The 55,197-nt window shown below is 69.4% G+C and carries 54 protein-coding genes and 1 tRNA gene (1 of these 55 only partly in view); 27 read left to right on the top strand and 28 right to left on the bottom strand.

The window, feature by feature from the left end; translation table 11 throughout:
• Positions 1-99: 99 nt before the first annotated feature.
• A tRNA-Leu gene (locus tag J2851_RS25875) sits at positions 100-184 on the bottom strand.
• Between the two features lie 304 nt (positions 185-488).
• On the opposite strand from J2851_RS25875, the gene J2851_RS25870 reads away from it, so the two are divergent.
• Together J2851_RS25870 and J2851_RS25865 are read left to right on the top strand one after the other, a co-directional pair.
• On the top strand, positions 489-1,016 hold the full coding sequence (locus J2851_RS25870) for a disulfide bond formation protein B (RefSeq protein WP_209769897.1): 528 nt from the start codon (positions 489-491) through the stop codon (positions 1,014-1,016).
• Positions 1,013-1,618: a demethoxyubiquinone hydroxylase family protein gene (locus J2851_RS25865; RefSeq protein ID WP_209769896.1), complete on the top strand. Its 606-nt coding sequence runs from the start codon at positions 1,013-1,015 to the stop codon at positions 1,616-1,618. Before J2851_RS25870 ends, J2851_RS25865 begins: the two co-directional genes overlap by 4 nt.
• Before the next feature lie 15 nt (positions 1,619-1,633).
• Here the strand turns inward: J2851_RS25865 and J2851_RS25860 are convergent, their stop codons facing one another.
• Together J2851_RS25860 and J2851_RS25855 are read right to left on the bottom strand one after the other, a co-directional pair.
• Positions 1,634-1,771 carry a DUF1289 domain-containing protein gene (locus J2851_RS25860; protein WP_209769895.1) on the bottom strand — a complete coding sequence of 46 codons (138 nt, stop codon included), beginning with the start codon at positions 1,769-1,771 and terminating at the stop codon, positions 1,634-1,636.
• 12 nt (positions 1,772-1,783) lie between these two features.
• On the bottom strand, positions 1,784-2,389 hold the full coding sequence (locus J2851_RS25855) for an HNH endonuclease (protein WP_370881319.1): 606 nt from the start codon (positions 2,387-2,389) through the stop codon (positions 1,784-1,786).
• 360 nt (positions 2,390-2,749) lie between these two features.
• On the opposite strand from J2851_RS25855, the gene J2851_RS25850 reads away from it, so the two are divergent.
• The 3 genes from J2851_RS25850 to J2851_RS25840 all read left to right on the top strand — a co-directional run bounded on the left by J2851_RS25850 (position 2,750) and on the right by J2851_RS25840 (position 5,672).
• A complete protein-coding gene (locus J2851_RS25850) occupies positions 2,750-2,917 on the top strand; it encodes a hypothetical protein (RefSeq protein WP_209769893.1) in 168 nt (55 codons plus the stop codon).
• A gap of 170 nt (positions 2,918-3,087) precedes the next feature.
• Positions 3,088-3,939 carry a tRNA glutamyl-Q(34) synthetase GluQRS gene (gluQRS, locus tag J2851_RS25845; RefSeq protein ID WP_209769892.1) on the top strand — a complete coding sequence of 284 codons (852 nt, stop codon included), beginning with the start codon at positions 3,088-3,090 and terminating at the stop codon, positions 3,937-3,939.
• 215 nt (positions 3,940-4,154) lie between these two features.
• A complete protein-coding gene (locus tag J2851_RS25840) occupies positions 4,155-5,672 on the top strand; it encodes a hybrid sensor histidine kinase/response regulator (RefSeq protein WP_209769891.1) in 1,518 nt (505 codons plus the stop codon).
• Positions 5,673-5,781: 109 nt separating this feature from the next.
• Here the strand turns inward: J2851_RS25840 and J2851_RS25835 are convergent, their stop codons facing one another.
• Complete coding sequence (locus J2851_RS25835; protein WP_209769890.1) at positions 5,782-6,654, bottom strand: DUF4743 domain-containing protein; 873 nt, start codon at positions 6,652-6,654, stop codon at positions 5,782-5,784.
• Positions 6,655-6,809: 155 nt separating this feature from the next.
• On the opposite strand from J2851_RS25835, the gene J2851_RS25830 reads away from it, so the two are divergent.
• The 4 genes from J2851_RS25830 (at position 6,810) to J2851_RS25815 (ending at position 13,055) form a co-directional block, all read left to right on the top strand.
• On the top strand, positions 6,810-7,199 hold the full coding sequence (locus tag J2851_RS25830) for a response regulator (RefSeq protein WP_209769888.1): 390 nt from the start codon (positions 6,810-6,812) through the stop codon (positions 7,197-7,199).
• 848 nt (positions 7,200-8,047) lie between these two features.
• A complete protein-coding gene (locus J2851_RS25825; protein ID WP_209769886.1) occupies positions 8,048-9,994 on the top strand; it encodes a PrkA family serine protein kinase in 1,947 nt (648 codons plus the stop codon).
• Positions 9,995-10,046: 52 nt separating this feature from the next.
• Positions 10,047-11,339, top strand: coding sequence for a YeaH/YhbH family protein (locus J2851_RS25820; RefSeq protein WP_209769884.1), 1,293 nt, complete (start codon positions 10,047-10,049; stop codon positions 11,337-11,339).
• Positions 11,340-11,498: 159 nt separating this feature from the next.
• A complete protein-coding gene (locus J2851_RS25815; protein WP_209769883.1) occupies positions 11,499-13,055 on the top strand; it encodes a SpoVR family protein in 1,557 nt (518 codons plus the stop codon).
• 1 nt (position 13,056) lies between these two features.
• Here the strand turns inward: J2851_RS25815 and J2851_RS25810 are convergent, their stop codons facing one another.
• The 3 genes from J2851_RS25810 to amrB are packed head-to-tail and all read right to left on the bottom strand — an operon-like array spanning position 13,057 to position 14,967.
• Positions 13,057-13,368: a type II toxin-antitoxin system RelE/ParE family toxin gene (locus J2851_RS25810; protein WP_209769882.1), complete on the bottom strand. Its 312-nt coding sequence runs from the start codon at positions 13,366-13,368 to the stop codon at positions 13,057-13,059.
• On the bottom strand, positions 13,368-13,556 hold the full coding sequence (locus J2851_RS25805) for a hypothetical protein (RefSeq protein ID WP_209769881.1): 189 nt from the start codon (positions 13,554-13,556) through the stop codon (positions 13,368-13,370). The genes J2851_RS25810 and J2851_RS25805 overlap by 1 nt, the downstream gene beginning before the upstream one ends.
• Before the next feature lie 55 nt (positions 13,557-13,611).
• A complete protein-coding gene (gene amrB / locus J2851_RS25800; protein WP_209769880.1) occupies positions 13,612-14,967 on the bottom strand; it encodes an AmmeMemoRadiSam system protein B in 1,356 nt (451 codons plus the stop codon).
• A 179-nt stretch (positions 14,968-15,146) separates the two neighbouring features.
• On the opposite strand from amrB, the gene amrS reads away from it, so the two are divergent.
• The 3 genes from amrS to J2851_RS25785 are packed head-to-tail and all read left to right on the top strand — an operon-like array spanning position 15,147 to position 16,982.
• The gene (amrS, locus tag J2851_RS25795) at positions 15,147-16,232 is read left to right on the top strand and encodes an AmmeMemoRadiSam system radical SAM enzyme (RefSeq protein WP_209769879.1); all 1,086 of its coding nucleotides are present in this window, start codon (positions 15,147-15,149) and stop codon (positions 16,230-16,232) included.
• Positions 16,233-16,292: 60 nt separating this feature from the next.
• Positions 16,293-16,544, top strand: coding sequence for a type II toxin-antitoxin system Phd/YefM family antitoxin (locus tag J2851_RS25790; RefSeq protein WP_209769878.1), 252 nt, complete (start codon positions 16,293-16,295; stop codon positions 16,542-16,544).
• Positions 16,545-16,547: 3 nt separating this feature from the next.
• Entirely contained in the window at positions 16,548-16,982 is a 435-nt protein-coding gene (locus J2851_RS25785) for a hypothetical protein (protein ID WP_209769877.1), read from the top strand.
• Between the two features lie 12 nt (positions 16,983-16,994).
• On the opposite strand, the gene J2851_RS25780 is transcribed toward J2851_RS25785, so the two are convergent.
• The 4 genes from J2851_RS25780 to J2851_RS25765 all read right to left on the bottom strand — a co-directional run bounded on the left by J2851_RS25780 (position 16,995) and on the right by J2851_RS25765 (position 22,074).
• Entirely contained in the window at positions 16,995-18,224 is a 1,230-nt protein-coding gene (locus J2851_RS25780) for an adenylate/guanylate cyclase domain-containing protein (RefSeq protein ID WP_209769874.1), read from the bottom strand.
• 31 nt (positions 18,225-18,255) lie between these two features.
• On the bottom strand, positions 18,256-18,783 hold the full coding sequence (locus J2851_RS25775) for an SLOG cluster 4 domain-containing protein (RefSeq protein ID WP_209769872.1): 528 nt from the start codon (positions 18,781-18,783) through the stop codon (positions 18,256-18,258).
• 187 nt (positions 18,784-18,970) lie between these two features.
• The gene (gene hrpB / locus J2851_RS25770) at positions 18,971-21,535 is read right to left on the bottom strand and encodes an ATP-dependent helicase HrpB (RefSeq protein ID WP_209769870.1); all 2,565 of its coding nucleotides are present in this window, start codon (positions 21,533-21,535) and stop codon (positions 18,971-18,973) included.
• Complete coding sequence (locus J2851_RS25765) at positions 21,535-22,074, bottom strand: DUF1003 domain-containing protein (RefSeq protein ID WP_209769868.1); 540 nt, start codon at positions 22,072-22,074, stop codon at positions 21,535-21,537. Before J2851_RS25765 ends, hrpB begins: the two co-directional genes overlap by 1 nt.
• Positions 22,075-22,275: 201 nt before the next feature.
• Here J2851_RS25765 and J2851_RS25760 point away from each other — a divergent pair, with 201 nt between their 5' ends.
• Positions 22,276-22,746, top strand: coding sequence for a ferritin-like domain-containing protein (locus tag J2851_RS25760; protein WP_209769866.1), 471 nt, complete (start codon positions 22,276-22,278; stop codon positions 22,744-22,746).
• Positions 22,747-22,894: 148 nt separating this feature from the next.
• Here J2851_RS25760 and J2851_RS25755 read toward each other — a convergent pair whose 3' ends face one another.
• From J2851_RS25755 to J2851_RS25745, 3 genes are all read right to left on the bottom strand, one after another.
• Complete coding sequence (locus J2851_RS25755; RefSeq protein WP_209769865.1) at positions 22,895-23,107, bottom strand: hypothetical protein; 213 nt, start codon at positions 23,105-23,107, stop codon at positions 22,895-22,897.
• A gap of 107 nt (positions 23,108-23,214) precedes the next feature.
• Positions 23,215-24,222, bottom strand: a complete 1,008-nt coding sequence (locus J2851_RS25750) for a hypothetical protein (RefSeq protein ID WP_209769864.1) — start codon at positions 24,220-24,222, stop codon at positions 23,215-23,217.
• Position 24,223: 1 nt separating this feature from the next.
• The gene (locus J2851_RS25745) at positions 24,224-26,104 is read right to left on the bottom strand and encodes a class I adenylate-forming enzyme family protein (RefSeq protein ID WP_209769863.1); all 1,881 of its coding nucleotides are present in this window, start codon (positions 26,102-26,104) and stop codon (positions 24,224-24,226) included.
• Between the two features lie 220 nt (positions 26,105-26,324).
• Between J2851_RS25745 and J2851_RS25740 the strand changes: the two genes are divergently transcribed.
• Positions 26,325-26,741 (top strand): HRDC domain-containing protein, encoded by a 417-nt coding sequence (locus J2851_RS25740; RefSeq protein ID WP_209769862.1) that lies wholly within the window; start codon positions 26,325-26,327, stop codon positions 26,739-26,741.
• 374 nt (positions 26,742-27,115) lie between these two features.
• Here J2851_RS25740 and J2851_RS25735 read toward each other — a convergent pair whose 3' ends face one another.
• The 3 genes from J2851_RS25735 to J2851_RS25725 form a co-directional block, all read right to left on the bottom strand.
• A complete protein-coding gene (locus J2851_RS25735; protein WP_209769861.1) occupies positions 27,116-27,544 on the bottom strand; it encodes an NfeD family protein in 429 nt (142 codons plus the stop codon).
• Between the two features lie 153 nt (positions 27,545-27,697).
• Complete coding sequence (locus tag J2851_RS25730) at positions 27,698-28,693, bottom strand: SPFH domain-containing protein (protein ID WP_209769860.1); 996 nt, start codon at positions 28,691-28,693, stop codon at positions 27,698-27,700.
• Between the two features lie 94 nt (positions 28,694-28,787).
• Positions 28,788-29,900, bottom strand: coding sequence for an AI-2E family transporter (locus J2851_RS25725; RefSeq protein WP_209769859.1), 1,113 nt, complete (start codon positions 29,898-29,900; stop codon positions 28,788-28,790).
• A 130-nt stretch (positions 29,901-30,030) separates the two neighbouring features.
• Between J2851_RS25725 and J2851_RS25720 the strand changes: the two genes are divergently transcribed.
• A complete protein-coding gene (locus J2851_RS25720) occupies positions 30,031-30,564 on the top strand; it encodes a CreA family protein (protein ID WP_209769857.1) in 534 nt (177 codons plus the stop codon).
• Positions 30,565-30,646: 82 nt separating this feature from the next.
• Here the strand turns inward: J2851_RS25720 and J2851_RS25715 are convergent, their stop codons facing one another.
• The 3 genes from J2851_RS25715 to J2851_RS25705 are packed head-to-tail and all read right to left on the bottom strand — an operon-like array spanning position 30,647 to position 32,903.
• Entirely contained in the window at positions 30,647-30,829 is a 183-nt protein-coding gene (locus J2851_RS25715; protein WP_209769855.1) for a hypothetical protein, read from the bottom strand.
• 41 nt (positions 30,830-30,870) lie between these two features.
• The gene (locus J2851_RS25710) at positions 30,871-31,905 is read right to left on the bottom strand and encodes an AbrB family transcriptional regulator (protein ID WP_307420315.1); all 1,035 of its coding nucleotides are present in this window, start codon (positions 31,903-31,905) and stop codon (positions 30,871-30,873) included.
• A gap of 47 nt (positions 31,906-31,952) precedes the next feature.
• Positions 31,953-32,903: a M14 family metallopeptidase gene (locus J2851_RS25705; protein ID WP_209769853.1), complete on the bottom strand. Its 951-nt coding sequence runs from the start codon at positions 32,901-32,903 to the stop codon at positions 31,953-31,955.
• A 278-nt stretch (positions 32,904-33,181) separates the two neighbouring features.
• On the opposite strand from J2851_RS25705, the gene J2851_RS25700 reads away from it, so the two are divergent.
• Entirely contained in the window at positions 33,182-34,048 is an 867-nt protein-coding gene (locus J2851_RS25700) for an N-formylglutamate amidohydrolase (RefSeq protein ID WP_209769852.1), read from the top strand.
• Between the two features lie 82 nt (positions 34,049-34,130).
• On the opposite strand, the gene J2851_RS25695 is transcribed toward J2851_RS25700, so the two are convergent.
• Positions 34,131-34,982, bottom strand: coding sequence for an NAD kinase (locus J2851_RS25695; RefSeq protein WP_209769851.1), 852 nt, complete (start codon positions 34,980-34,982; stop codon positions 34,131-34,133).
• Between the two features lie 135 nt (positions 34,983-35,117).
• Here J2851_RS25695 and J2851_RS25690 point away from each other — a divergent pair, with 135 nt between their 5' ends.
• Complete coding sequence (locus J2851_RS25690; RefSeq protein ID WP_209769850.1) at positions 35,118-35,348, top strand: FitA-like ribbon-helix-helix domain-containing protein; 231 nt, start codon at positions 35,118-35,120, stop codon at positions 35,346-35,348.
• Positions 35,345-35,758, top strand: coding sequence for a type II toxin-antitoxin system VapC family toxin (locus tag J2851_RS25685; RefSeq protein WP_209769849.1), 414 nt, complete (start codon positions 35,345-35,347; stop codon positions 35,756-35,758). The genes J2851_RS25690 and J2851_RS25685 overlap by 4 nt, the downstream gene beginning before the upstream one ends.
• 24 nt (positions 35,759-35,782) lie before the next feature.
• On the opposite strand, the gene moaA is transcribed toward J2851_RS25685, so the two are convergent.
• A complete protein-coding gene (moaA, locus tag J2851_RS25680; RefSeq protein WP_209769848.1) occupies positions 35,783-36,808 on the bottom strand; it encodes a GTP 3',8-cyclase MoaA in 1,026 nt (341 codons plus the stop codon).
• A gap of 201 nt (positions 36,809-37,009) precedes the next feature.
• Positions 37,010-39,073 carry a 4Fe-4S binding protein gene (locus tag J2851_RS25675; protein ID WP_209769847.1) on the bottom strand — a complete coding sequence of 688 codons (2,064 nt, stop codon included), beginning with the start codon at positions 39,071-39,073 and terminating at the stop codon, positions 37,010-37,012.
• A 166-nt stretch (positions 39,074-39,239) separates the two neighbouring features.
• On the opposite strand from J2851_RS25675, the gene J2851_RS25670 reads away from it, so the two are divergent.
• Complete coding sequence (locus J2851_RS25670) at positions 39,240-39,803, top strand: GNAT family N-acetyltransferase (protein WP_209769846.1); 564 nt, start codon at positions 39,240-39,242, stop codon at positions 39,801-39,803.
• 201 nt (positions 39,804-40,004) lie between these two features.
• On the opposite strand, the gene J2851_RS36030 is transcribed toward J2851_RS25670, so the two are convergent.
• Together J2851_RS36030 and J2851_RS25660 are read right to left on the bottom strand one after the other, a co-directional pair.
• Positions 40,005-41,900, bottom strand: a complete 1,896-nt coding sequence (locus J2851_RS36030) for a response regulator (RefSeq protein ID WP_246500925.1) — start codon at positions 41,898-41,900, stop codon at positions 40,005-40,007.
• 102 nt (positions 41,901-42,002) lie between these two features.
• A complete protein-coding gene (locus J2851_RS25660) occupies positions 42,003-42,497 on the bottom strand; it encodes an MmcB family DNA repair protein (RefSeq protein ID WP_209769845.1) in 495 nt (164 codons plus the stop codon).
• A gap of 235 nt (positions 42,498-42,732) precedes the next feature.
• Between J2851_RS25660 and J2851_RS25655 the strand changes: the two genes are divergently transcribed.
• The 4 genes from J2851_RS25655 (at position 42,733) to J2851_RS25640 (ending at position 49,923) form a co-directional block, all read left to right on the top strand.
• Positions 42,733-44,253 carry an ATP-binding response regulator gene (locus J2851_RS25655; protein WP_307420309.1) on the top strand — a complete coding sequence of 507 codons (1,521 nt, stop codon included), beginning with the start codon at positions 42,733-42,735 and terminating at the stop codon, positions 44,251-44,253.
• Between the two features lie 238 nt (positions 44,254-44,491).
• Positions 44,492-46,759, top strand: coding sequence for a sensor histidine kinase (locus tag J2851_RS25650; RefSeq protein ID WP_209769843.1), 2,268 nt, complete (start codon positions 44,492-44,494; stop codon positions 46,757-46,759).
• 495 nt (positions 46,760-47,254) lie between these two features.
• The gene (locus tag J2851_RS25645; protein ID WP_246500924.1) at positions 47,255-48,697 is read left to right on the top strand and encodes a bifunctional enoyl-CoA hydratase/phosphate acetyltransferase; all 1,443 of its coding nucleotides are present in this window, start codon (positions 47,255-47,257) and stop codon (positions 48,695-48,697) included.
• Between the two features lie 26 nt (positions 48,698-48,723).
• The gene (locus J2851_RS25640; RefSeq protein WP_209769841.1) at positions 48,724-49,923 is read left to right on the top strand and encodes an acetate/propionate family kinase; all 1,200 of its coding nucleotides are present in this window, start codon (positions 48,724-48,726) and stop codon (positions 49,921-49,923) included.
• Between the two features lie 163 nt (positions 49,924-50,086).
• Here the strand turns inward: J2851_RS25640 and J2851_RS25635 are convergent, their stop codons facing one another.
• Positions 50,087-50,425 carry a hypothetical protein gene (locus tag J2851_RS25635; RefSeq protein ID WP_246500923.1) on the bottom strand — a complete coding sequence of 113 codons (339 nt, stop codon included), beginning with the start codon at positions 50,423-50,425 and terminating at the stop codon, positions 50,087-50,089.
• A 453-nt stretch (positions 50,426-50,878) separates the two neighbouring features.
• Here J2851_RS25635 and J2851_RS25630 point away from each other — a divergent pair, with 453 nt between their 5' ends.
• Together J2851_RS25630 and J2851_RS25625 are read left to right on the top strand one after the other, a co-directional pair.
• Positions 50,879-51,319 (top strand): CBS domain-containing protein, encoded by a 441-nt coding sequence (locus tag J2851_RS25630; protein WP_246500922.1) that lies wholly within the window; start codon positions 50,879-50,881, stop codon positions 51,317-51,319.
• A gap of 124 nt (positions 51,320-51,443) precedes the next feature.
• Positions 51,444-52,595 (top strand): DUF3095 family protein, encoded by a 1,152-nt coding sequence (locus J2851_RS25625; protein WP_209769838.1) that lies wholly within the window; start codon positions 51,444-51,446, stop codon positions 52,593-52,595.
• Between the two features lie 76 nt (positions 52,596-52,671).
• Here J2851_RS25625 and J2851_RS25620 read toward each other — a convergent pair whose 3' ends face one another.
• Positions 52,672-53,115 (bottom strand): YccF domain-containing protein, encoded by a 444-nt coding sequence (locus tag J2851_RS25620; protein ID WP_209769836.1) that lies wholly within the window; start codon positions 53,113-53,115, stop codon positions 52,672-52,674.
• Positions 53,116-53,373: 258 nt separating this feature from the next.
• On the opposite strand from J2851_RS25620, the gene J2851_RS25615 reads away from it, so the two are divergent.
• Entirely contained in the window at positions 53,374-53,937 is a 564-nt protein-coding gene (locus J2851_RS25615; protein ID WP_209769835.1) for a hypothetical protein, read from the top strand.
• A 231-nt stretch (positions 53,938-54,168) separates the two neighbouring features.
• On the top strand, positions 54,169-54,948 hold the full coding sequence (locus J2851_RS25610) for an alpha/beta fold hydrolase (protein WP_209769834.1): 780 nt from the start codon (positions 54,169-54,171) through the stop codon (positions 54,946-54,948).
• Positions 54,949-55,066: 118 nt separating this feature from the next.
• Here the strand turns inward: J2851_RS25610 and J2851_RS25605 are convergent, their stop codons facing one another.
• Positions 55,067-55,197, bottom strand: the 3' portion of a protein-coding gene (locus tag J2851_RS25605; RefSeq protein WP_209769833.1) for a LuxR C-terminal-related transcriptional regulator. Its footprint extends 538 nt past the window's final position; the window shows 131 of its 669 coding nt (coding positions 539-669); its start codon lies off the right edge, out of view; it ends in the stop codon at positions 55,067-55,069.

Below are 55,197 nucleotides of genomic sequence, written 5' to 3'. Positions count from 1 at the left end.
GAGCTATTCCGCTCGGTTCTTGTCAATGGATTTGGGGTGTCTGCCTCTGCCGCTTCGGCATGAAAGTAAGGTATTCCTCAATTTTAATTATCATGTTGATGGTGCGAGAGGGGGGACTCGAACCCCCATGCCTTGCGGCGGTCGATTTTGAGTCGACTACGTCTACCGATTCCGTCACTCTCGCGTCGTAAATACTTAATGGTACTCTCTTGGCTCCTATGCTGCTCCTAGCCTCTACGGCCGGTGCAGTTGCCACTCTCCTTGTGTGCAGCTAAGCCCTTATAACCTAACCTCTTTTTCGCTCCGTGCGGCAAATTGCCGCACCCTAGACAAACCTGTTTTTGAGTCCACTGCGTCTACCAGTTCCGCCACTCTCGCAAACCGGTGCCCGCTATATAGAGGGGATTTGGCGTTTCGACAAAGAGTTTTCGGCGACAGCACCTCGCGGCGTCTGGTCGAAGGGCGGTCCGCGCGCTAATCTTCCCATCATGATGAACCGTTTCGCTCTCGATGACCCGCGCTTCCCCGCAGCGTTCCTGGCGATCGCCAGCGCCGGGATCCTGGCGGCGGCGCTGTTCTTCCAGTTCGTGCTGGGCTACCAGCCCTGCGTGCTCTGCCTGTGGCAGCGGGTGCCCTACGGGGCGGTGATCGCCTTTTCCATCGCGACGCTGCTGTTCCGGCAGTGGAAGGGGCTCGGCGACGCCCTGCTGGTGGCGAGCGGGTTCGCGCTGCTGGCCGGGGCCGGCATCGCCGCCTACCATGTGGGGGTGGAGCAGCACTGGTGGGCCGGCACCTCGGCCTGCGGTTCCACCGGCCACGCCCCCCAGACGCTGGAGGAGCTGCGCGCGCAGGTGCTGGCGGCGCCCGTGACGCGCTGCGACGACATCGCCTGGTCGCTGTTCGGCGTGTCGATGGCCGGCTACAATGTTCTCATCTCGCTGGCCCTGTCCGCCTTCGCCTTCCTGGCCGCGCGCAGCGCCTACATCCGGACCACGGCCACCAGGACTTTCGCATGACCCCGCTCGACGAACGCTCCACCGCCCCCGCCATCATCGCCAAGCCGGCGGAGCCCAAGAAGCCCCGCGGCCGCCTGCCCGGCGACCCGACTCCGGAGGAGCGGCTGGCCCGCATCGTCCGCGTGGACCACGCCGGCGAATACGGCGCCAAGCGCATTTACGAAGGGCAGATCGCGGTGATGGGCAAGGGCCGGCACGGCCGGACGCTCCGCCACATGGCCGACCAGGAGCTGGAGCACCTGCGCTATTTCGAGGGTCAGCTGAACGCGCGCCAGGTCCGGCCGACGCTGTTGCAGCCCATCTGGCACGTGGCCGGCTTCCTGCTGGGCGCCGGCACGGCCGTCCTGGGGGAGCGCGCGGCGATGGCCTGCACCGTGGCGGTGGAGGAGGTCATCGACGGCCACTACGAGTCGCAGCTGAAGCACCTCGGCCCCGAGGAGGCGGATCTCAAGACCTCCATCCTCAAGTTCCAGGCCGAGGAGATGGAGCACCGCGACATCGGGCTGACCAACGGGGCCGAGCAGGCGCCCGCCTACCCGGCCCTGTCCGCCGCCATCAAGGCGGGCACCAAGGCCGCCATCTGGCTGGCCGAACGCGTCTGACGGCTTATCCGCCCTTCATTCCGCAGGCCCCGCGCCGGTTTCCGCCGGCGCGGGCGTTCCGTAAATCTCGTCCTCCGTGCGTCCGCACCCTTCACACCGGCCGTCCTCGCCGATGATGCAGATGCCGATGCAGAGGCTTTCGTCCTCGTCCATGGTGCCCGCCGTTCACATGGGATCCAATTCGGTGTCCCAATAAAGAAAATCCCGCCAACTTTCATGGAGGAAGTTTGGCGGGAAGGCTCGTCCGTTCTCTTGAAGCTCGTAGGCGGTCGGCTGGAAGGGAGGACTGAGGGGGATCATGCCGCAGGTGTGCGGCAGCCTGTTTCCCTTCGCGAGGTTGCAGGCCGAGCAGGAGGTGACGACGTTGTCCCAGGTGGTGCGCCCGCCGCGCGACCGCGGGATGACGTGGTCGAAGGTCAGTTCCTGCGTCGGGAAGGGGCGGCCGCAGTACTGGCAGGCGAAACGGTCGCGCAGGAACACGTTGAAGCGCGTGAAGGCCGGCCGCCGCGTCGCCGGAATGAACTCCTTCAGCGAAATGACGCTAGGCAGCTTGATCTCGAAGCTGGGGGAGCGAACCGTGCGGTCATATTCGGAGATGATGTTCACCCGGTCCAGGAAGACGGCCTTGACCGCTTCCTGCCATGACCATAGCGACAGCGGGAAGTAGCTGAGCGGACGAAAGTCTGCGTTCAGCACCAGAGCCGGACAGTGATCGGGTGGTGGAGCCAATGGCCACTCCCTTGTCTGGATCGTTTCTGGCCGTCCGTCCATTCCGCCGGAAAAAAGCCCCAACGGAAGTACGGCACACCAGATAGATAGATGATCCAGCCCGCAATCTCAACATCTCGGGCCACGCTGCGTCCATTCTTCACGATCCTGTAACCCGATCGATGGAAGGGCGCGGGGCGGGAAAGGCCCGCAGTTCCGCCGAACCAAGCCGTCCGCGCGTCGGTGTGACAATTCCCGTCCCCCCGTTTGCGCCGCTGCAGCACCGCCATTTTTGGCTGTCATGGTTACCTCGCGTTAACCATGCTCTGCGATGGTTGCCCCGCATTCCAAGCAGGTTTCGCGGGTTTCCCGGAACCGCCCGTGGGAGGGCGGCGGACGGGGAGCCGGCTTAGGGGGACATCCATGAGCGCCATCATCATCAGCCTCGCCGAGAAGCGCGCCGAACGCGAGGAGCGCGACCGCCAGCGCCGCATCGACGCCTTCGACCGCGAGCTGCGCCGCCGGCTCGCCATGTATCTCGAAGGCGAGGACATCCCGGTCGAGCCGATCAAGGACAACCCCTACATCTGAAGCGGACTTCCGTCCGCTTCAGATTCTAAATGGCCTCATTCGCCGGCCGGGCTTCGGCCGCACGTGCGGCCGGGACCGCGGTCGCGGTCCAAAGCGGATCGAGCTCCGCTTTAAGCCCCTGCCTTCAAGGCCTTTCTGCGGAGGCCCGCTCTTCGGATATAAGGGCGGGCATGACCGACATCGTCACCCGCTTCGCGCCGAGCCCGACCGGCCATCTCCATCTCGGGCACGCCCATTCCGCTCTGTTCGGCTGGCGGACCGCCAGGGAGGCGGGCGGGCGGTTCCTGCTGCGCATCGAGGACATCGATCCCAAGCGCTGCCGGCCGGAGTTCGAACGCGACCTGATGGAAGACCTGGCGTGGCTCGGGCTGACGTGGGAGACGCCCGTCCGCCGCCAGTCGGACCATTTGGACGACCACCGCGCCGCGCTGGGGCGGCTCCGGGACCTCGGCGTCGTCTATCCCTGCTTCTGCACCCGCAAGGACATCGCCGCGGAGATCGCCCGCGCCGGCCATGCCCCGCACGGCCCGGACGGGCCGCTCTACCCCGGCACCTGCCGCCACTTGGACGATTCGTTACGCCAAGCGCGGATGGAGGAGGGGGCGGCCTACGCGCTCCGCCTCGACGTCGCGAAGGCCAGGGGCATCACCGGGCCGCTGCGCTGGCACGACCGCGCCCGCGGCTGGCAGGAGGCGACGCCGGAGATCCTGGGCGACGTCGTGCTGGCCCGCAAGGACACGCCGACCAGCTACCACCTCGCCGTCACGGTGGACGACCACCTGCAGGGTGTGACGCTGGTCACGCGGGGCGAGGACCTCTTCTTCGCGACCCACGTCCACCGCCTTCTTCAGGCGCTGTTGCGGGTCGAGCCCCCCGAATACCACCACCATGCCTTGCTGACGAACGAGCGCGGCGAGAGGCTGGCCAAGCGCGACCAGGCGAAGTCCTTGCGCTCCCTGCGGGACGTGGGGCTGGAGCCGTCGGCGGTGCGTGCATTGGCTGGTTTTCCGAACGACCTATGATCATCATCCGCAGGTCTCGCACCGATCGGAAGAAGGTCATGGGTCGAGATGGCCCGCCTGGAATCATCCGGAAATTCAGCGTATCTTTCTAAAGAGCTTGAATGTCCGGTGGCTGATCAACCTGCCGGGCAGACGGTCGGACGCAGGATCCCAGACGGGGGTCGACGATGCGGGTGGCGCCATCCGGGGCTGTGGTCCCCGCTCTGCAGAATTCCGTGGACGCGCAGCGGGTCTTCGATGCGCTGGGTGTGCTCGTCGTGGTCCTCGACCGCCAGGGGCGGATCACGGACATGAACGCGGCGGCGCAGCGCCTCGCCAGCGTGCCGCGGGAGGCGCTGGTCGGGCAGCCCTTCGCGGCGGCCTTCCTGTGGGGCGGGGCCGACGACGCGGCGCACCGGCTCGGCGAGGCCCTGGCCGCCGCCGGCGACGGGATGAGCCGCACGCTGACCCTGCGCGCCGACGACCATTGGCTGGACCTGACCGTGGCGCCCCTGCCGTCGGACGAGGGCGCGCAGCCCGGCCTTGTGGTGACCGGCGTGGACGCCGGCCGGCGCGTGCGCGCGGAGAAGGAGGCGCGCGACCGCGAGGACCGGCTGCGCACCGCCAAGGAAGAGGCGGAGCGCGCCAACCGCTCCAAGGCGAATTTCCTGGCCGCCGCCAGCCACGACCTGCGCCAGCCTGCGCAGTCGCTGACCCTGTTCGGCGCGCTGCTGGCCGACCGGCTGCGCGGCCACGCGCAGATGCCGCTGGTTCACAGCCTGAACCAGGCGGTCGAGGCCCTGCGCGCGCTGCTCGACGCCCTGCTCGACGTGGCGCGGCTCGACGCCGGCATCGTGGTGCCCGACCCGGCGCCTTTTCCGCTGGCCGACCTGCTCGAACGCCTGCGGGGGGACTATGGGCCACGCGCCTACGGGAAGGGGCTGCGCCTGCACATCCGGCCGACCGGCGCGTGGGTCCACACCGACGCCGCGCTGCTGGAGCGCGTCATGCGCAACCTGCTGGACAACGCCCTGAAATACACCGGCGCCGGCGGAGTCCTGGTCGGCTGCCGGCCGCGCGGCGGCGTCCTGCGCATCGACGTGGTGGACAGCGGCGTCGGGGTGCCGACGGACAGGCTGGAGGACATCTTCGAGGAGTTCGTCCAGCTCGGCAACGCGGAGCGCGACCGCGCGCGGGGGCTCGGGCTCGGCCTCGCGGTGGTGAAGCGGCTGTCGCGGCTGCTGGGCCTGCCGGTCACTGTGCGCTCCTCGCCCGGCCGGGGAACCCGATTTTCCGTGGAGGTACCGATGCACATCGCCTCGCAGCCCGCGCCGGCGGGCCGGACTTGGAGCGAACTGGACGGCGACTGCGGGCTGGCGCTCCTCATCGACGACGAGACGCTGATCCTGGAAAGCCTGCGCATGGTGCTGGAACAGTGGGGCTGGGACGTGTTGGCCGCCCCGTCGGGGGAAGAGGCACTGCGCCTGCTGGAAGGGGCGGAGCGGCTGCCCGACGTGATCATCGCCGATTACCGCCTGCGCCACGGCCGAACGGGGGTGGAGGCGATCCGCGACGTGCACGCGCTGCTCGGCACGCCGATCCCGGCCGTCGTGCTGACCGGCGACACCAACCCCGACCGCATCCGGGAGGCGCGGTGCAGCGGCTTCGCCGTCCTGCACAAACCGGTGACCCTGAGCGAGCTGTCGACCCAGCTCACCACCGTGCGGACCCGCCCCATGGTCGCCGCCGACTGAGCGAGAGGGTGGGGCCGTAGGTTGGGTGGAGGCGCAGCCGAAACCCAACAGACCCCGCATGGCGACGCTGTCGGGTTGCGCTGCGCTTCACCCGACCTACGGGGAAATGCTACGGCTGAACGGGCCGCCGCAGGCCGGCGACGATGTCCAGGTAGTCCGGCTCCTCCGGGGTCAGCCAGCCGTGGCGGACCAGGAAGTCGATGACCACGAGGTTGACGTTGAACTTCCAGTCCCCGGTCGTGCGCACCGATTCGGCGACGCGGTCCAGCGGCCACAGCTCGAACTTTTCGACCTCGCCGTCGGTGTTGGTGGGCACAAAGCCGGGGTCGAGTTCCAGGTCGTAGAGGAACAGCGTGTCGCGCTTCAGCCCGGCCTGCGTCTCCATGACGTAGGACAGGGCACCGACCGGCACGGCGCGGGCGGCGAGGTCGGCGCCGATGCCCGCCTCCTCCTGCGCTTCCTTGACCAGGTTCTCGGCGAGCGACAGGCCGATCGGCTGGCCGCCGGCGATCAGGTTGTCGAGCTGGCCGGGCGCCACCTCGCGGTCGCGGGCGCGGTGGCCGACCCACAGGGCGAGGCTTCCGCCAGGCTGGGCATCGTCCTGCCGCACGAAGCCGTTCACATGGATGCCGTAGGCGGCGACACCGAACTGCGCCACCGCCGCGCGGTCGATGCGCATCAGCGGCTCCGCACCCCACTTCGGCAGCACCGGGTAGAACTCGTTGCGCAGCGCCTTGACCGCCCCCTCCTCGACCAGGAACTGCGCGGCGTGCTCCAGCGTGGCGGAGCGCGCCTCGAAGTCGCGCAGCTCCGGCGCCAGCGTCACGCGGTCGGCCGTCACGACGAAGCCGGGATCGACCTCGGGCAGCCGGTCGGCCAGCGCGTGGCGGATCCAGCCGATGCGGTGCCCCTCGACGTCGAACGGACGGAAGCCGGAGAGGTCGTGCGCGTTGCACGCGCGGATGTGATCGAGGAAGCTCATGCACTCCCGTGTATCCCCGGCGGCGGGGCGGCGCAAGGCGCCTTTGGTGGATCGGCATCCGGTTGCAATGGCCGCCGCCGCAGCGTACACCTCGTACGCAAAGGGAGGACTGCCGGGCGGGTGGCCGCCCGCGGCATGGGGCGAGGGACGGACCGATGGCGGGCGCGTTCGGGGACTGGTCGGTTCTGGTCATCGAGGACGAAAGCTTCACCCGCATGGTGCTGGCGAAGATGCTCGGCACGCTGGGCTTCAAGGCCGTCCATCAGGCCGCGGACGGGGAGGCCGGGCTGGCCGCCGTCCGGGCGCACGCCCCGGACGTCGTGGTCTGCGACGTGGAGATGCAGCCCATGGACGGGCTGGGCTTCCTGAAGGCGCTGCGCGCCAGCCCCGACTCGCGCGACCGGGCGCTGCCGGTGGTCTTCATGACCAACCGCACCGACCAGGCCCGCATGGACGAGGCGGCGGCGCTGGGCGCCGGCATCTTCATCCTGAAGCCGGCCACCCCGGAATCGCTGGCGGAATGCCTGAGCGCGAAACTCGGTTGAACCAGCGGTCCGGGTCGCGGTCACAACTTTTCCCCCAACCTGTTGCAAGACTGCCAAGTCTTTGATTCCAGCCGCGTTCCGGATGGCCCCGTTCGAGGTCGGCCACCGTGGCAAGCCCACTTCACCAAAATTCCGCCTTGTTGATCTGCTGTGATGAGCTTCACCATCTCTCTTTGGAAGAGGTGGATCATGGGCCTCGTCCATGCGTTAATGTCTTTGTGACACCGTTTGCGAAGCAGGATGTTGTTAAGGATTGGTGGGCACACTTACGGTTAACCGAAGCGCCGACGTGGGTTGATAGGTGGGTTGAGGCGCGAAACGGCACTGGAGGTCGATGGCGTGATCGGCACGGTCCAGCGAGTCCCCGACAAGCGGCATCCGGACATGGGCCCGGGCGCTGGCTGGCCATCACCGTCACGTTCACTTCGACTGCCACATCGACTGCCACATCGACTGTCTTCAAATCGATCGTCTCGCGAAACCACTTCGGCGCGAATCGACCACGCAATGCGGCGCAAGCACAGGCGTGGCGTCAACTGGCCGCCTGTTCTAATCCTGAAGGCCGATCCGGCGTTCCGCACGGCTTTTCCGGTTATTAAGACTGCCCGCCTGGAAAGCTCTAGGTCGAGCATTACATTCAGATTTGAACCATTCGAGTTCAGCGGTCCCAAGGGGGTGCTGCATTTGAACCGCAACCGCATAAAAGGTCTGGCTTTCGACGGTGAGCGGGGTCGACGCGGGACTGTTCCGCCCGTGGCGCCCCATACTTCGCGGCGCGTGCCGCCCCCGCCGCCCGGGTCTCCCGGCGGCAGCCCCGACGCATCGGACTAAGAGATACGGAGCGAGGAATGTTCCCGGCCGACGAACTGTTCACGCGCTATACGCAGTCCTATGAGGGGCGCCGTGAGGTTGAGATGAGCCTTACGGAATACCTCCAGGAATGCCGCGACGACCCGATGATGTATGCCTCCGCACCGGAGCGCATCCTCGCCGCCATCGGCGAACCGGAAGTCGTCGACACCGCCAAGGATCCGCGCCTTGGCCGAATCTTCATGAACCGGACGATCAAGATCTATCCGGCCTTCGCCGACTTCTACGGCATGGAGGAGACGATCGAGCGCATCGTCGGCTTCTTCCGCCACGCCGCGCAAGGGTTGGAGGAGCGCAAGCAGATCCTCTACCTGCTGGGCCCGGTCGGCGGCGGCAAGTCGTCGCTGGCGGAACGGCTGAAGTCGCTGATGGAGAAATGCCCGGTCTACGTGCTGAAGGCCGGCAAGGAAGTCAGCCCGGTCTTCGAAAGCCCGCTCGGCCTCTTCAACCCCGAGGAGATGGGCGACCTGCTGGAGGACCGCTACGGCATCCCGCGCCGCCGCCTGACCGGCCTGATGAGCCCCTGGGCCGTCAAGCGCCTGGACGAGTTCGGCGGCGACATCTCGCGCTTCCGTGTGGTGAAGCTGCACCCCAGCAAGCTGCGCCAGATCTGCGTGACCAAGACGGAGCCCGGCGACGAGAACAACCAGGACATCTCCTCGCTGGTCGGCAAGGTCGACATCCGCAAGCTGGAGATGTACAGCCAGAACGATCCCGACGCCTACAGCTTCTCCGGCGGCCTGAACCGCGCCAGCCAGGGCCTGCTGGAATTCGTCGAGATGTTCAAGGCGCCCATCAAGATGCTGCACCCGCTGCTGACGGCGACCCAGGAGGGGAACTACGTCGGCTCGGAGAACATCGGCGCCATCCCGTTCCAGGGCATCATCCTCGCCCACTCCAACGAGGCGGAGTGGCAGTCCTTCAAGAACAACAAGAACAACGAAGCCTTCATCGACCGCATCTGCGTGATCAAGGTGCCCTACTGCCTGCGCGTGCAGGAGGAGCAGCGGATCTACGACAAGCTGGTCAAGGGCTCCGATCTGGCGACCGCGCCCTGCGCGCCGTCGACGCTGGAGATGCTGGCGAAGTTCTCGGTGCTGTCGCGCCTGCGCGACCATCCGAACTCCAGCCTCTACTCCAAGATGCGCGTCTATGACGGCGAGAGCATGAAGGAGACCGACCCCAAGGCCAAGTCCATGCAGGAATACCGCGACCAGGCGGGCGTGGACGAAGGCATGGACGGCATCTCCACCCGCTTCGCCTTCAAGGTGCTGGCCGCGACCTTCAACTACGACTCGACCGAGATCTCGGCCGACCCGGTCCACCTGATGTACATCCTTGAGCAGTCGATCAAGCGGGAGCAGTTCCCCGACGACACCGAGAAGAAGTACATCGAGTTCATCAAGGCCGAGATGGCGCCGCGCTACGCGGAGTTCATCGGCAACGAGATCCAGAAGGCCTATCTGGAATCCTACAGCGACTACGGCCAGAACCTGTTCGACCGCTACGTCGACTACGCCGACGCGTGGATCGAAGACCAGGACTTCAAGGATCCGGACACCGGCCAGCTGATGAACCGCGAGCTTCTGAACCAGGAGCTGACCAAGATCGAGAAGCCCGCCGGGATCGCCAACCCGAAGGACTTCCGCAACGAGGTCGTGAAGTTCGCGCTCCGGGCGCGGGCCGCCAACGCCGGGCGCAACCCCTCCTGGACGTCCTACGAAAAGATCCGCGAGGTGATCGAGAAGCGCATGTTCTCCCAGGTGGAGGATCTGCTGCCCGTGATCAGCTTCGGGTCCAAGAAGGACAGCGAGACCGAGAAGAAGCACAACGAGTTCGTGTCGCGCATGATGACCCGCGGCTACACCGAGCGGCAGGTCCGCCGGCTGGTCGAGTGGTACATGCGCGTGAAGCAGGCCGGCTGATCGGTCGGCCTGCTCGGCACGAGCGTGAATCGGTAGGAGGGGCTCCCCCTTGATGAACATCATCGACCGTCGCCTGAACCCGCAGGGCAAGAGCCTGGCCAACCGCCAGCGCTTCCTGCGGCGCGCCAAGGAACAGGTGGTAAAGGCGGTGCGGGATGCCTCGGGCAAGCGTGGCATCCAGGACATCGAAAACGGCGAGAAGGTCACCATCTCGACCGGCGGCGTGCGGGAGCCCTCCTTCCACCGCTCCGGGTCCGGCGGCGTGCGCGACTACGTCGTGCCGGGCAACAAGGAGTATGTGGAGGGAGACACCATCTCCCGTCCGGAGGAGCAGGGCGGCGGACGCGGGTCGGAAGGCAGCCCCGACGGGGAGGGCGACGACGATTTCCGCTTCGTCCTGTCCCGCGAGGAGTTCCTGGACATCTTCCTGGAAGACCTGGAACTCCCCGACCTGGTGAAGCAGAAGGTCAAGCAGTCGGAATCCCACTCGCTGACGCGGGCGGGCTATTCGGTGACGGGCTCGCCGGCCAACCTGAACCTGGTGCGCACCATGCGCAACAGCCTCAGCCGGCGCATCGCGCTGAAGCGTCCGAAGCCGGCGGAGGTGGCCGAGCTTGAGGATCTGCTGCGCGAGGCGGAGGACCGCGGCGAGGACCCGGAGGTCCTGCGGGACATGCGCAGCCAGTTGGAGCGGCATTATCTCCGCGCCAAGCGCATTCCCTTCATCGACCCGATCGACGTCCGCTACAACCGCTTCGAAACGGTGCCGAAGCCCATCGCGCAGGCGGTCATGTTCTGCCTGATGGACGTCTCCGGCTCCATGACGGAGCACATGAAGGACCTCGCCAAGCGCTTCTTCATGCTGCTCTACCTGTTCCTGAAGCGGCGCTACCGCTCCGTGGACATCGTCTTCATCCGCCACACCCACGAGGCCAAGGAGGTGGACGAGGACACGTTCTTCTACTCCACCGAGACCGGCGGCACCGTGGTCTCGACGGCGCTGGAGGAGATGCAGCGCATCGTCAAGGAGCGGTACCCGGAAAACGAGTGGAACATCTACGCGGCCCAGGCGTCGGACGGCGACAACATGTCGTCGGACAACGCCCGCTCCGCCGGCCTGTTGAAGGACGCGATCCTGCCGCTCTGCCAGTACTTCGCCTACATCGAGGTGGCGGCGGAGCACAACATGGGCCTGTCGGCGCTGGGGCGCGAGACGGAACTGTGGCGCACCTACAAGATGGTCCAGGGGCCAGACCTTCCCCTTGCCATGCGCCGCGTCCGCTCCCGCCGGGAGATCTTCCCCGTCTTCCGCGACCTGTTCGCCCGCGAGAAGGCCGGGGCTTAGCCGGATGAAATTTCACCACAGAGACACGGAGACACAGAGGATGAACGATCCAATCTGTTCTCTGTGTCTCCGTGTCTCTGTGGTGACATCTTTTTCGAGTTTCCAACCAAACCGCCCGCGCGCGGACCAGAGGCGCGCAGAAGGCGTGGGAGGCTGACAATGGCCGCTGTGATCACCAAGCCCGAGGGTCTGCTCTATGACGGGGCGGACTGGGACTACGACAAGATCAAGCGCGTCTACGACGCCATTGAGCATGTCGCGCTGGACGAGATGGGCCTCAACGTCTATCCGAACCAGATCGAGGTCATCACGGCCGAGCAGATGCTCGACGCCTATTCCTCGATCGGCATGCCGCTGATGTACAAGCACTGGTCCTTCGGCAAGCATTTCGCCCGCGACGAGATGCTCTACCGCAAGGGCTACCGCGGCCTCGCCTACGAGATCGTCATCAACTCCAGCCCCTGCATCAGCTACATCATGGAAGAAAACACCATGACGATGCAGACGCTGGTCATTGCCCACGCGGCCTTCGGCCACAACCATTTCTTCAAGAACAACCAGCTGTTCCAGCAGTGGACGGACGCCGAGGGGATCCTCGACTATCTGGAGTTCGCCAAGGCCTACATCACCCAGTGCGAGGAGCGCTATGGGCACCACGCGGTGGAGCGGGTGCTGGACGCCGCCCACGCGCTGATGAACCAGGGCGTGCACAAGTATCCGAAGAAGCGCAGCCTCGACCTGCGGCTGGAGCAGAAGCGCGAGCGGGAGCGGCAGGAGTACCAGGAGCAGACCTTCAACGACCTGTGGCGCACCGTGCCGAAGCCCATGGCCGGCGGCGCCCGCCCCTCCAAGACGGTGTCGGAGCGCAAGAAGCTGCTCGGCCTGCCGGAGGAGAACCTGCTCTACTTCCTGGAGAAGAAGGCCCCGCGGCTGGAGCATTGGCAGCGCGAGATCCTGCGCATCGTCCGCCACATCGCGCAATATTTCTATCCGCAGAAGCAGACCAAGCTGATGAACGAGGGGTGTGCGACCTACACCCACTACACCATCATGAACACGCTTCATGACAAGGGGTCGATCAGCGAAGGCGCGATGTTGGAGTTCCTGCACTCCCACACCTCGGTCGTCTTCCAGCCGGAGTTCGACGACCAGCGCTTCTCGGGCATCAACCCGTATGCGCTGGGCTTCGCGATGATGCAGGACATCCAGCGCATCGCCGAGAACCCGACCGACGAGGACCGCTACTGGTTCCCCGACCTCGCCGGCCGCGGCGACGGCATGGGCGCGCTCCGCGACGCCTGGGCGAACTTCCGCGACGAGAGCTTCGTGCTCCAGTACCTCAGCCCGCACCTGATCCGGAAGTTCAAGATGTTCAGCGTGCGCGACGACGCGGAGGATCCGTACCTGCTCGTGGAGAACATCCACAACGAGCGCGGCTACCGCCAGATCCGCAAGATGCTGGCGCGCCAGTACGACCTGGCCTTCCTGGAGCCGGACATCCAGATCGTCGACGTGGACCTCGCCGGCGACCGCAAGCTGATCCTGCACCACCGCGTCACCAACGGCGTTCTGCTGGACGAGAGCGACGCCAAGGCCGTGCTGCGCCACATCGCCAACCTCTGGGGCTACGAGGTGCAGCTCATCGAGGTCTCGGCCGTGTCCGAAGCGATCCTGAAGGAACACGCCGTCACTGCACCGAGCGGCGTGGGGGCGTGAGTTATTCCTCCAAGCGTCGCGCCCCCTCGAACAGGGGGGCGACGTCACGGGCGGAGTGAAGGACACGCACGATTTCGACGCCGTCTTCCGTCGGCCGGTAGAAGATCACATACCGGTCGATGGGGACGCTTCGGAGATTGGGCCGGATTTCGGCGCGCGGACGGCCGGACAAGGGGCGTTCGGACAGCCGTTCGAACGTATCGCCAAAGCGCTGGATCAGACGATCGGCCGCCGCTGGGTTTGCCGCGCCAATGTAGCTTCCGATGTCGATGAGATCGGTGCGCGCACGCGGTGCGATGATGATCCGGGCCATCAGACCCCATTCTCACCCAAACCGAAGCGGGCGCGAAGTTCGGCCATCACGGTGCGCCCATCCAATCCCTTACCGGCGTTCAGTTCGCCGATCCCCTCGTCGATGTCCGCCCTAAGCGCGGCGAGCTTCGCCTCGTCCTCGGGGGAGAGGGGCGGGTCGTAGACGGGGCGGGGTTGCGGCTTGGCCATGGCCTTAAGGTAGCACGGAGGGGGCGCCGTTTCCACGCCTCCTCCGGCAACGGCGTCACTCCTTCCCGAAGGTCTCCGCGCCGAAGACCGTCGCCTCCAGCCCCGGCACCGGGCGGTCGGGAGCCCAGCCGGCCTTGCGCTTCAGTTGGGCGACGAACTGGCGCCGGTCGGGCAGCATGTCCCAGACCTTGGGCAGGAACAGCGCGCCGTCGCGCCCGGCGCGCAGGATCAGCCCGTCGATTCCCGGTCGCAGCTTGGCGATGAGGTCCTCCTCGTCGCGGAAGGGCAGGGGGCGGTCGTGGCTGAGGATCGACACGGCGATGTCCACCCGCGGCAGCTCCGCCGCGGTCAGCGGGCCGAAGCGCGGGTCCTGCATCGCCGACCGCACCGCGTTCTCCACGACGTCCTCGACCAGCGGGCGGCTCGCCTGGGTCGTGCCGATGCAGCCGCGCAGCTCCCCGTCGATGGTCAGTGTGACGAAGGTGCGGCGGATGGCGCGCAGCGGCATGGGGAAGTCCTCCGCCCGCACCTGGGGGGCGCGGCCGGTCTTCACCGCGTGGGCCAGCGCGCGCCGCGCCGCCTCCAGCAGAAGCTCCCGATGGGCGTCGGACAGGTGGGCCGCAGTCGCCGGCTCCACGCTGTAGGCGCCGTAGCCGACCACCCGGTCGCGGTCGCCGGCCGTGTCGCCGGAGTTGCGCAGGTCGCGCGTGGTGACGCGCAGGTCCAGCGCGCGGGCGCGCATCAGCAGCCCCGCCACCGGCAGGTAGCCGCAGGCGCGGTCGCCCGACAGCCGTTCGATGTCCGCCGCCTCGATGGCCTGCGAGGTCTCCAGGTCCAGCCGGTGCGCGGTGGCGTGGTCGTGGAAGTGGCTGAGGTCGGAGCTGACGACGATCAGAGTCTCCGGCCCGCCCCACAGCCGCTGCAGCACCGCATCCACCCGCGCCGGGTCGACGTGGCCGACCACCAGCGGCACGACGGAGGCCTCCGGGAACAGGCGCTGGATGAAGGGCAGGTGCACCTCCAGCGAATGCTCCCCGTCGAAGGCGCGGTCGATCCGCTGCACGTCGGGCAGGTCGCGGATCGCTGCGATGGCGTCATTGTCCACCGGCACGGCGCCGAGCGGCGTCTCCAGCGCGTCGGCCGACGGATAGGCGATGCCGCGGAAGCCGTAGCGGTGCGCCGGCCCCAGCAGCAGGACGCGGGTGATGCGCCCGCCCAGATGCGCCACGCCGGCGTAGGCGGTGCCGGCGATCGGGCCGGAATAGACATAGCCGGCGTGCGGGGCGATGATCGCCTTGGCCGGCAACCGCTCCGTATGGGCGTCCTCCAGGAATCCCGCGACCATGCGGTCGAGGGCGGCGGGGTTGGCGGGATAGAAGGCCCCCGCCACGGCCGGAGCGCGCAGGTTCATGTGATCCCAGCCTCACAGATTATCGAAAGGATAAGGGCCCGGGAAAGGCTTTGCCGGGCCGGGCGACGTACCCCACATGTAGGAACACGGTCCGAACCTTTGCAAGCGGGCCAAACTTTGACAAGCGGGCCCCGGCGTTTCTTTGCCGGCCCGCCCGCCCATACTGTTGAGAACAGCGCATGTCCAACATCGTCCCCGCCCGTTATTGGCATCGGCTGGACGACGGCCGCCTGCAATGCGACCTCTGCCCGCGGCACTGCAAACTGTCCGACGGCCAGCAGGCGCTTTGCTTCGTGCGCCAGCGCCAGGGCGACCAGATCGTGCTGACCACCTACGGCCGCTCCTCCGGCTTCTGCGTCGATCCCATCGAGAAGAAGCCGCTGAACCATTTCCTGCCCGGCACGCCGGTGCTGTCCTTCGGCACGGCGGGCTGCAACCTGACCTGCAAGTTCTGCCAGAACTGGGACATCTCCAAGTCCCGGGAGTTCGACACGCTGGCCGACAGCGCAGCGCCCGAGACCATCGCGCGCGCGGCGAAGGAAACGGGCTGCCGCTCCGTCGCCTACACCTACAACGACCCGGTCATCTTCCTGGAATACGCGGTGGACGTGGCCCAGGCCTGCCGCGAGCAGGGGGTGAAGAACGTGGCTGTCACCGCCGGCTACATCTGCGCGGAGCCGCGCGCCGAGTTCTACCGCCACATGGACGCCGCCAACGTGGACCTGAAGGCCTTCACGGAGGAGTTCTACCACAAGGTCACCGGCAGCCACCTCGCCCCGGTGCTCGACACGCTGAAGTACCTGAAGCACGAGACCAAGGTCTGGTTCGAGATCACCACCCTGCTGATCCCCGGCGAGAACGACAGCGACGCCGAACTGCACGCCATGACCGGCTGGATCCGCGAGAACCTCGGCCCCGACGTGCCGATCCACTTCACGGCCTTCCACCCCGACCACAAGATGCGCGACAAGGGCTGGACCCCGCACGCCACGCTGCTCCGCGCCTGGACCATCGCGAAGGCGAACGGCCTGCACCACGTCTATGTCGGCAACGTCGCGGATCTGGACCATTCCAGCACCCGCTGCTCCGGCTGCGGCGAGGTGGTGGTCGGCCGCAGCGGCTACACGCTCAGCGCCTGGGGGCTGGATGAGAAGGGGGCCTGCACGAACTGCGGGACGCAGCTTCCGGGCGTGTTCGAGGCCGCGCCCGGCCATTGGGGCGCCCGGCGCATGCCGGTGCGGCTGCGGGATTACGCGGCGGCCTGATGGTTGCTTCCCGCCATTATGTTCCGTATCTTACGGAAGATACGGAACATGAGGTGCGGCATGTCCATCACCGCTGCGGCGTCCGAGGTGCAGAAGAACTTCGGCGCCTTCCACGACCGGGCTCTGGTCGAGCCGGTGCGCGTCACGCGCTATGGCCGCGAGACGGTCTTCATCGTCTCGGCCGAGACCTACCACGCGATGAAGCAGGCGCAACGGCAGGCCATCGCGTCGGCCGACTTGACGGACGAGGAGGCCGCCCTGATCGAGGCCGCCGAGATACCCGAAGAGCATCGCTACAGCATCGATGAGTGATCGATGCCGCTGCCCACTCCCGCACCCGGCCTCGTAATCAGCTACGCCTACCTGTGGAAGCGGGAGCGACGGGCGGGAGTTGGCGAGGGGCGGAAGGACCGCCCCTGTGCCATCGTGCTGGCCGTGGCGGATGCGGACGGCGACCGTCTGGTCTATGTCGCGCCCATCACGCACACGCCGCCGGACGATCCCGCCAACGCGATCGAACTGCCCGCCAAAGTGAAGCAACGCCTCGGCCTGGATGCGGAACGATCCTGGATCGTCACCGACGAATTGAACAAGTTCGTGTGGCCGGGCTTTGACCTCCGGCCCGTCTCGCGGTCCAAGCCGGACGTCTTCGCCTGGGGCTTCCTGCCGACGGAGCTGTTCGAGGCGCTGAAGCGCGGCATCGCCGCCCACCAGAAGGCGCGCCGCCTGCATGTACTTGCGCGGGATTAGCCGCGATCCGCTTCAGGGCGCCCGACCCGCCTCCGGATCCAGCGTGTACAGCTCCTGCGGGCGGCCGACGCCGCGCAGCAGGTAGCGGCCGATGGAGATCAGGCGCTGGCGGCATTCCGGGGCGGATTGCACGAAGGCGGAGGACAGCAGCAGGTCCTGGTCCAGCGACCGGCACATGGCGGCGATGCGGCTGGCCTCGTTCACCGCGGGGCCGACGACGGTGAAGTCCAGCCGGTCCACGCCGCCGATGTTGCCGTAGAACACCTTGCCCTGGTGCAGGCCCAGGTAGAAGCGCGTCACCGGCATGCCCTCCGCGGCGCGGCGGGTGTTCAGCTCCTTGCAGCGCTCCCGCGCTTCCTCCGCGGCGTCGAGCGCGGCGCGGCAGGCGTCCTCGGCGCTGTTGCGGTCGAAGACCGCCAGGATGCCGTCGCCCATGAATTTCAGCACCTGCCCGCCGTGCCGGTGGATGGCGGTCACCACCAGCTCCGCATAGTCGTTCAGCAGGGGCAGGATGGTCTCCGGCGGGGCGGTGTCGGTGATGCGGGTGAAGCCTTGCAGGTCGCTGAACCACAGCACGGCGTCCAGCTTCTCCGCGATGCCCCGGCGGATGTGGCCGCGCAGCACGCGATGGCCGGCGTCGCGGCCGAGGTAGGTTTCCACCAGCGTGTTGGCGATGCGCGCCACCGCGTGGCCGCGCAGCGCCAGCGCCAGCGTGCCGGCCAGCGTCAGCAGGGCGTCCTGCTGCACGTCGTTGAAGCCATCCGCGTGATGGGTCACCCAGGAGGAAAAGATGCAGTCCATCTCCCCGATCGCGGCGTCCGGCCCGAGGCGGTTGACGATGGCCATGTAGTCGGTGGCGCCCTGCGCGTGCAGCTCGTCCACCACCGGGAACTCGCCCGCCTCGCAGCCGTCGACCAAGCGGCGGCGCAGCATGACCTCGCCGGTGGTGTAGAGGCGGTGGAAGGGGCTGCGCAGCCACTTCTCCTCCAGCGCCGGGTCGGTGGTGGTGCCATAGTCGGTCTGGCGCACCTCCGCGGCGTTGCGCCCGGTGCTGTCCCAGGTGACGACATGGCCGGCGATGGTCGGGTGCAGCGTGTCGGCGCCGATCACCGTCCGGGTCAGCGGGACTCCCGCCTCGACCAGCCGTTCGCAGAACCCGCCGACCAGCTCCGTCGCCGGAAGCCCCTGGAGCCCGGCGTCGGTGATCCAGCGGCTGAGATCGAGTATCCGGTGTGCATCCATGGTCGTCTTCCTTGCGCAACGGCCGGTGGCGTCAACTGTGGGACAGCCTGTCGGTGATGAACGCCGCAACCGCGGCAAAGTCGCCGGTTGTTCGCAATTCGGCGGGCACGCCCCGGAATTCAAGGTCCGGGCCGAATCCGATGATCGGCTTCCCGAAGGCCAGCGCCAGCCGCACCTCGTCCAGCGTCCCGTGCCGGCCGGGCAGCGCGACGATGACTTGGGCCGTCAGGATGTTGACGTGGTTCCGGCTCAGCGCGTCGGGCGGGTCGTCCGGACCCTTCCTTTGGAACGGCGTCAGGATGGTCAGGTCGATGAAGGGGTTCGGATAACCGGGCAGCGGCACGAAGCCGCGGACCGGGTCGGGTTCCGACGGCAGCACCCCGATTGACCGGCCCCGGCGGCCGGGCGTTCCGAAGAAAGCCCGCGCGGCGGCCAGCATCACGCCGTTGCCCCCGCCGGTCAGCAGGTCGTGCCCGTTCTCCGCGATCCAAATGCCGAGCGGCGTGGCGAAGGCGTCCCACTCGTCCTTCCCCGACCCCATGACCCCGATGATCGCCATGACGTGCTCCCCCTTGTCCAAGGCGCTTTCATCCCCCTCTCCCGCCCCCGGCGGGAGAGGGAGGGACCCGCGGAACGCGGGAGGGTGAGGGCAAGGTTATCCCGAGAAACCAAGCCCTCCCCCTCCCCCACCTTCGGTGCGGGCCCCTCCCTCTCCCTGCGGAGCAGGGAGAGGGGGTTTCATCCCTTCACCGCCCCCGTGGCTTCGCCCGCGCCGTCGGCTCCGCCTCCAGCGGGTTGTCGGGCCAGTAGTGCTTGGGGTACTGGCCTTTCAGGTCGGCCTTCACCGCCTTGTAGGCGTTGGCCCAGAAGCTGGCGAGGTCGCGGGTCACCTGCACCGGGCGGCGCGCCGGGGACAGCAGGTGCAGCAGCAGGGCGACGCGCCCGCCGGCGATGCGCGGGGTCTCGGCCAGCCCGAACATCTCCTGCAACCGCACGGCCAGCACCGGCTCGTCCGCCGCGTAGTCGATGGGCACGCGCGAGCCGCTGGGCACCTCCACATGGGTCGGCGCCTCCTTGTCCAGCCGCTGCTGCATCGCCCAGGGCAGAAGGCCGCGGAGCGCGTTCCCCAACTCCACCCGGTCCAGGTGCGCACGGCGCGACGCGCCGTTCAGGAAGGGCGCCAGCCAGTCCTCCAGCGTGGCGAGCAGGGCGGCGTCGGAGACGTCGGGCCACTCCTCCCCCTCCATGCGGCGCAGAAACTGGACGCGGGCCTGCCACTTGCGCAGTTCGTCGGTCCAGGGCAGGGCGGTTAGCCCCATCTCGCGGATGCCTTCCAGCATGGCGGCGGCCATGGTTTCGGCGGGCGGGTTGGCCAGCCGCTCGTCCTTCAGCACCAGCGCGAACAGCATGCGGCGGCGGCGCGCCAGCACCACCTGCTCCCGCCCGTCCCAGGTCACGACCGTTTCCGTGCGGATGTGCTCCGCGAAGGTGTCCTCCAGCTCGGCCAGGGTGACCGGGGCGGCCAGGAAGACGCGGGATTCGCGCGCGGCGCCGTCCAGGTCGGCGACGGCCAGCCAGTCCTGCGCGGTCAATGGCTCGGCGTCCTGGAAATAGGCGCCGCGGCCGTTGGACAGGCGGTACTGCGCCGCCGCGCCCCCGGCGTTGTTGCCGCCCGGCCGGCGCTGGCCGATGCGGTCCGGGTAGGCGAGCGCTACCAGCAGCCCCGTTGCCCCCAGGTCGCCGCCGTCATCTTTGGCGCCCAACTGCCGCTTCCACTGCCGCGCCTGCTTCAGCGCCTGCTGCGCCCCGCCGCGCTCCACGGTCAGGCCACGTCCGGCGCCGCGAATCCGGCCCTCGTCGTCCAGCCCGCGCAGCAGTTCCACGCGCAGCCGCAGGTCGGCGTCGCGGAAGCCCGGCTGCGCCCGGACGATGTCGCGCTCTCCCAGCAGCGCCGCCACTTCGCAGGCCAGCCCGCCCAGCCCCAGCTCCTTGCCCCTCAGCATCATGTGGGCGAGCCGCGGGTGCACGCCGAAGCCGGCCATGCGGCGCCCGTGCGGCGTGATCGCGCCGTCCGCGTTCAGCGCGCCCAGCTCGCGCAGCAGCTCCCGCGCCTGCGCCATGGACGCGGCCGGCGGCGGGTCCAGCCAAGCCAGCGTGGTGGGATCGGCGACGCCCCAGACCGCCAGCTCCAGCGCCAGTGGGGCGAGGTCGGCCTCCAGGATCTCCGGCGCGGTGAAGGGGGCCAGGGCCTTGTGCGTGGCCTCCGGCCACAGGCGGTAGCAGACGCCGGGTTCCAGGCGGCCGGCGCGGCCCCGCCGCTGCTCCGCCGAGGCCTGGGAGACCTTGGCGGTGACCAACCGCGTCATGCCGCTGCGCGGGTCGAAGCGCGGCACGCGCATCAGCCCGCCGTCCACGACGATGCGGATGCCCTCGATGGTCAGGCTGGTCTCGGCGATGGGGGTGGCCAGCACGACCTTGCGCGTGCCCGGCGGGCTCGGCGCGATGGCGCGGTCCTGCGCGTCGGCCGTCAGGTCGCCGTAGAGCGGCGCGATGATCGTCCCGGGGCCCAACCCGGAATGGGGATCGGCGCCCTCCAGCAGGGTCTGCACACGGCGGATCTCCCCGGCGCCGGGCAGGAAGACCAGCGCGTTGCCGCTCTCCTCGCGCAGCGCGCGGCGGACGGTGGCGGCGACCGCGTCCTCGATCCGCGTGCCTGGGCCAGGGGCGTCGAGGTGCCGGGTCTCCACCGGGAAGGCGCGGCCCTCGCTGGTCACCATCGGCGCGTCATCCAGCAAAGCCGCCACCGGCGCGCCGTCCAGCGTCGCCGACATGACCACCAGCCGCAGGTCGTCGCGCAGAGCCCCGCGCGCCTCCTGCACCAGGGCGAGCGCCAGATCGCTGTCGATGCCGCGCTCGTGGAATTCGTCGAACAGCACGGCGCCCACCGCCGGCAGCTCCGCATCCTCCTGAAGCTGGCGCAGGAACAGGCCGTCGGTCACCACCTCGATGCGGGTCCTCGGCCCCACCTTGGTGTCCAGGCGGACGCGGTAGCCGACCGTCTCGCCCACGGACTCCCCCAGCATGGCGGCCATCCGCCGGGCGGCGGCGCGGGCGGCCAGCCGGCGCGGTTCCAGCACGATGACCTTGCGCCCCTTAAGCCAGGGCTGGTCGAGCAGCGCCAGCGGCACGCGCGTGGTCTTGCCGGCGCCGGGTGGGGCCTGCAAGACGGCCACGCCGCGTTGGCGAAGCGCCGCCAGCAGGTCGGGGAGGACGGGATCGATGGGGAGGGCGGGAAGGGGAGGAAAGCTCATCAGGCGGGGTCGGTCGGCGGCAAGGTGGGAAGCGGGGGCGGTGCGTTCTTGACCGCGGCCAGTGCGTTGGTCAAGTCCTCCACCATGCGGGTCAGGCGGGCGATCTCCTGTTCGCGCAGCAGGTCGATCTTCTGGTGCAGCAACTCGATCTCCAACTCCGCCTTCAGGTTCACGTCGTAATCCTGCTTCGCCCGCTCCCGGTCGATGTCGGCCTGGCGGTTCTGGCTCATCATGATGATGGGGGCGGTGTAGGCCGCCTGGAAGGACAGGACGAGGTTCAGCAGGATGAAGGGGTAGGGGTCCCAGGCGCCCATCCAGCCCAGCACGTTGGCGCTGATCCACAGGCCGAGCAGCACCGACTGGCCGATGATGAAGTGCCAGGACCCGACCAGCGCCGCCACCCCGTCGGCGACGACCTGACCGGCCGAGCGGTGCCCGGCCGCGGCCGCGCGCGCCGCGCGCCGGCGTTGCCGCAGACGGTGCAGCCGTTCCAGGTCGTCGCGCCCGAAGGCGGACAGAAGGCCGTTCAACGCGTTCATGGCGGGCGTTCCCTGAATTGCCGATGCTGCACAGGATCTGTAAGCCCGGCACGCGGCGCGGCCAAGGGCGGAGGCATGACGGGCGCGTTAAATTGTCGCATGAAACCGCGCCGCGTCGTCCCTTCCGGGATCCGAGGGCGGGGAGGCGCTATGGTGCCGAAAGACCACAATCCTTTTGTGCCTTAACGACACCGGACTCCCATGGCCAGCATTCACGATCCCGCCCTGTTCCTCGCCCACGCCTGCGCGCTGGAAGAGGACGCCGCCAACCGCTTCACCGACCTGTCGGAGGCGATGAAGACCTACGGCAACGCCGAGGTGGCGGCCTTCTTCGGCAAGATGGCCGAGTTCTCCCGCCTGCACCTGGCGGAGGCGCGCAAGCGCTCCGGTTTCCGCGACATCCCGGCATTGGCGCCGGAGGACTTCCAGTGGCCGGACGGCGAAAGCCCCGAGGCGGCCTCCATGGAAGGCTCGCATTACCTGATGACGGTGGACTACGCGCTGGAGCTTGCGCTCGACAGCGAGAAGCGCGGCCACGCCTTCTACGCCGACGTGGCGGCCACGACCAGCGACCCGGAGGTCCGCATGATGGCCGAGGAGTTCGCCTCCGAAGAGGCCGAGCATGTGGCGGAACTGGAGCGCTGGATCGCGCGCTTCCCGAAGAAGCCGTAAGGACTTTCGAATGGGGCTCTCGCGTTGGGCCCCCACCCTAACCCTCCCCCACCTTCGGCGGGGGAGGGGATTTCTCCTCCCCCCGCGAAGTGGGGGGAGGTCGGGAGGGGGGCAAAGCGACGACGCACCGAAAATGGTGCCGCCGAAATTACTTCGCCAAGTCGGCGTAATCGTACTCGTACTTCTTGTCGGCCGGCTTGAAGGTCTTGAAGGCGGCGATGACATCGTCCGCCGTCACGCCGGCCGGCACGTTCAGGATTTCGTAAACGACCGAGCTGCCGCTGGTCGGGCCGACGTCGGCGTTCCGGTGCGCCTGGGAAACCAGGCCCTCGCCGGCCCTCTTGATCATGATCGAAGCCATATCCGTTCCGTCTCCTGTTGCACGTCGCCCGACGTCCAATATCCATAACGCGAACAGGGTCATAGGGCCAACGGATAAATTGTCCGGGGACGGTCGTGCACCCGGCCTCAACGCAGGGCGGCTTCCTCGACGCGCGGCTGCGACAGCACCTGGGCGATCCCGGCGCTCAGCCACTGCGAGTAGGCCTTGCGCCCCTCCGGCCCCAGGGCGCCGCTCCGGCAATAATTTGCGGATTTGTGCAGGGAATCGGGGAAGCGCCAGACCGGCAGGCCCGGTTGCTCGTTCAGCCGGGTCAGCGCCGCCGGCAGGTAGCTGTTGCCGGGGCCGTACATCCGTTCTTCGAAGGCCGTGGGGCGGCGCAGGTGGAGCAGGGCGACGCGCGTTCCCCCAGCCCGCGCCTGATCGGCGAAGCGCCGCACCGCTTCGAAGGCCGTGGACTCAGCGTCGAGCGAGACGACGGACCGGGCTTCCTCGACCCGGCGTTCGACGTCGGCGGCCGTCCGGCCGTTCGGGTCCGGGGCGCGGCAGGGCTTTTCGTACTGGATGGCGATCTGGTCGGCCAGATAGGGCTTGCCCTCCAGCGCCATGCCGGTCACCACCGATCCGTAGGAGCGCAGGTCGGCCAGCGGGCGGCGTTCGGCGAACAGCAGGTCGAGGTCGAGCAGGACGAGGTCGGGCTTGATCTTCAGGATGGCGCCCAGCATCGGCTCGAAATCGGCGAACTGCGCGTGCTCGTGGACGATGCGCAGGAACTGGACACGCTCGATCCCGTCCCGCGCGGCCAGCTTGGCCATGCCGTCCTCGTCGAGCGTGGCGTGGCGCAGGGTCGCCCCGCCGAGCGCCACGACGACCGGCGATCCCATGCCGCGGCCCGCCCGGTCGGCGGTCGCGGCGATGCGGTTCGTGTTGTACCAGACGAAGGGCCGGTCGTAGAGGCTGTAGCCGGTCCAGAAGGCCCCCGCGGTCCCGGCCAGGAACAGCGCCGGGATCACCCCCAGCAGGACCAGCCCGAGCCGCCGTCGGCGCTTCGGCCGCGGCGCTGCCATGGATCGCGCCTTCTTCTTTTCCGACATCGGCTGTGGTGGCGGTTCCGTCGCCGGCTCGTTCGTGGTCATGTCAGTCCTGCTCCTGGCCACCCGGTTCATCCAGCAGCGCGGCGCGCCGCACCTTGCCGTTGGCGGCGCGCGGGAAGTCGTCGCGGACGCGGATGTCCAGTGGGGCTCCGCGGTGCCCCAGCGCCTCCAGCGCCCGCTGCCTCAAACGCTCGACGACCGGTTTCGGGTCCATCCCGTCCCTCAATCGAACGAAGGCCATCGCCCGGTCCCCGCCATCGGACCCGTCGCGCAGCACGCAGGCGGCGGCCTCGGCCACGGCGGGGTCGCGCTCCAGCAGCCGCTCGATCTCCGTCAGGTGCAGCCGGTCGCCGCGCGCGGTCTTCAGCAGGTCGCGGGCGCGGCCGGTCAGGCGGATGGTGCCGTCCTCTCCGCGCACGGCGAGGTCGCCGGTGTAGACCCAGCCGTCGCGGCGGAAACGAACGTCCACCTCCGGAGTTCGGTGATGGCCGGTCCTCAGGTTGGCGCCATAGACGCGCAGCTCGCCCACGGCACCCGGCGGCAGGGGTGTGCCGTCCGGATCGACGATCTGCAGCACCGCGTCGGCCGGCCGGCCGATGGCGCCATCGGCGCGGCCCGCCGCGCCCAGCGCGCAGACCCCGCCGGTCTCCGTCAGGCCGTAATAGGTCATCACCGGCGCCTTGGTCAGGGCGCGGAGCCGCTCCACCGTCGCGGCCGGCAACTCCGCCCCGGTGGAGGTCACCAGCCGCAGCGAGCCCAGCGCTCCGGACTCAATCCCGCTGGCTGCGGCGAGGCCCTTCAGGGCGGCGGGCACGGCACCCAGCACCGTCACCCGTTCCCGCGCGCAGAGGTCCGCCAGGCGGCGCGGGTGGGCGCGCTCCGCGGCGGTGGGCAGAACGGTGGTGGCGCCGGCCGCGGCGGCCAGCAGCAGCGGGTTGCGCAGGCCGCTCACCGTGTGGAACTCCGCCAGGGTCAGCAGCCGGTCCTCGGCGGTCAGGGCGCACACCCCGGCGAGCAGCCGCGCGGTCCGGACCAGCGAGCCATGCGACAGTTCAACCGCCTTCGGGGCGCCCGTGGTGCCGGAGGTGAACAGGATGGCGGCGGTGTCGCGGTCGTCCGGCAACGCGATCCGGGGGCCGGCGGCACCGCCGGAGGCCAGCCAGTCGGCGAAGCCCAGGGCCGGTGCGTCTCCCGGCCCGTCAAGGATCACCGCGGGGCGGCCGCTCGCCCGCGCAACGCCGGCGCGGCGGGCATCGGCGAAGACCAGCGCCGGCCGCACGAGGCCGATGGCCGCCAGGACGGCCGTCTCGCCCCAGGCGCTGTCCACCGGCACGGCCACCAGGCCAAGCCGCGCGCAGGCCCAGACCAGCAGGGCGGCATCGGGGCCGGGCTCCGCGTGGATCAGGACGCGGGCACCCTTCGGCAGCCGCGCGGCGGCGAGCCGGCGCGCCATCGCCTCCACCCGCCGTCCGGCCTCGCGGTAGGTGACGGGCGCGCCACCGCCCGGCGGCACCAGGAAGGGCCGGTCGCCGTGCGCGGCCACCGCCGAGTCCCACAGGGCGGGCAGGGTGTCGCCCGCCAGCGACGCGCCCGATTCGGTCGGCCGCAACGCCACCGCCCCCATCGCGGCGAGCGGGGCGATGTGCTCCAGCACGTCCCCAGGGGCGGCGCCGAGCCGGTCGGCGATGCCCTCAAGCGTCAGCCCGCGACCGGCCCAGTACAGCGCGGCACATTGCCGCGCCGACAGGGACAGCGCGCCGCCCGGCCCCTCCGCCACCGCAAGGTGCAGGTCGAACCGGTGCTCCGGGTCGAAGACGACCGCATGCCGGTCCGGCCCCTCCGGATCGAAGGCCGCCGTGTCGAAAGCCGCCGCTTTCGGGCGCCGGGGGGCAGAGGGGGCGGGGTCCGGGCTGAACGGCGGCATGGTCGGGTCCTTCGTCGAACGGTCGTGCGGGGCGCGGCGGCGTCCGCGGTCCACGCCTGATAACGGTTGCCGCGGTACCGGCGCCAAGCGGCTATCGGTGGTACTCCGATACCGGGAACCGTGCGGGTTGACGTCCCGTCTACGCCTTCGCCGTTCTGGCGGTACCCCGTCCGTTTCGTGTAGTCTCCCCCGAGAAGACGATGCAGGACCGAGGACGGGTATGAGCACCGAAATCCGCACCTTCATGATCCCCGACGCGAACGCGGACGAAGCGCAGGGCCACCTGTCCGCCTTCCTGCGCACGGTCGAGGTTCAGCGCATCGACACCGCCTACGCCGACGGCGCCTGGCGCGTGCTGGTCCTCTACCAGGATCTGCGGCGCAAGGAGGAGGCGATCCAGATCGAGGCGGCGATCAACGCCGCGCTCAACGGCTGGCGGGAGCGGGCCGCCGCGCGCGAGGGCCTGTCGCGCGACTCCGTCCTGCCCGACGAGCTGGTGCCGGAGATCGCCCGCTTCGCCCCGACCACGGAGCGGGAACTGTCCATCATCGTCGGCGCCCGCGACCTGGGCGTCGGCCAATATGGCGCGGAAATCGTCCAGGTTGTCCGCGCGACGCTCGACGAACTGATCGATTGAGCGCGCTGCCCTTTCCGTAGGCATATCCCCCACGGGTGGTGTGCGGTGCAGCATTGGACCAAAGGAAAGGGCACCGCAAACCTAAGTTGGATTTCCGCGCACCGCCGCCTGTGACAGCATGCCCAGGTATTGCTCAACCACGAGCATCCAGGAAGGGCGAGGGGGCCATGGTCGGTCCGTGCGGACCCAACAGGCGGATTCCCGACTACGCCGCCTTCGCGCGACAGCTGGAGGCGTGCAGCCGGTTGCTGGCCGAACGCGCGGCGGAGACCGGGGACGACAGCTTCGACCGGGCGGCGCGGCAGCTCAGCCACCACGCGGCGGAAATCCGCGTCAACCTGCACGCCGCGGCGGATCCCGACCGCCCGATGCGGTCAGATCTTCTCGACCTTCAGCCGTGTCCCGTCGGCGCCGACGACGCGCACCCGTGTGCCGGCGGGCAGGTCGGGGCCCACGACGGTCCATAGCCCGTCGCCCACCTGCGCGCGCCCCAGCCCGTTGACGATCGGGCTGTCCAGCGTGTGCATCGTCCCGATGTACTGCTCCGCCCGGCGGTTGAGGTTCGGCGTGCTGGTCGTGTGGGCCGACCGCGACGCCAGCATCCGCACGCCGATGACCGCGGCGATGGCGAGCAGGGCGAACAGCAGCCCCTGAAGCTCCCACGACATGGCCGGCCAGACGAACAGCGCCAGCCCGACCACGCCCGCCGCCCCGCCCAGCCAGAGGAACGCCGCCCCCGGCGCCAGAATCTCCACCGCGCCCAGCAGGACGGCCAGAACCCACCAGTGCCAGAACTCGATCATCGGGCGCTCATTGTCGTGTTGCTTTTTACCACAAAGACACAAAGAGCACAAAGAACGTCACAAAGACTTCCGCCAGTCCCAAGGGGCGCGATGATGACAGGCACCCCTTTGTGAAAATCTTTGTGTCCTTTGTGTCTTTGTGGTGAATACTCTTCAAGGCGACGCTTCCGGATTATCCCGGTTCCACGGTCCCTTCTGCGCCGCTGGAGGCGGAGCGGGCGGTGCCGGCCGGTTCGGGAAAGCCTCGCGCGCGATCTCCGCGATGCCGCCGATGGCGCCGATGACGTTCGCCGCCTCCAGCGGCAGGAACAGCACCTTCTGGTTCGGCGCGGACGCAACGGCGGTCAGCGCGTCGACGTAGCGCTGGGCCACGAAGTAGTTGATGGCCTGCACGCTGCCGTCGGCGATGGCCTCCGACACGCGGCGGGTCGCCTCGGCCTCGGCTTGCGCGGCGCGTTCGCGCGCCTCGGCGTCGCGGAAGGCGGCCTCGCGCCGGCCCTCGGCCTGGAGGATGGCCGCCTGCTTGGCGCCCTCCGCGCGCAGGATGGCGGCCTGGCGCTGCCCCTCGGCTTCCAGGATGGAGGCGCGGCGGTCGCGCTCCGCCTTCATCTGGCGGGCCATGCTGTCGACGAGGTCGCGCGGCGGCTGGATGTCGCGGATCTCGATGCGCGTCACCTTCACGCCCCAGGGGTTGGTCGCCTCGTCCACCACGGTCAGCAGGCGGGCGTTGATCTGGTCGCGCTGCGACAGCAGCTCGTCCAGGTCCATGGAGCCCATGACCGTGCGCACGTTGGTCATGGTCAGGTTCAGGATGGCGAGTTGGAGGTTGTTGACCTCGTAGGACGCCTTGGCCGCGTCGATGACCTGGAAGAAGACCACGCCGTCCACGGTCACCATCGCGTTGTCGCGGGTGATGACCTCCTGCGAGGGGACGTCGAGCACGGTCTCCATCATGCTCTGCTTCTGCCCGATGCGGTCGATCAGCGGGATCAGCAGGTGCAGGCCCGGCTGCAGGGTGCGGGTGTAGCGCCCGAACCGCTCGACCGTCCATTCCTGCCCCTGCGACACCGTCCGCACGCCCAGCAGGACCAGCGCCAGCGCGAAGACCAGAAGCGCCAGCACGAACAGGGTAAAGCCGCCGACCACCATGCGCCCGGACTCCCGCCGTCGATGCCTCGACCGACGATGCCACGGCGGCGGGATTCCGGCCAGCCGGCCTTTCCTCCCACGACCTTTTGCCGCGCTAGCCCAGCAGGGCGCCGATGGGCTTCAGCGGCTCGTGCGCGTCGAACAGGATCTTCAGAATGGCCAGGATCGGCACGGCCAGCAGCGCGCCGGGGATGCCCCACATCCAGCCCCAGAACAGGATCGACACGAAGACCGCGATGGGGTTCAGCGCCAGCCGCCGCCCGACGATCATCGGCGTCAGGAAGTTGCCCTCCAGCGTCGTCAGCGCCACGAAGGTCAGTGGCGGGCCGAGGATGTTGAACAGCCCGTCGAAGCTCAGCACCGAGACCAGGAACAGAATCGCCGTCACCACCGCCGGCCCGATGAAGGGGATGTAGTTGATCAGCCCGGCCAGCGTGCCCCACAGCGCCGCGTTGGGCAGCCCCCACATCCACATGGCGAGCGCCGTCGCCACGCCGAGGAAGAAGTTGATGACGGTGATGGTCGCCAGATAGGCGGCGATGTTCTGCTGCACCGTGGCCGCGACCATGGCGTAGTGCACGCGGTCGTCCACGTCGCGCATGGTGCCGATCAGTGCCTCCAGGCTCTGCCGGCCGCGCGCCAGGAAGAAGTACAGCAGGACTTGCAGGATCACGACGTTGGCGATCACCGCCTCCACCTGCGTGAAGACCTGCTCGGCCAGCGACGGGCCGCGCACCACCACCTCGCGCGCGGCACCGTTCTGGTCGCTGGTGATCTGCTCCAGCTGGCGCGACGCCTCGCGGGCGCGCTGGATGCCCTCGCGGATGTCGCCCAGCTTGAACTCCAGCTCGTGCAGCACGCGGGGCATGCGGTTGACCCACTCCACTGCCGGGGTGGACAGGGTGTAGACCCCGATCAGCACCGACCCGAACACCAGCACCACCATCACCGCCGCCCCCAGCCCCTCCGGCAGGCCGAGCCGGTAGAGCCCGCGCACGCAGGGCCGCAGCAGCAGGCTCAGGATCAGCGCCAGCATGATCGGCAGCAGGACGTCGCGCCCGAAATAGAGCGAGAACAGAAGGGCGATGACGAACAGCCCCATGGTGGCCACCGCCACCGCGTTGTGCCGATGCCGCGCCGGCGGCAGGGGTTCGGTCACCGGTTCCGGCGGTTCGGACAGGGGCGGGTCGATGGTGCGGTCGCTCATGCGCGTCGGGAACTCCGGGGCGTTGCACGCCGGATGGGGCGCTTGACGGGAAAGCGGGCCCACCCGATTTAGGGGTATTCCGGGGCGGCACCCGCGGTCCCGGAATCGTGATGACCGGAGACCCCTTGCGATGCGCAGCCCGTTCCCTTCGATAAACATCCGCCGCGGCCTGTTGGTCCTGGCCCTTTCCGTGCTGCCTCCGACGGTGGGGTACGGAACGGCGTCGGCCGCCGACGCGGTGGTCGGCCGCTTCTCCAACGACTGGACCGGCAACGGGCTTCAGGTTCAGGCGATCGAGGACCCGAAGGTGAAGGGCGTCACCTGCCATCTGGTCGATTTCGACCGCAGCGTGCTCGACCGCCTGACCAAGGGCAACTGGTTCGAGGATCCCTCCAACGCCTCCATCGCCTGCCGCCGCACCGGCGCCGTGGTCGTCGGCGACATCGAGCTGTCGCAGAAGGGCGAGGAGGTCTTCTCCGAGCGCAAGAGCCTGATTTTCAAGTCGATCGCCATCCGCCGCATCTACGACCAGCCGAACGACACGCTGGTCTATGTGGTCTACAGCCGGCAGGTGAAGGAGGCCTCGGCGAAGATGTCCATCTCCACCGTGCCGTTGATCGACACGAATGCCCAGTGGAGCAAGGGAAAGCCGAACGGGAAATAGCGGGGCGTCTTGCAATCCGGCGCGCAAGGCCCCATCATCAGGCTTGGGAGGCAAGGGCGGTATCCCCTGCCTCCCGGCCCGATCACTGCCGGTTCAGGAGATCAAGGACAGCCTTGACGACCTGGAACAGCAGGATCAGGAGTGTCAGGATCTTTTCCATCCTCGACGCCTCCTTCTTGAGCGGCGGGGTGGTGGTGCTCCACCACCCGTCCGCGCCTCCACCTCGCACGGGAAAGAAGTGAATCGCAAGGATCGCGACACGCATGCGTGTGCGACCGATTGCGCCTTTGCGCTTTTAGGGATGCGTCAGCGCCGCTCTGCAACCGCGGCCCATTTCCGCCATGCCAGATAGGCGGCGGGGGCGAGCGTCACGATCAGGATGATGCGCACCATGTGGTGTGTGGCGACCAGCGCCACGTCGATGTTCAGCGCCAGCGCGACCAGCGTCATCTCCGCCAGCCCGCCCGGCGCGAAGGCCAGGATCAGAGCGGCGATGCCCAGCCCCGTCGCGGCATCCACCGCCCAGGCGGCGGCCGTGGTCACCAGCAGCATCAGCCCGGTCAGGCCCAGCGCCGTCAGCCCGTCCCGCCCGACGCGGCTGATCTTCAGCCCCAGGAAGCGGCAGCCGAGCGCCGCGCCGATCACCACCTGCGCGGCGGCCACCAGCAGGCCGGGCGGCCGCCCCTCCGTCAGGCCGGCGAGGTGGATGGCGGCCGACAGCAGCATCGGCCCGACGATCTGCGCCGCCGGGATGCGCAGCAGCCGCGCCACCGGGTAGCCCAGCGCGCAGAGCGCCAGCAGGGCGACGTCCACCGGATCCAGCGCCGACAACGCCGGCCCCAGAGTCCCGCGCTTGGCCGGGTCGTAGAGGCCGAGCGCCTGGAAGGCGAAGGGGATGACGATGACCACCAGCATCACGCGCAGCGCGTGGGCCAGCGCCATGGTGCGCGTGTCGCCGCCCATCCGGGTGCCGACCATCACCATCTCGTTCAGCCCGCCGGGCGTGGCGGTGAAGTAGGATGTGGCGGGGTCAAGCCGCGCGGTGCGCCGCAGGTACAACACGCCGAGCACGGTCGCCACCACGAGGTAGGCGGCAAGCCCGCTCAGCGACACCGTCCATTCGCCGAGCCGCCCGAGGATGGCCGGCGTGAATCCGCTGCCCAGCATGATGCCCAGGATCATCACCATGACGCCGCGCAGCGGTTTCGGCACGTGCAGCCGGACGCCGGCCATGGCCGCGGCCGTGGTGAACAGCATGGCGCCTATCAGCCAGGCCAGCGGCAGGTGGAACAGGTTGAACAGCGCGCCCCCGGCCGCCCCGATGCCGAGCGCCAGCGCCACGGGCAGCGGTCCTCGCGCGGGCGTCTGAACCGGTGATGGAGGTTCTGTCACGGCACCAGACGGCCCAGGCGCACCGCGGTCTGGCCGGCCTTCGGCCGGCGTGCGGGCATGATCAGCACGCAGTCGTCGTAGGGCGTCACGACCGTGCGCGCTCCGTCGCGGCCCAGCGGCGTGCCGGCGCGCGGGATGATCTCCATGCCGATGTAGGGGGCGTTGAAGGTGAAGCTGTCGGTTTCCGCCGTGATCGCCTCCGTTACCTCCACCACGCGCTGCGGGTCGTCGTGCGGGCGCAGGATGCCCTCGGCCCAGGCGGGATCGATCATCTCCTGGACCAGCAGGAAGCGCAGGCAGCTTTCCAGCGCGGTGGCCGCCGTGTCCTCCCGCCAGTGCTGGCCGCATTCCACCAGGACGGCGGTGCGGTCGCCCTTCGGCTCGGCGAAATCCGCGTAGTCGATCAGGCGGCGACCGGCGGCGTGGCCCTCGTCGGCGACGATCCAGGCCGGGTATCCCATCCGGCGGCCCAGGTCCCGCCCGCGCGCCGTCTGCCCGCACAGCACCAGCGGGGCGGTGTCGGCGGTCATGGAATGCAGGTCGAGGACGACGTCGGCGGCGTCGAACACCGGCCGCAGCTGGCGGGCGCGGCGCAGCTCCACGCTGTCGCGCGGGCCGTCCAGCACGTCGGGCGACCAGACACGGTTCAGGTCCTCGTCCACGAAGCGGGAGGCGTAGGGACGCTCCGGGTCGAAGGTGCGGTAGGCGGCGGTGTTGGCGAAGACCAGGGTCAGGCGGCCGCGGCTGGGCTTCAGCCCGATCCGGAACAGCCGGTCCAGCGCCACCGCCCCGCCAAGCTCGTTGCCGTGCACCAGCGCGCAGATGACCGCGTGCGGCCCCGGCCGGCCGCCGTCCAGGGTGGTGACGTGGTCGATTCCGGTGTTGCCGCGCCGGTAGGGGGTGATGTCCGGCGGCGTCAGCTCGATGGGGGGCAGCAGCTCGGTCAAGCGGGTCTCGCGATTCGGGCGCCGTTCGTCGACCAGTGAGTATGGCGGAGACCGCGGCGGTGCGCCAGTCCCGGCACCGTTCCGGCCGTGTCGAACCTCCTGCCGCTGTATGACGGTTTTTGGTCGACGCCTTCCCGGCCTTCGTCTATATCCGACCCATCCGCCCTGGCGTGGATGCTCCCCTTTCGGATGGCCCTTTCGGACGGCCCTTTCGGACGGGTGAGGCGCTGCGCCGGCAACGCATCGGGGACACCGGGTTCAGGCATGCGGGTTCAGCCATGAGCTTCGTGATCGAGGACGTGCTCGTCCGCAACGATCCGATCGGCCGGCGCCTGCCGGTGCTGTTCGATTCCCCCCACAGCGGCCATGCCTACCCGCGGGACTTCGCCTTCACCTGCCCGCTGCCGGTTCTGCGGCAGGCGGAGGACACCCACGTCGACGAGCTGTTCGCCCACGCGCCGGAGCATGGCGCGACCCTGCTCTGCGCGCTGTTCCCGCGCACCTACATCGACGCCAACCGCGCCGTCGACGACATCGACCCGGCGCTGCTCGACGGCCCCTGGCCGGAGCCGCTGGCTCCGACGGAGAAGAGTGCGGCGGGCATGGGGCTGATCCGCACGCTCTGCCGGCCCGGCCTGCCGCTCTACGACGGCCGGCTGTCGGTCGCCGAGGTGTCGGAGCGCATCGACCGCTACTACCGCCCCTACCATTTCCAGGTCGCCGCCATCCTGGAAGGGCTGTGCGCCAGCTTCGGCGCGGTGTGGCACGTCAACTGCCATTCCATGCCCTCGGCCATGGCGCCGGGCATGCGCCGAGGCGGCGGGCCGGACTTCGTGGTCGGCGACCGCGACGGCACCACCTGCGAGCCCGGCTTCGCGGCCCTGGTCGCCGACGTTCTGAAGGGCCTCGGCTATTCGGTCGCGATCAACGACCCCTACAAGGGGGTGGAGCTGGTCGCCCGCTATTCCGACCCGGAGCGCGGGCGCCATTCCCTCCAGTTGGAGATCAACCGGCGCCTCTACATGAACGAGGAGACGCTGGAGCGGCACGACGGCTTCGCCCGCCTCCAGGCCGACCTCAACACGCTGATCAGCCGCATCTGCGCCCACGCCGAATCCCGCACCGCCCGCCGCGCCGCGGAGTGACGGCTCGTTTGTGTTGGGTTGCGGCTTCGTCTCGTAGGTTGGGTGGAGCGCAGCGCAACCCAACAAACGCCACCCCCGCACCCTACGGCGTGAACTGCTCCTTGAGGATGCGTTCCTCGAAGTTCAGCTCCGGGTCGAACAGCAGGGTCAGGGAGACGTCGCGCGCCTCCTCCACGTCCACGCGGATGGCGTCGCGCATTTCGGTCGAGTCGGCGACCGCGCTGACCGGGCGCTTGACCTCCTCCAAGATGTCGAAGGTGATCTTCGCGGCGTGCGGCAGCAGCGCGCCGCGCCAGCGCCGCGGGCGGAAGGCGCTGATCGGGGTCAGGGCCAGCACGCCGGCGCCCAGCGGAATGATCGGCCCGTGGGCCGACAGGTTGTAGGCCGTGCTGCCGGCCGGCGTGGCGACCAGCACGCCGTCGCAGATCAGCTCCGGCAGGCGGACGACCCCGTCCACGGTGATGCGCAGCTTGGCGGCCTGCCGCGTCTCGCGCAGCAGGGACACCTCGTTGATCGCCAGCGCCTCCACCTGCTTGTTGTTGACGCAGGTCGCCTTCATGCGCAGGGGGTGGAGGGTCACGCGCTGCGCGCTCGCCAGCCGCTCCGGCAGGTCCTCCTCGCGGAAGACGTTCAGCAGGAAGCCGACGGACCCGCGGTTCATGCCGTAGACCGGCGGCGGGTTCTGCCCGTCGAGGCTGAGCGCGCGGTGCAGCGTTTCCAGCAGGAAGCCGTCGCCGCCCAGCGCCACGATGATGTCCGCATCCTCCAGCGGCACGTTGCCGTAGCGGTGGACCAGCCGTGTCCGCGCCCGCCGCGCCTCCTCGGTGTTGGCGCAGCAGAAGGCGATCCGCATGTCGTCCGGCATGCGGGGCGGAAGCTGGGTCAGCGGATCCGCAAGCGGATCGGCGGGCGTGTTGGCGGCGGTCTCGGTCATGGGGCCTCGGTCATGGCGCACCGACCATAGCGCAGGACCGGGGGCCGAAGAAGCCCGGCAGGGTCATAGGGGGGAGGAGATTGCATGGAACAGCCTCCCGGCCTAACCTGTTCGTACAGTCGCAGGGGAGTGATCATGGGGCGGATCGTCACATTGAAGCTCGACGACGAGATCGTGGAATTGCTGCGGTTGAAGGCCAGCATCCGCGGGCGATCGCTTGAGCAGGAGTTGCAGGACATTGCCGCCGAAGCGGCCCGCCTGACCGCGGCGGAAAAGCTCGCCATCGCGGACGAGATCTGTGCCCGAACGCCCCCGGTCCCGCAGACCGACAGCGTCGACCTGCTGCGCGAAGACCGTGACCGGTGAGCGCGCGCGTTCTCGACGCCAGCGTCGCGGTCCGTTGGTTCTTTCCAGAGGAAGGGCGCGAGGCGGCGCTCGACCTGCTGCGGACGTCGTCTTTCCTGTACGCACCCGACCTTCTCGTTTCGGAAGCGTGCAATGTTGCCTGGAAGAAAGTCCGGCTGGGGCAAGCAACGCCCGATCAGGCCATCGACGTCGCCAAGCGGCTCCGCACCTTCTTCGCCGAGTTGATCCCGAGCCAAGCCCTTGCTCCGCGGGCGGTGGAGATCGCGCTGGATCTGGGGCACCCGGTCTATGATGCCTTCTATGTCGCTCTTGCCGAACAGCGGTCCCTGACGTTGATCACGGCCGACCGGCGGCTGGTGTCCCGGGTGGCGGGGACGCGCTACGCCCCCTACGTCCACCCCCTGGAATGACGGCACCGGAACGCTGAAAAGACCTCAGCCGCCGGTCACGCTCATGTGGCGGGGGACGGCGGGGCCCTTGTGGCGGCGGTCGATGATGAAGTCGTGGCCCTTGGGCTTGCGGGCGATCGCCTCGCGCACCGCGCCGACCAGCAGGTCGTCGTCGTCGCTCATCCGCAGCGGCGTGCGCAGGTCGGCGGCGTCCTCCTGGCCCAGGCACATGTAGAGCGTGCCGGTGCAGGTCAGCCGCACGCGGTTGCAGCTTTCGCAGAAATTGTGGGTCAGCGGGGTGATGAAGCCGATGCGGCACCCGGTCTCGCCCACGCGCACATAGCGCGCCGGTCCGCCGGTGCGGTAGTCGATCTCCTCCAGCGTCCAGCGCTTGTCCAATTCCGCCCGCACCATGGACAGCGGCAGATACTGGTCGAGCCGCGCCGAGTCGCCGATCTCGCCCATCGGCATGACCTCGATGAAGGTCAGGTCGAAGCCATGCTCCCCGCACCAGGCGACCAGCCGGTGGAACTCGTCGTCGTTGACGCCCTTCAGCGCCACCGTGTTGATCTTGACCTTGAGACCGGCCTCCTTGGCCGCCATCAGGCCGCCAACCACCTTGTCCAGCCGGCCCCAGCGGGTGATGGCCTGGAACTTGTGCGGGTCGAGCGTGTCCAGCGACACGTTGATGCGCCGGACGCCGGCCTCCATCAGGTCGCCCGCGTACTTGAACAGCATGGTGCCGTTGGTGGTCAGCGTCAGCTCGTCGAGATCCCCGGCCTTCACATGGCGGCCCAGGCTGTGGATCAGCTCGTGGATGCCCTTGCGGACCAGCGGCTCGCCGCCGGTCAGGCGCAGCTTGCGGGTGCCCAGCTTCACGAAGGCAGAGCAGACGCGGTCGATCTCCTCCAGCGTCAGAACCTCCGCCTTCGGCAGGAAGCTCATGTCCTCCGCCATGCAGTAGACGCAGCGCAGGTCGCAGCGGTCGGTGACGGAGACGCGCAGATAGCTGACAGTCCGCCCGAACGGGTCGACGAGCGGAGCGGGAGCGGTCGGCGGCAGGGTCGTCATCGGAAGGCTTCTCCCCACGGATCCGGGACTACAGCGACGGGCAATTCGGAAATCGGTCTGGCGATTATGACGCCAAACCCAGCCTCCCCATATAGGACGTTCGTATCTGATTTTCGCCCCTTGGAAAGACGGTGGCAAGAGACCACGCCCGGCCGGGCTGGACCTTGACGGCGATCAAGGCCCGCCCTGTCGGTGGTGCGGTCAATGGACGCTGCCCGGCTCCTCCGTGTCGGTGCCGCGCGCCAGTTCGCGTTCGCGCAGGTAATCCTCGGTCGTGCGCGGCCCGCGCGGGCCGCCCATGGCGAAGGGGGCGTCGCCCTGCTCGAACTGGTCGATGACGCGGCAGTCGCCGCACATGCGCATGCGGTTGGCCGCCTCCGGCGTGGCGAACATCGCGTGCTTGCCGGCCAGCGCCGCCACGATCTTGTCGATGGACGACTTGGTGGCGAAGGGCTTGCCGCACTTCACGCAGCAGAAGGGCTCCTCCTCCTTGATCACCTTGGCGCCGCGGGCGCTGTCGCGGAAGTCGATCTCCGGCACCAGCGTGATGACCTTCTCCGGGCAGGTGTTCTTGCACAGGCCGCACTGCACGCAGGCGTCCTGGGAGAAGGACAGCATCGGCTTTTCAGCGTTGTCGAGCAGCGCGCCGGTCGGGCAGGCGCCGACGCAGGCGAGGCACAGCGTGCAGCCCTCCACCATCACCTGGACGCGGCCGAAGGGCGCGCCGGGGACGAGCGGCAGCACCTCCACCGGCTCCGGCGCCACCTTGTGCAGATGGCGCAGCGCCAGCATGGTGACGGTGCGCTTGCCGCCCATGGGGAGGAAGGTGCCGGGCGCAGCACCGGGCGTGCGCGGCATCCCCCACAGCTCCGCCTCCACCGCGTCGGGGTCCCGCGCGTCGATGATCGACACGCGCCCCGACCCGTAGCCGAGCCCGGCCATGGCCGTTTCGGCCAGCCCGATCTGGCTGGCGAGCCCCGCCGTCTCCCCCGCGTTCCCCGGCCCGACCAGCACGCGCACCTGCGCGGCGCCATAGGCCAGCGCCGCCGCGAAGGCGTCGAAGCCCAGCTGGGTCACCTCGTTGACCGCGAAGGGCAGCACGCGCGCCGGCAGGCCGCGCCCGTGCCGCGCCATCAGGGAGATCATCTCGTCGCCGTGCCGCGGGTCGTGGACCAGAAGCACCGGATCGGTTCCGCCGGCCTTGGCGTAGGACGACAGCAGCGTGCGCAGCCGCTCGTACACCGTCTGCTGCGGCGGCAGGGCGTAGGTGCTGGCCCCGGTCGGGCAAACCGCGGCGCAGGACCCGCAGCCGGCGCAGATGTGCGGGTCGATGGCGACGTGGTCGCCGTTCGGCATGATGGCGCCGGTCGGGCAGACGTCCAGGCAGCGGGTGCAGCCGGTCTTGCGGCTGCGCGAATGGGCGCAGAGGTCGGCCTTGAAGTCGACGTAGCGCGGCTTCTCGAACTCGCCGACAAGGTCGGCGGCCTTGAACAGAGCGTCGGCCACCGCGGCCGGGCTGTCCGGGTCGGGGCGCAGGTAGCCGTCGCGCTTGCCGTGGGCGGGGAACAGCGGCGTGCCGCCGGTCAGGTCGACGATGACGTCGCAGCGCGACGCGGCCCCCTGCCGCGCCGGGTCGAAGGCCAGCGCCGCGCGGGAGGCCGGGATGGCCGGCGCGTAGTCGTCCACGACGATCTCGAAGTTGCCGAGCCAGCCCTTGGCGGCGCGGATGGTGCCCTTGAAGACCGGCACGTCCATGACGCGCGGCGGCGCCACGTCCTTGGGGTTTTTCAGCAGGACGGTGACGTCCAGGCTGCCGGACAGGCGCCGCGCCGCCTCGATGGCGCGTTCGTCGGTGCCGTAGACGAGACAGGTGCCTTCCGAGGTCAGCGTGATGGTGCCGGTCGGCGGGATGTCCAGCGCGGCCTCCGCCAGCAGCGCGGCGATCTTGGGCAGCGCCTGCGCGCCCTCGTCCGACCAGCCCGCGCGCTCGCGGATGTTGGTGAAGGCGATGGCGGCGTCCGGGTTGTCCTCCCCGGCGATCTCCGCGAACAGCGGCGCCTCCTGCGTGCAGGCGACCAGCAGCGGGCCGGATTCCTTGAGGCGCGCTTCGAACCGGTCGAGCTGCGAGCGGCAGAGCTGCGTGGCGACGGCCAGTTCGCCCTCAGCGGCCGCTGCGGTCCCGCAAGCCTTGGCCAGCACCTTGCCGTCGAGCGCCATCGTGTGGGTGCAGTCGCACACCATCACCGTCCGACCGTTGATCTTCATCGCACTGCTTCCTGTGTCCCTGGCCCAAGCGCGGATGGCGCGACCCGCCATGCGCCCCGCGCGTTCCTCATCCGTACATATCGATACGGGGCCGCCGTTGCGACCCGAAAATTTTCGGCGCAGGATGCCGGCCCTCGAATCCTTCCAATGGGATGCTCACCCGGCCATGACGAGCCCGCTCACCCTCCGCGACGCCCGTGTCGAGGACGTTCCCGCCTTCCAGCGCATCTACGCCCACCATGTCCTGCACGGCGTCGGCACCTTCGAGGAGGTTCCCCCGGACGCGGCGGAGATGGAGACGCGCTTCCGCGCCATCACCGGCGCCGGGCTGCCCTGGCTTGTGGCGGGGCGGGACGGGGCGGTGCTGGGCTACGCCTACGGCAGCGCCTACCACGTGCGCTCCGCCTACCGCTTCACGATCCAGGACTCCGTCTATGTGGATGACGCGGCGCGCGGGCAGGGCGTCGGGCGCGCGGTGCTCCAGGCGCTGGTCGACCGCTGCACCGAGCTTGGCTACCGCCAGATGGTGGCTCTGGTCGGCGGGACGGAGAACGCCGGCTCCATCGGGCTGCACACGGCGCTGGGCTTCCGCACCTGCGGCGTGGTCGAGGCGGTGGGGCTGAAGTTCGGCCGCTGGCTCGACCTCGTCATGATGCAGAAGGAGCTTGGCGCCGGGCGCGCCGACGTCCCCACGGGCGCCGGTCCGGTGCAGCCGGTGGCGGTGCGGTAGTGTCGGATTCTCGCGGGCAACAGGGGTTTCACGGATTTCGCTGATTTAGGCACGGATTGCACGGATTTTTTATTGAGATTGCCGAGTTGCCGCTGATCGTGCAGCGGCAACTCGGCGAGCATTGATAAAGAAATCCGTGTTCAAATCCGTGTAATCCGTGAAGTTTTTGTTGCCCGCAACGGTGTTCAGCCACCCATCCCCTCACACCGCTGCCAGCTGACCTTCCAGGAAGGCCACGGCCGGCGCCAGCGCGGCGGTGGTCTGGCGGACCAGGGCGGCGGCGTCGCCCTCGCCGGTTTCCACGGCGCGCTCCAGCGCCTGGGCGGTGACGCGCAGCGCCGTGCAGCCGTAGACGCCGGACACGCCGGCGATCTTGTGGGCCATGGCGCCGACCGTGGCGGTGTCTCCCGCGGCCCAGGCCTCCGCCAGCCGGGCGTGATACTGGTTCAGCGTGTTGACCGTCCCGGTGACCAGCGCCGTGACCCGCTCGGCCGGCAAGAGTTCGCGCATCTGGCGGACCGCAGCATCGTCGAACGCCGGGGCGTCGGCCTCCGGAGTCGGGGGCTCCACAACGGCGGGAGGCCGCGTGCCGGCGAACAGGCGGTCCAGCACCGGGCGCAGGGCGTCGTAGCGCAGCGGCTTTTCCAGCACCTCGTCGGCGCCGGCGGCCAGCGCGCGCTCGCGGTCGCCGGGCACGGCGCTGGCCGTCAGCATGACGATGCGCGGTCGCCCTCTTTCCGGTCCGGCGCCTTCCGACCGGGAGAGGATGCGCCGCGTCGCCTCGATGCCGTCCATCTCCGGCATGCGCAGGTCCATCAGCACGAGGTCGCAACCGCCGCGCTCGACCGCCGCCAAAGCGGCGCGGCCGTCGCTGGCCAGAGTGACCCGGTGCCCGGCGCGGCGCAGGATGGCCATGGCGGCCATCTGGTTCACCGGCTCGTCCTCGGCCAGCAGGATGTGCAGGGGCGGGCGTTCCTCACCAGGACCGGCCTCGGCGGGGATGGCGGCCGCGGCCGGCGGCGCCTCCGGCGGGAGTTCGGCCGCCGCCGGACGGGAACGCCGGGCGCGGGCGGCCGCGACGGCGCCCAGCACGCCGCCCGCCGCCAGCACGGCCAGCGCCGCCGCCAGCCCCGTTCCGACCGGCCCGTACGGCAGGCCGGCGGCGATCCGGTCGCGCTCCGCCAGGGTGGAATCGCGCAGCGCCTGGGCCAGGCGCCCGGACTGGGCGGCGACCTCCTCCGCCCGCGCGCGCAGGGCGTCGGCGGTGTCGGCGGCCGTGGCGGACAGGCGCGCCTGCTCCTGGCGCAGGTCGAACAGGTTGCCGCTGTCCACGCCCAGCGCCACCAGCCGGCGCGCCGCCTCGGCGCGGCGTGGGCTGAGGTGGTCGATGCGCAGGGCGTTCAGCGCGTTCAGCAGCGTGTCGGCGGTCTTGCGGAAGGCGGCCCTGGGCGCCGCCGTGGCGGCCTTGGGCATCGGCGCCCGGGACAGCCCGGCGTCGAGCAGCTGGGTGCCGAGCGCCCGCGCGGCCTCCTCGATGGCCGGGCGCGGCCCGCCGGGCGGCAGGCTGTCCAACGTCTCCATGAAGTCCACAAGGCGCGCGCCCACCTGCTCCAGCACGGCGCGCAGCTCGTGCTCCACGGCCAGCCGCTCGTCCACCGCGCGGTTCAGATCCTCCACCCCGGCCCGCAGCGCCGCGGCCGAGGCGCGCAGGGCGACGACGCGGTCGCGCTCCGCGTCCCGGTCAAGCAGCAGGGGGTCGCGCAGCAGGGAGTCCACCGCGTCGCCGAGCTGCTGGACCCGCTGGTTCAGCGCCGGGTGCAGGGCCTGCCGCTGCGGCAGCGTCGGCGTGGTCTCCAACTGCGTCACCACGGTGGCGACCGCCCCCGCCGTGCCGGAGAGCCGCATCAGGGCCAGCGTGTCGTCCAGCCCCTTCTCGACGCGGGTCCGCAGCATCTCGTCGGCGCCGGTCATGGCGTAGCGGCAGGCCCCGCCGGCCAGCAGCCCGGTCAGCGCGGCGGACAGGAGCAGCGCCACGGTCCACGGCGTCCAGCCGTTCCGCGGGGCTGCTCCATCCTGTCCGGCATCCTGTGCGTGCATCGCCGCCCGACCGTTTCCATCCATCACCCCGTTATACCGGCTTGCGCCGCGATTTCCATGGGCGTTCGGTCACAGTCTGGCGCAGGCCCCTCATGGCAAGGATCAGAGCGCGGAGCGGTCCTGCGAGAAGGCCGGATCCTCCAGCCGGTGCAGCCGCGCGGCACCGGTCAGGGCCGCCCGCAGGATCAGCGTCTTGCGCCGCGCGGGCGCCAGCCGGCGCTCCGGCGGCTCGCGCAGGATCTCGGCGCCGTAGGCGTCGGCGACCATCAGGCCGCAGTCATCAGGGATCAGCTCGGTCGGGAAGGCGTCGTCCACGGCGAAGTAGAAGGCGTCGCACCAGTCCTGGTATTCCGGCCACTTCTGGTCGGAGCGGAAGTCGGGAACGCCGCTCTTTACCTCGACGATCACGACGGTGCCGGCGTCGTCGATGGCCAGCACGTCGGCCCGGCGACCGCTGGCCAGCGTGAACTCGGCCATGCTGACGAAGCCGCGGGCGGCCAGCGCCCGGCGCACGCCGCGGAAAATAGGTATGGCCCCGGTGGCCGGAAAAAGCGCGTCCGGGGCGTCGTCGGCGGGGGCGGAGGCGGGATCGGTCATTCCGGGACGCTGTGGGGTTTTAAGGCGCATTGAAGAGAACGCTTCAGGAACGGAGCCCCAACCTTGAACCGACTCCGCCCCGTTGCCAAGGGGCAATTCATCCCCCGTCGATGCCCCCGTCGATGCCCCCGTCGAGGCCCCCGTGGAGGCTCTGTCGAATGGCGGGCTTGATCCTGGCGGCAGTCGCCGTAGGCTAGGCAATCGAGACCCCAAGCATGCAGGGAGATGCCGGACCGTGAGCAAGGACGGTGGAATCCGGCAAGACCGGCAGGAGGCGGGCGCGGTCCTGGTGTTCGACGCGACCGGCGGGCTCCTGTCCTGGGACCGGGCCGCGGCGGAGCGTCCCGGCGCCGCGGGGCGGCTGGTCCGGGGCGCCCGGCCGGAGGCGCTGGCCTGCCTGTTCGACGGAGAGGGCGCCGGGGGCACGCCGGGCGTGACGGTGACCGACTGGCCGCTGTCCGACGGCGGCTTCGTCCGCCGCGTGACCCTGCCCGCCGCCGTGAAGGCTGCTCCGTCAGCGCCCGTTCCGGCGACGGACCCGTCCGGCCGGCTGTTCGCGGCGGCGAGCCATGACCTTCGCCAGCCCCTGGCCGCCCTGTCGCTTCTGCTCGGCGCGCTGGAAGGCCGGATCGACGCCGGCCGCGGCGCCCCCCCGCGCGGTCCCGGCCGGGGAGCGCTCGGCGGCGCGTCCGGCGGCCCGGCGGACGCCGCCCTGCGCGATCTGGTCAAGGCGATGGGCAACGCCATCCAGTCCATGCGCGGCATGGTGGACGGCCATTTCGACCTGGTGCGGCTGGAAGCGGGCCTCGTCCAGCCGGACGTCGGCAGCCCGGTGGTCAACGGCATCCTGACGCGCATCGCGCTCGACGCCGCGCAGCAGTTCGCGGACCGCGGCCTGCGTTTTTCCGTGCTTCCCTGCTCCGTCCGCGTGCGCACCGACGCGTCGTTGCTGGAGCGCATCCTCCAGGGCTTCGTCGGCGACACGCTGCGCCACACCGAACGCGGGCGCGTGGTGCTCGGCTGCCGGCGGCGCGGCGGCGACCTGCGCATCGAGCTGTGGGCGACCGGCCGCGGCCTTACCCCCGACCAGCTCCAGGCGCTCCGCCGCGATCTGGAGGATGGCACCGAGGAGGCGCCGGAGGGCGGGGGAGGGACCATCGACCTTGGCACAATTGACCTGGGTCTGCGTCTGGCGCGCGGGCTGGCGCGGCGGCTCGGCCACCGGATCGAGGTGGACTCGGTGGCCGGGCGCGGGACCATGGTCGCGGTCGTCCTGCCCCGCGCGACCGACGCCGCGGAGGACGCCCCGGCGCCCGTGCCGGAACCGGCCGGCGAGACGTCGGCGCCGGGCGTCAGGTCGGACGACGTCAGCCGGGCGCGTGTGCTGGTCGTGGAGGATGACCCCATGGTGCTGGCCGCGTTGGAAGCCCTGTTGAACCAATGGGGCTGCGCGGTGATCGGGGCGGAGTCGGTGGACGCGGCGCTGGAGCGGCTCGGCCCGGGCGAGCGGGCGCCGGACCTCGTGATCTCCGACCTGCGGCTGAAGGGTGCGGCGAACGGGATCGTCGCCATCCGCCAGATCGCCAAGGCCCTGGACAGCGAGGTGCCGGGCCTGATCCTGACCGGCGACACCGACCCGATGCGCCTGCGCGAGGCGCGCCTGTCCGGTTATCCCCTGCTGCACAAGCCGGTGGCGGCGCTGGCCCTGCGAGCGGCGGTTGCGCGGCTCCTCGGCCGTGATCGCTTAAAATCGTAGAAGTTTACTCAATTTGTGTTGGCATTTGTGTGCGTTGCGAAATCATTGATCGGTGTTCGTTGCAGCCTTGTCATTTTGCCGCATTGGACACGTTCAAACAATCGTTCCGCCGAACGGGTATTTCCTTTATTTTGGAATCCCATAAGCCTTTTGGGGGATTTTGGGCCTTTTTCGGTTCCGGGCATTCCGCCGAACCGGTATACATCGTCTTTGAAGCGTTTCCGGCGGGAACGAAGCCATGGCGGTTCGGACAGGCAACAGACGAAGGTCGCTGGCGGTGCCGGTTCTGGTCGCGGCCGGCCTGCTGCTGTCGATCGGCGCCTTCGTCCAGATGCTCACCACCGGCCGGGGGACGGAGCGCGCCCTGTTCGAACGGCAGGCCATCCAGCTTCACGACGCCTTGAAGGAGCGCATCGACAGCCACACGCTCCTCCTGCACGCCCTGCGCGCGGCCTTTTCCGGGCAGGTGCCGGTCACCGGCAACAATTTCTCCGCCGCGATCCGCCCCATGCTGCCGCTGTTTCCCAGCATGGTCGCGGTCGCCTGGGTGCGGCGCATGGCGGTCCACGACGTCCCGGCGCTGGAGGCGGAGATGCGGTCGGCCGGCAAGGCGGATTTCACGGTCCGCAACGCCTTCGGCCCGCTGCCGCCGGACCTTCCCCCCGACGGCACCCTGGACGTCAACATGATGATCGAGCCGGAGTGGGAATCCGGCTTCGGGGTCGGCCTCAACGTCGCGTCGCTGCCCGGCCGCGCCGCGGTGCTGGAGCGTGCGTGCAGTGCCGGCGACGTGGCGTCGGCGGAGGCGGTCGCCCCGGCGGGGCACGAATGGGGCGGGCACAACATCGTCCTCTACATCCCGGTCTACCGGCCGATGGCCGAAACCGCCAACCCGGACAGCCGCTGCGCGCAGCTGTCGGGCTTCATGAGTTCGGTGCTCAACGTCGATCGGCTGCTGGTCGAGGCGGTGCAGCGGGCGAACCCCTCGCGCGGGCGCATCCATCTGCTGGACCTGTCCGGGCCGGACGGCGCCCGCCGCCTGGCGACCGTGCAGGCCGACGATCCGGACATGCTGTCCGATGGCCCCGTGGCCGCGACGGCGCACCCGGCGACCGTGGCCCCGGCGCCCTGGACCGCGGAGGACGAACGGCGCCTCGCCGGTTCGACCCTGTTCCAGCAGGCGCTGTTCGTCGGCGGCCAGCGCTGGCAACTGGTGCTGGAGGTGCCGCCCGGCGGCGCCATCGGCCCCGCCGACTATCCGGCGGTGGCGGTGCTGTGCATGGGCTTCCTGCTGACGGGGGCGCTCGCCGGCTACACCCGGCGGGAGGCCCAGGCCAAGCGGCTGCTGCAGACCGAAGCGCGGGCGCGCGCCGCCATGGCGCGGGCGCTGCGCGAAAGCGAGGAGCGCTTCCGGCTGGCGTTGCGCCATTCGCGGGTCGCGGTGTTCAGCCAGGACCGTAGCCTGCGCTACATCTGGATGTACAACCCGCAGACCTCCCGTCCGGCCGAGACCTACATCGGCCGCACCCACGCCGACCTCTACGCGCCGCAGGACGCGGAGATGCTCGACCGCATCAAGCGCTCGGTGCTGGAGACCGGCATCGGCGTCCGGCAGGAGGTTCGCCTGACCACCGGCGGCCGCACCCAGGTCTTCGACCTGATCGTGGAGCCGCTGCGCGACGACACCGGGGCGGTTTGCGGCGTGATCTGCGCCGCCATCGACATCACCGAGGCGTCGATGATCCGGGAGGCGCTGGCCGAGGCGCACGACGCGGCGGAAAGCGCCAACCAGGCGAAGTCGCGCTTCCTGGCGGCGGCCAGCCACGACCTGCGCCAGCCCTTCCAGGCCATGAGCCTGTTCCACCACATCCTGTCCTCCAAGCTGACCGAGCCGGCCCAGCGGGAGGTCGCCGAGAAGCTGGGGGAGGCGCTGGCGTCGGGCAACACGCTGCTCAACACGCTGCTCGACACCTCGGCGCTGGAGGCCGGCAACGTGAAGCCGCGCCCGGTCGTCTTCCCCTTCCAGGACGTCGCCGAACGGCTGGGGCGGGAGTTCACGGAGCAGGCCGCCGGCAAGGGGCTGACCCTGCGGACGGTGCCGACCTCCGCCATCGTGCGCAGCGACCCGGTGCTGCTGGAGCGCATGGTGCGCAACCTGCTCGTCAACGCGCTCCGCTACACGAACACGGGGCACATCCTGCTGGGCTGCCGGCACCGCGGCGACCGGCTGCTGATCGAGGTGTGGGACACCGGCCCCGGCATCCCGCCCGACCAGCAGCAGCGCATCTTCGAGGATTTCTACCGCTGCGGCACCGACCAGCGCGACAGCGCGCGCGGCCTCGGCCTCGGCCTGTCCATCGTGCGGCGCACCGCGCAGATCCTCGGCCACCAGGTCGAGGTGCGGTCGCGCGTCGGCAAGGGCACGGTCTTCTCCATCGCCGTCCCCCTGATCGGCGACCGCCTCCACCCGGTCCCCAAGGAGCCGGAGTCCGTCACCCCGGTGTGATACGGACGGCGCCGGAAGGCGTCGTCCACCGACCGTAGGACGCCCTGCCTGTAGTTGTTAACAAAAAGTAAACGCGCCCGTACGTTGCGCCGCCGTTGACCTAGGTCATTCGGCGACATCTTGCGCTGCGGTATGACTGTGCTCGGGCAACACTTCGGTGGCCGACGGCGGCGCTGGCCGCGACGGCAGCCGATGTTGGCCGGCACCGGGTGAGCCGGGGCGCGGCGGCCGTGGACGACCGGGGGGTGCGACACTGTTGCACCGCAACATGCCCGGGAATCGCCCCCGGCTGTCACATCCCTTTCATGGTGCCGCGCTATTCAGGACGCCCCACCGGCCTTGCGCGCCCGTCCCGTCCGGGGACGGCGGGCGGGGCCCAAAAACCAGGCCGCGGCCGTCCCAAGCCGCAGGCCGGGAGGATTCGGCCAAGGACCGTCCGAGGACGGTATGGATTCCCAAGGGTTCCGGGCCGCTATCCGATTTAGGAGCTTCTCTATGGACACCGTCACGAACGACCTGGGCAAGAACGGCTCGAACGCCATGATCGAAAACGTCACCTTCGAAGAAATCCGGATCGGCCAGCAGGCGAGCCTGTCGCGGCGGCTGACCATGTCCGACATCGAGCTGTTCGCGACCGTCTCGGGCGACATCAACCCCGCCCACCTGGACGAGGAATACGCGGCGGACAGCCTGTTCCACAAGGTGATCGGCCATGGCATGTGGTCGGGCTCGCTGATCTCGGCCGTGCTGGGCACGCTGCTGCCGGGGCCGGGCACCATCTACATGGGCCAGGATCTGCGCTTCAAGCGCCCGGTCGGGCTGGGCGACGTCATCACCGTGACGGTCACCGCCAAGGAGAAGCACGACGAGAAGAACATCGTCGTCTTCGACTGCGTCGCCCGCAACCAGGACGGCAAGGAGGTCGTGTCCGGCCTCGCCGAGGTGATCGCGCCGACCAAGAAGGTCCGCCGCGCCGCCCACGAGCTGCCGCAGGTCCAGGTCATCCGCCACGACGGCCATGACGAGCTGCTGCGCAAGACCGAAGCCCTGCCGCCGGTCCCGACCGCGGTCGTCCACCCCTGCGACGAGTCCTCGCTGAAGGGCGCGGTCGAGGCGGCGGAAGCCAACCTGATCGACCCGGTGCTGGTCGGCCCGGCCTCCAAGATCCGCCAGGTCGCCGACCAGTACGGGCTGGACATCAGCCGCTACCGCATCGTCGACGTGCCGCACTCCCACGCCTCGGCCGAGACCGGCGTGAAGCTCGCCCGCGTCGGCGAGTGCGAGGCGGTGATGAAGGGCAGCCTGCACACCGACGAACTGATGGCCGAGGTCGTCCGCAAGGAGACCGGCCTGCGCACCGGCCGGCGGCTCAGCCACGTCTTCGTGATGAACGTCCCGACCTACCCGCGCACGCTGCTGATCACGGACGCCGCGATCAACATCTACCCGACGCTGGAAGACAAGGTCGACATCGTCCAGAACGCCATCGACCTCGCCAAGGTGCTGGGCGTGGAGACTCCGCGCGTCGCCATCCTGTCGGCGGTCGAGACGGTGAACCCGAAGATCGCCTCCACGCTGGAAGCCGCCGCGCTGTGCAAGATGGCCGACCGCGGCCAGATCAAGGGTGGCATCCTCGACGGCCCGCTGGCCTTCGACAACGCCATCAGCCTGGAAGCCGCCAAGACCAAGGGCATCACGTCCGACGTCGCCGGCAAGGCCGACATCCTGCTGGTCCCGGACCTGGAGGCCGGCAACATGCTGGCCAAGCAGCTGTCCTTCCTGGCCAATTCCGACGCCGCCGGCATCGTGCTGGGCGCGCGCGTTCCGATCATCCTGACCAGCCGCGCCGACAACGTCCGCACCCGCCTGGCGAGCTGCGCCGTGGCTGTGCTGTCGGCCGCCGCCCGCCGTCGCGGCGCCGCCGCCGCGGCCGAGTGACCGGCCGGGAATAGGAGGTTTCCGCCATGAGCACAGGAAACGCCATCCTCGTCATCAACGCCGGCTCCTCCAGCCTGAAATTCTCGGTTTTCCGGGAAACCGGGCGGGAGTCGGTGGCGGTGGCGATCAACGGCCAGATCTCGGGCATCGGCACGGCGCCGAAATTCGAGGCCAAGGACACCCACAAGCGCCCGCTCGGCGAGCGCTCCTGGGGAGCCGACGAGCCGTCCGACCGCACCGCTCTGCTGAGCTTCCTGCTCGACTGGATCGAGGGGCATCTGGATGGCGCGAAGCTGGTCGCCGCCGGCCACCGCGTCGTGCATGGCGGGACGCGCCACGCCGCCCCGGTCCTGATCACGCCGGCGGTGATGGAGGAGTTGGAAGGCTTCGTCCCGCTCGCCCCGCTGCACCAGCCGCACAACCTCGCCGCCATCCGCGCGTTGGCCGAGGCGCATCCGGAGCTGCCGCAGGTCGCCTGTTTCGACACCGCCTTCCACCGCGGCCAGCCCTGGCAGGCGCAGACCTTCGCCATCCCGCGCGAGCTGACGGAGGAGGGCGTGCGCCGCTATGGCTTCCACGGCCTCAGCTACGAGTACATCGCCCGCCGCCTGCCGGAACTGGCCCCCGCGCTGGGCGACGGCCGCGTGGTGGTCGCCCATCTCGGCAGCGGCGCCAGCATGTGCGCCATCCACGCCGGGCGCAGCGTGGACAGCACCATGGGCTTCACGGCGCTGGACGGGCTGCCCATGGGCACCCGCTGCGGCACCATCGACCCCGGCGTGCTGATCTACCTGATGCGCCAGAAGGGCATGGGCGCCGACGCGATCGAGAAGCTGCTCTACAACAAGTCGGGCCTGCTCGGCGTGTCGAGCGTCTCCAACGACATGCGCGCCCTGCTGGAGAGCGCCGACCCCCACGCGGCGGAGGCGGTGGAGCTGTTCTGCTTCCGCATCGCCAAGGAAACCGGGGCGCTGGCCTCCTCCATGGGCGGCATCGACGCGCTGGTCTTCACTGCCGGCATCGGCGAACGCTCCGCCCCCGTGCGGGCGCGGGTGGGCGACAAGCTGGCCTGGCTCGGCGTGGTCATCGACCCGGCCGCCAACGAGGCGAACGGCCCGCTGATCTCCGCCCCGAACAGCCGCATCCCCGTCTACGTCATCCCGACCGACGAGGAGCAGATGATCGCCCTGCACACCCAGGAAGCCCTGGACCCGGTCGCGGCCTGATCGTTCGTTGCCAACAAAAAGCCCGCCATCGCAGGATGGCGGGCTTTCTTTTATCTCTGCAGTCTTCGTAGGTTGGGTGGAGCGAAGCGCAACCCAACACACATAGCATGGCGACGATGTTGGGTTTCGCTGACGCTCCACCCAACCTACGCTTCACGCCCCCTCAAATCCCCTTCCAGAGCCGCAGATACTCGATCAGCTTGCGCTCGTAGAAGGGCTGCGGGTGCTGGTAGCGGGCGACGAGGCCGGTTTCCTCGGTCATCTTCACGACGATGCCGCGGCAGGCGAACTCCACCGTCTCGTTCGCCAGTTCGAAGCCGATGCGGAAGTCGAACTGCTGCTTGGCGATTAGGTCGCCGTCATAGGGGCGGATGCGGAACGACCCCAGCGCGAATTCTTCCGGAAGATACTCGTGCCGGTCGACACGGATGTAGGGCGGATTGGCGGGGCGCTCCTTCGGGGCGGTCTGGGCTGCGGCGTTGCCTTTGCCGCGTCCGCTCAATTTCGACAGCCATGACATCGAAGCGCAGGCCCTTTCCCAACACTATCCGGACCAAACAATACCCGGCACCCGGATTTCAATTTCGTCAAATTTCGTCGTTATTCCTTTAGCAATGGTTAACCCGCCGGTGACCCTGTTCGGCCGCTTGATTTTCCGTGCCACGGCGGGCCTTTGCAGCCATTGATGGGCGTTTTTGTCGCATGCCGTGCGGTCATGGCAACCATGACGGTGATTGTGGGCCGCAGCTCTCGTCCAAGACGCGGAAAGTGACTAGTCTTTCATCATTTCACGCGTTTGTTTCGCCGAAGACGAGGGGATGGCGATCACTTCGCAAATGCGGAAATCTTTTTGCAAAGGCGAAATGATCGCAAAATCCCCGCAAGAACAGCCTGTTGCGTGCCGCGTCGATCAAGCCGCGTCTCGTCAAATCTCGACTGTCGGAGGAAGGCAACCATGATGCACCGCAATATCGGGGAACTTCTGGGGCAGCACCGCGTCGTCAGCCTGCCGGCCGGCGCGTCGGTGCGCGAGGCCGCGCGCCAGATGAAGGCCGCGCACGTCGCCTCCGTCATCGTCACGGCGCCCATCGACGAGCACATCGAGGGCATCTTCACCGAACGCGACCTGACCGACCGCGTCGTCGCCGACGGGCTGGATCCCGACCACACGCCGCTGTCGATGGTGATGACGCCGTGCCCGATCACCGCCGACCCCGCCACCAGCGTGGCCGAGGCGCTGCGCCGCATGGCCGGCAACAACCTGCGCCACCTGCCGGTGGTCCAGAACGGCCACGTCGTCGGTGTCGTCTCCATGCGCGACATGATGGGGGAGGAGCTGATGGTTCTGGAGCGCGAGAAGGAGATGATGGACAGCCTGACCGAAGTCATCATGTGACCGGTCACCCGCTGGCCTGAAGGTAACGCCGCCTCACGTCTTCGTGCGGCGGCGTTTTTGCGCTCCGCCCGAGACCGCCGCAGGCGTACATTACCGCCTTCTCGGTTCCTGACGGACTCCAGCGATGCGCCTGCCGTCCATCCATGATTTCGCCGCGGAGGCGACGGACCCCGGCCACTACGCGGCTCTGGGCGCCGACTGGTCGCTGGCGGTGGCGGACGTGGTGGCCAGCACGCGGCTGGCCGCGGAGGGGCGGCACCGCGACGTGAATTTCGTGGCGGCGGCCGTGGTCGCCGTCCTGTCGGAGGCGGTGCGCGACGCGCCGGAGCCCGCCGCCTGCCAGTTCGGCGGCGACGGCGCCATCGCCGCCGTGCCCCCGGGGCGGGAGGCGGCGGCGCGCGCGGCGCTGGCGGCGCTCGCCCACTGGGCGGCCACCGACATGGACGTGCCGCTCCGCGTCGGGCTGGTGCCCGTGTCCGCCCTGCTCGACCAGGGGCTAGAGGTGCTGGCGGCGCTGCACGACTTCGGCAACGGCAACGCCTTCGGCCTGTTCCTGGGCAGCGGGGTCGCCGCCGCCGACGCCTGGGTGAAGTCCGACCCGCGCTGGAGCGTCGCGCCCGCGCCCGGCCCCCTGACGGGGTTGGAGGCGGTGTCCTGCCGCTGGAACCCGGTGCGCGCCGGGCGCGGCACCATCCTGTGCGTGATCGTGGACCCGCTGGCCGGCGGGGCGGAGGGGCTGGCGACGCTGGCCCGCGTCCAGGCGGACATCGAGCGGATCGTGCCGACCGCCGTCGCCGCCCCGCTCGGCATGGGGGAGCGGCTGGAGGTCCGCTGGCCGCCGTCCTGGCGGTCGCTGTGGCTGGAATCGCGGACCCACCCGCGCGGGCGCCGGATCGCCAGCATGGCGGCGGCGCTCGCCAAGTCGGCGGTGCTCGCGGCCATGTTGAGGCTCGGGCTGCACTCCGCCGGCTTCGACCCGGACCACTACCGCCGGTCCCTGGCGGAGCGGTCGGACTTCCGCAAGTCGGCCGGCGGCCCGCGCTTCGTGCTCGACGTGACGGAGGAGGAGGCCGCGGCCATCGACGCCCTGCTGCGCGCCCGGGCCGACGCCGGGCTGATCCGCTACGGCACGGCGCGGGCGCAGTCGACGACCGTGACCTGTCTCGTGGGCGACTTCGCCGCCGACCGGCACGTCCATTTCGTGGACGGCGCCGAACTCGGCTTCTGGCGCGCCTCGGTCATGCTGAAGGCGATGAAGGCCCGGGAAGCGGCTTGAAGAGGTTTCCAACCACAGAGGCACGGAGACACAGAGGGGTGGTTTCTCCGTGTCTCCGTGCCTCTGTGGCGAATTCCTAGGCCCGCCCCATCATCCGGCGGCGCATCTCCGCCTCGTCTACCGTCACGATCTCCGTGCCGATCGGCCAGAGCGCCAGCAGCGCCAGCTTCAGGTGCGCCCAGGCGAAGGGCAGGCCGATGATGGTGACGGCCAGCGCCGCGGCGGCGATCAAATGGCCGATCGCCAGCCACCAGCCGGCCAGCACGAACCAGACGACGTTGCCGAGAAAGCCCAGCCCGCCGGTGCCGATATCCTCGCGGCCGCGGAACTCATCCCGTCGGACGGCGGTTTGTCCAAATGGCAACAGCGTGTACCACGCGATCGTAACCGCCGATCGCGCCCACGGGATGCCGACGATGGTGATGACCATCAGCACGGCCGCGAGGAGCCATCCCGCGGCCATCCAGATGCCGCCGGTCACCACCCACAGGATGTTGAGAAGCAGGTTGATCAGGGGCATGGGGTCTATCTCCTTTGCCCGCAGATGTGGGGATGCGGGGGCGGTGCGCCCAGAGGGTGGGGTCGCAGAAAGTGGCGCATCGAAAGAGGCACCCTTCGGCACCTTGAAGGACGGTCCCGCACGCCACAGTTCGAAAGGGGAAGTTTTGAGCAAAAATCGCTCTCACCCGAAACGGTTTTTCGAATCAGGACGTCTTGGTTTCGAAGGAGCGGAGTCCGCGCTGCACGCCAACCACGGTACCATCGGAGGGGAGGCCGCATGAACGAGGTCCAGATCCACGACGAGTCCACGGAAGTCGCGGCCATCGCGGGGGAAACCGCCACCATGGCGCCCGTGGTCAACGCCATTCTCGGCACTGCCGTCGTCGCCGCCGCCAAGCGCGCCGCCACCGCCGATGTGGTGCACGGCATCGTCGCCGGCTTGCGCCTGCTGCGCTCCGCCGCGGAGGCGGAGGCCGGCTACACCATGGCCGCGGCGATCGACACCGCCATCCGCACCCGCCTGCTGGTGGAGAACATGTCGTCTCTGCGCACCACCGGGCACGAGCCCGACCCGGTGCCGCTGCCGGCCCCGGGGCCGAACGTCGCCGTTTCCGCCGCCATCTTCGTCAGCGCGGCCGAATCCTGCCTGACCGTGAACGCCCACGCGGAGGACAACACGCCGCTGGAACTGGCCGTCTTCGCCTTTTCCACGCAGCTGATCCAGCAGCTGGGCGGGGTGCCGGAATGGCGCACCCTGATGCGGGAACTGCACCGCCCCACCGAACCGCGCGACGAGGCGCCGGAAACGGTCCTTCCGGCCGGCGGGGCGACCATCCATTAGAGGTTCTCTGAAAGATCCGCTGGTAAGACTTTCCACCGGTCATCGCGTCGATTTTCGGCGGGAAGAGCCCATAAAGGGGATTTAAAACGGATTTTTCCTGTGTTCCCGGCCACAGTTCGCGCCTTTTCAGGCCTTTTTATGGTACGGGACAGGATGTGAACGGATCGTTACCTTCGGACTCAAAGGCGGGGGTGAGTCCCGCCCAAGAGGAAGCCAACCGGGGGCGAGGCCTTGACCATTCACAGCAGCGCCGATGGGCATGCCAGTGCCGGATTCGGCATCATGCCGTCGGGCGACGGTGCGGCGCGCTGCGGCGCCCGCGACATCGGGGCCGGGGCGGGCTGCATCGTCGCGGGCGACCCGGCCGGTCGCCGGATCGTGCTGGTGCACGCGAATTCCAGCGAGGCGCGGGCCTGGAACCGCCTTCTGCGCGCCGTTCCGGCTGGGCAGGAGTGGGTGTCGGTCGCTCGGCCCGACCCGGGCCCGACCCCCAATGGGACCTTGGCCGGAGCATCCCTGGTGCGCGGCGGCGATCCGGGCGTGCAGGCGGCGGCGCTGCGCCCGCTGCTGACGCTGCGCCGGGCGCGCAAGCCGCTTCTGGTCGGCTGCGGCACCGGCGTGCCGGTGGCCCTGCGGGCGGCGCTCGATTTCCCGGATCTCGTCGGCGGCCTGCTGCTGGTCGACCCGACGGTCGCCGAGGCCACGCGGCCCAGCGTCCTGCGCCGCCTCGCCGCCCGTCTGATGCCGCCGGCCATCCGCAGCACCGCGGCGGAGCTTCAGTCCATGGGGCCGCTGCTGGCATCCATCCGCGTGCCGGTGACCCTGGTGCAGGGCAAGGACGAGCCGCCGGGCCTGCTCGGCACGCCCTTCCTCGAACAGGCACTGTCGGGATGCCGCAACCTGACCGTGGTGACCGTGCCCGGCGACCACGTCGAGCCCGCCAAGCACGAGCCCGCCGTCCGCACCGCCCTGTCCGCCCTGGTCGCCGCCGTGGAGCGGGGCGGGGCGTAAGGCCAGGCTTCGGTCGCGTAGGTTGGGTGGAGCGTCAGCGAAACCCAACACCCCCCCCCCGCGATGCCGACGATGTTGGGTTCCGCTGACGCTGCACCCAACCTACGGTTCCAATCGATCACAACCCGTTCGCGGTGATCGCCGCCTGCGTGCGGTTGCGCACGCCGAGCTGCCGCAGGATCGCCGTGACGTGCACCTTCACTGTGCCTTCGGTCAGGCCCAGCTCGTGGGCGATCTGCTTGTTCGACT

It is taken from the genome of Azospirillum rugosum (assembly GCF_017876155.1).
GTDB classification, from domain to species: domain Bacteria; phylum Pseudomonadota; class Alphaproteobacteria; order Azospirillales; family Azospirillaceae; genus Azospirillum; species Azospirillum rugosum.
The sequence above is the reverse complement of the archived record's forward strand: the minus strand, read 5'-3'. Positions and strand labels throughout refer to the sequence as shown.

Bases quoted from the DNA above. Each gene is read 5' to 3' on its own strand.
- J2851_RS25825 (WP_209769886.1), top strand. From the start codon at position 8,048: ATGTTCCCGGCCGACGAACTGTTCACGCGCTATACGCAGTCCTATGAG.
- J2851_RS25820 (WP_209769884.1), top strand. From the start codon at position 10,047: ATGAACATCATCGACCGTCGCCTGAACCCGCAGGGCAAGAGCCTGGCC.
- J2851_RS25850 (WP_209769893.1), top strand. From the start codon at position 2,750: ATGAGCGCCATCATCATCAGCCTCGCCGAGAAGCGCGCCGAACGCGAG.
- moaA (WP_209769848.1), bottom strand. From the start codon at position 36,808: ATGACGACCCTGCCGCCGACCGCTCCCGCTCCGCTCGTCGACCCGTTC.
- J2851_RS25775 (WP_209769872.1), bottom strand. From the start codon at position 18,783: ATGGCGATCATCGGGGTCATGGGGTCGGGGAAGGACGAGTGGGACGCC.
- J2851_RS25700 (WP_209769852.1), top strand. From the start codon at position 33,182: ATGAGCTTCGTGATCGAGGACGTGCTCGTCCGCAACGATCCGATCGGC.
- J2851_RS36030 (WP_246500925.1), bottom strand. From the start codon at position 41,900: ATGCACGCACAGGATGCCGGACAGGATGGAGCAGCCCCGCGGAACGGC.
- J2851_RS25690 (WP_209769850.1), top strand. From the start codon at position 35,118: ATGGGGCGGATCGTCACATTGAAGCTCGACGACGAGATCGTGGAATTG.
- J2851_RS25615 (WP_209769835.1), top strand. From the start codon at position 53,374: ATGAACGAGGTCCAGATCCACGACGAGTCCACGGAAGTCGCGGCCATC.
- hrpB (WP_209769870.1), bottom strand. From the start codon at position 21,535: ATGAGCTTTCCTCCCCTTCCCGCCCTCCCCATCGATCCCGTCCTCCCC.
- J2851_RS25625 (WP_209769838.1), top strand. From the start codon at position 51,444: ATGCGCCTGCCGTCCATCCATGATTTCGCCGCGGAGGCGACGGACCCC.
- J2851_RS25695 (WP_209769851.1), bottom strand. From the start codon at position 34,982: ATGACCGAGACCGCCGCCAACACGCCCGCCGATCCGCTTGCGGATCCG.
- J2851_RS25735 (WP_209769861.1), bottom strand. From the start codon at position 27,544: ATGATCGAGTTCTGGCACTGGTGGGTTCTGGCCGTCCTGCTGGGCGCG.
- J2851_RS25810 (WP_209769882.1), bottom strand. From the start codon at position 13,368: ATGGCCCGGATCATCATCGCACCGCGTGCGCGCACCGATCTCATCGAC.
- J2851_RS25865 (WP_209769896.1), top strand. From the start codon at position 1,013: ATGACCCCGCTCGACGAACGCTCCACCGCCCCCGCCATCATCGCCAAG.
- J2851_RS25745 (WP_209769863.1), bottom strand. From the start codon at position 26,104: ATGCCGCCGTTCAGCCCGGACCCCGCCCCCTCTGCCCCCCGGCGCCCG.
- gluQRS (WP_209769892.1), top strand. From the start codon at position 3,088: ATGACCGACATCGTCACCCGCTTCGCGCCGAGCCCGACCGGCCATCTC.
- J2851_RS25630 (WP_246500922.1), top strand. From the start codon at position 50,879: ATGATGCACCGCAATATCGGGGAACTTCTGGGGCAGCACCGCGTCGTC.
- J2851_RS25860 (WP_209769895.1), bottom strand. From the start codon at position 1,771: ATGGACGAGGACGAAAGCCTCTGCATCGGCATCTGCATCATCGGCGAG.
- J2851_RS25755 (WP_209769865.1), bottom strand. From the start codon at position 23,107: ATGGCTTCGATCATGATCAAGAGGGCCGGCGAGGGCCTGGTTTCCCAG.
- amrS (WP_209769879.1), top strand. From the start codon at position 15,147: ATGTCCAACATCGTCCCCGCCCGTTATTGGCATCGGCTGGACGACGGC.
- J2851_RS25620 (WP_209769836.1), bottom strand. From the start codon at position 53,115: ATGCCCCTGATCAACCTGCTTCTCAACATCCTGTGGGTGGTGACCGGC.
- J2851_RS25660 (WP_209769845.1), bottom strand. From the start codon at position 42,497: ATGACCGATCCCGCCTCCGCCCCCGCCGACGACGCCCCGGACGCGCTT.
- J2851_RS25650 (WP_209769843.1), top strand. From the start codon at position 44,492: ATGGCGGTTCGGACAGGCAACAGACGAAGGTCGCTGGCGGTGCCGGTT.
- J2851_RS25805 (WP_209769881.1), bottom strand. From the start codon at position 13,556: ATGGCCAAGCCGCAACCCCGCCCCGTCTACGACCCGCCCCTCTCCCCC.
- J2851_RS25815 (WP_209769883.1), top strand. From the start codon at position 11,499: ATGGCCGCTGTGATCACCAAGCCCGAGGGTCTGCTCTATGACGGGGCG.
- J2851_RS25730 (WP_209769860.1), bottom strand. From the start codon at position 28,693: ATGGTGGTCGGCGGCTTTACCCTGTTCGTGCTGGCGCTTCTGGTCTTC.
- J2851_RS25720 (WP_209769857.1), top strand. From the start codon at position 30,031: ATGCGCAGCCCGTTCCCTTCGATAAACATCCGCCGCGGCCTGTTGGTC.
- J2851_RS25640 (WP_209769841.1), top strand. From the start codon at position 48,724: ATGAGCACAGGAAACGCCATCCTCGTCATCAACGCCGGCTCCTCCAGC.
- amrB (WP_209769880.1), bottom strand. From the start codon at position 14,967: ATGAACCTGCGCGCTCCGGCCGTGGCGGGGGCCTTCTATCCCGCCAAC.
- J2851_RS25835 (WP_209769890.1), bottom strand. From the start codon at position 6,654: ATGAGCTTCCTCGATCACATCCGCGCGTGCAACGCGCACGACCTCTCC.
- J2851_RS25855 (WP_370881319.1), bottom strand. From the start codon at position 2,389: ATGGACGGACGGCCAGAAACGATCCAGACAAGGGAGTGGCCATTGGCT.
- J2851_RS25870 (WP_209769897.1), top strand. From the start codon at position 489: ATGATGAACCGTTTCGCTCTCGATGACCCGCGCTTCCCCGCAGCGTTC.
- J2851_RS25750 (WP_209769864.1), bottom strand. From the start codon at position 24,222: ATGACCACGAACGAGCCGGCGACGGAACCGCCACCACAGCCGATGTCG.
- J2851_RS25670 (WP_209769846.1), top strand. From the start codon at position 39,240: ATGACGAGCCCGCTCACCCTCCGCGACGCCCGTGTCGAGGACGTTCCC.
- J2851_RS25715 (WP_209769855.1), bottom strand. From the start codon at position 30,829: ATGCGTGTCGCGATCCTTGCGATTCACTTCTTTCCCGTGCGAGGTGGA.
- J2851_RS25830 (WP_209769888.1), top strand. From the start codon at position 6,810: ATGGCGGGCGCGTTCGGGGACTGGTCGGTTCTGGTCATCGAGGACGAA.
- J2851_RS25725 (WP_209769859.1), bottom strand. From the start codon at position 29,900: ATGAGCGACCGCACCATCGACCCGCCCCTGTCCGAACCGCCGGAACCG.
- J2851_RS25675 (WP_209769847.1), bottom strand. From the start codon at position 39,073: ATGAAGATCAACGGTCGGACGGTGATGGTGTGCGACTGCACCCACACG.
- J2851_RS25765 (WP_209769868.1), bottom strand. From the start codon at position 22,074: ATGAACGCGTTGAACGGCCTTCTGTCCGCCTTCGGGCGCGACGACCTG.
- J2851_RS25645 (WP_246500924.1), top strand. From the start codon at position 47,255: ATGGACACCGTCACGAACGACCTGGGCAAGAACGGCTCGAACGCCATG.
- J2851_RS25785 (WP_209769877.1), top strand. From the start codon at position 16,548: ATGCCGCTGCCCACTCCCGCACCCGGCCTCGTAATCAGCTACGCCTAC.
- J2851_RS25740 (WP_209769862.1), top strand. From the start codon at position 26,325: ATGAGCACCGAAATCCGCACCTTCATGATCCCCGACGCGAACGCGGAC.
- J2851_RS25790 (WP_209769878.1), top strand. From the start codon at position 16,293: ATGTCCATCACCGCTGCGGCGTCCGAGGTGCAGAAGAACTTCGGCGCC.
- J2851_RS25780 (WP_209769874.1), bottom strand. From the start codon at position 18,224: ATGGATGCACACCGGATACTCGATCTCAGCCGCTGGATCACCGACGCC.
- J2851_RS25760 (WP_209769866.1), top strand. From the start codon at position 22,276: ATGGCCAGCATTCACGATCCCGCCCTGTTCCTCGCCCACGCCTGCGCG.